The organism is Clostridium sp. CMCC3677 (assembly GCF_023845585.1).
GTDB classification, from domain to species: domain Bacteria; phylum Bacillota; class Clostridia; order Clostridiales; family Clostridiaceae; genus Clostridium; species Clostridium aquiflavi.
In genome coordinates, this window is sequence record NZ_JAMQHS010000015.1 from 1 (window position 1) to 45,800 (window position 45,800).

Consider the following 45,800-nt stretch of genomic DNA (forward strand, 5'->3'; position numbering starts at 1 on the left):
CATCTGCCTTACAAGCAGAGGGTCACAGGTTCGAGCCCTGTTGTGCCCACCATAAAACATAAAAAATAATATGGCTCAGTAGCTCAGTTGGTTAGAGTGCCGGCCTGTCACGCCGGAGGTCGAGGGTTCGAGCCCCTTCTGAGTCGCCAACAAAACTCTAGTAAAACTAGAGTTTTTTGTTTTTAACGTCAATAACTACTTTTATATATATAAATAGCTTCTAAAATTATTAGAAGCTATTTTTTTATCTATTTTTTTGTAGGTTTTTCTTAATTCTTATATCTTCTGAATAGAACTTACAAAGTTTAAAATCACCAAGTAATCTAGAAGCAATTCTTTCTGTATATTGCTTTGTTATACCTGGTAATGTTAAATTAGTAGAAATAAGCATTTTCTTTTTAGTTAATATTCTTTTATTAATAATATTAAATAATTCTGTTATAGAAAATTCATTTAAATGTTCTGCACCTAAATCATCAATTATTAGTAAATCACAATTTAAAAGTAGTGCCTCTAAATTGGCATTATTATTAAATCTTATTTCACTTAGATTTTTAATTAATTCATCAGATGTTTTATATACAACTAGATAACCTTTATCTAATATTGCTTTAGATAAGCAATATGATAAATAAGTTTTTCCACTACCGGGATTACCATAGAATAATAAATTTATATTTTGAGATGAAAAGTTCGGAATATAATCATTTAAAACATATTCTAATATATTTTCAATATTTTTTCTTGGAGAATACTTTTCATCACCTAATCTATGGGTAGAAAATAGATTTAAATCAAAATTATTAAAATTATTTTCTTTTATAGTATTTTCTAATTCGGAATCTTTGTAGTGTAATCTGATTAATTTTTGTTTGTAACAAGTACATTTATTTGCACCTATAAATCCAGTATCTTTACATTTGCTACATGTATACTTTAAATTTAAATATTCAGGATCATAACCATTTGCTACGAGCATTTCACATTTTCTTACTCTTAAGTCTGTAATTTTTTCTTTATATTGTGTTAATGTTTTTTCACTGTCATCAGCTTTTATGATTTCTAAAGACATTCTTAAAGACATTCTTTGTATTTCATTATCCAACTCTAAAATTTCAGGGCATATATTAGATACTTCTAGCCTTCTTAATTTTAGATTTTTGGCTTCATTTTCTCTAATATTCTCATATGTTTTTAAGATTTCTGCTTGATATCCATTAATCATTATTATCCCATCCTAGTAATTTTTTTTCTAAAGAGTCATAATCATATTCTCTTGCTTCAAAGTTATTAAACTTAAGAGGTGGCTTTTCAGAAGAATAGTTAGTTTTTTTATAATTTTTATTTTTAGGGGTTTTATCTTTAAGTGCTATATCCTCTAATGTTTTTATATTATTCTTATACCAGTTAGATAATATACCATCGATATATTTAAAGTCTGCCCTATTTAACCTTTCAAAACATATATCACAGGCTTTAAATATAATCTCTGTAGGAAATTTATAAACTAAAAGCCATTTTTCTATAATATCTTGTTGAGGTTTCATAATTTCAGTATTTTTTATACCAAGATAATTTAGTATTTTTCTTATGTTTAACCATTTATCTTCTGTTTTCTTTATTAAATTTTGAGCCTGATCAATGGTTCTTATCTTTAAATCATGCCAAGATAAAGCAACTTTTTCTATATATCTTGCATCAGACTTTCCTTTAGATATACAATATTCTATTAATATTAAAATTAGTTCTGAGGAAAAACCTAATTCCCTTTGCCAATTTAAATAAATTGACATTTCTTTAGGGGATAGTGGTCTTGCAAGTAACTTTTCTATATGTTTTAACATATCTTTTGTATTATTTTCATCAAGTGCATTAAGTAAATCAACTTGTTTTGAATCATCTAAATTTTCTTCTGATAAATTTAAGAATTCTATATTAAAATTTCCCATGTTATCAATAGGAGTAAATTTTATTACTCCTTCATCATTCCAATAATTAAAGGCATTCATAATATCAGATTCTAATAAATTAAGAGAGGATGCTAGTATTGATGAGCTGACTCCTAATTCGTTACAAGTATTATACTTTAGCATTAATAAATAAACTTTTATAAATTCTCCTCTAGCTTTAGGCATATACTTTTCGATAAAAATATTACTTATAGGAGTAAATGTTGGTACCTTATTTTTTAGCATAAAAGTGCTCATACTTATCACTACCTACCTTTCATAATAAAGTCTTTGTAAATTATTATAACAAACCAATATTATAACCACAATGAATACAGAAAACAACTAATACTTTAAACTAATGAATAAATTTGTTTGTAATAGGATAGATTATAAATTGTATTTTTAATTATAAAAGTGAAAGGATTAAATTATGAACACGAGAAAAATGAAAGTAATTAAATTTATAATTTGTCTTACAGTTATATTTAATTCAATAATTTTAATAGCAAATGCAAATTCTAATAAGGTATTTGAAGCATATGTTGATGGAAGGCTAGTAGGTTATATTTATGATAAGAAAGAATTTAAGCAAATGTATAGTGAGGTTAATGATGAATTAAATAAAAGACTAGGTACTGATTTAGTACAAGATAAGAAATTAAGATTTAAGACTAACAAAGAAAATATAGAAAAATCTAGTGAAGAAAATATTAAAAAGAATATAAAGAAAATCATTAATGATGAAGTTGATGCAAAGTTAATAAACATAAATAATAAAGATTACGGAATAGTATTCAATGAAAATGAAGCTAGTGATGTTTTTAAAGATTTCATAATGCAAAATTTAAATAAGTTTAATATAAAATTAGATTCTGTACTTGATACTGAGATTAATGCTAATGTAAAATACTCAGATGTTAAAGTTCCAATTTCAAATGTAAATGATATTAAGCAAATAGTTGACAATATGATAAATGATGAAAATATAAAAGTAGATGTTAAAATTAAAGAAGAAAAAGAAGTAACTGTAGCGCCTAAAACACAAATAAAAAGAGATGATTCTATGTATATAGGAGAAAACAATATCAAAGAAGGCGAGGCTGGTAGCAAAAAAGTTACTGCTGAAGTTACTTACCGTAATGGAGAAAAGCTGAATGAAAATATAATTTCAGAATATGTAACAAAAGAAGCTAAAGATAGGATTGAATATAGAGGTAGCAAAACTCCAATTGGAACTAAAGCAACATTTTTACAATATCCAACTAGAGGTAGATACATCACATCTAAATTTGGTCCAAGATGGGGGAAGACTCACAATGGAATAGATATAGCAGGGAATACAGGGGACCCTGTTACAGCGGCTTTTGATGGGGTTATTGAAGACGCTGGAGTTGTAAGCGGATATGGTAATATGATTAAAATAAAACATGAAGATGGATTAGAAACACTTTATGGTCATTTAAGCTCAATTCATGTGAAGAAAGGACAAGAAATAAAAAAAGGAGATGTTATTGGTGCTGTTGGTAGTACTGGAAGAAGTACAGGACCTCATTTACATTTTGAATTAAGATCAAAGGGAACTCCAATAAACCCAGAGTCATATATAAAGCAATAAATAAAAAGATCTATATCAACACTCTACTAATATATAGAGCCAAATAAAAAAATAATAAATACTAAAAATATTTATAGTATTTATTATTTTTATAATTTAGGGCATCAATGTATCAATATTTATAATACCTTCACCACAAATATTTTTAGGAATATCATCAACAGGATCACATGCAACTTTTAATAGTGAAGTTAAATCATTAAAAGTTAGTTCAGGATTATTTTCAAATAGCAAAGCACATAATCCACTAACATATGATACGGCAAGTGATGTTCCGGTAAAAGTTTTATATGGTGCTTCAAGCTTTTTAGGATAAATCTTTAAGCCATTTTTTTCACTTAAGTAATTAGTATCACTGTTCAATGAAACTATATTTACACAAGAAGCAGATAAATTAGGCTTTCCAGATTTTCCAAATGGACCTGATGAAGAAAAGGTATATGGCTTTATTATCGGAGTAGTGCTGTCTAAGCCTGCAACTGTAATACAATTATCACACGTAGATATTCCCATAATAGAAGACGAGTTATTTAATGTACTTCCACTAGGTACTATAGGAATAACATTATTTAATATTGCATATTTAAATGTCAAATCAAAGCAAGAGATGATAAATGTATTATGACTTAATAATTCAAATGGTAGACATAATACTTTTATGTTATTTTCTTTAGAGATTTCTACTAAAGATTCTATTGAATATAATATGTCAGAAGCAAAACCCTTTCCTAGTTTATCAAAAGCTTTATAACAAAATAATTTACTTTTATGTGCTATTCCTTTGTACATATTATTTGAGGCAAGTCCACTACTACATAAAATGCCGCTAGTTGATGTACCGTGACCATTATCATCGTAAGGATAATTAAAATCATTAATTAAATCAACAAATAATGATATTTTATTGCTAGGAGATATTAAATCAGGATGTGGAAATACACCACTATCTACAATCCCAATTCCTACACCAGCTCCTGACAACTTATATTTCTCTGAAAAGTGTACTTTGTTAGCTGTAGCAACACTCATACCGCAAAGAAATAAATATTCGTCTAAATAAACTTTTTCTATTTCTGGATATTCAACAATTCTTTCAATACCTTTAGAAGTTAAAGTAGCACTTATTAAATTAGAACATTTTATAACATGATGTAATTTACCTTTATATGATGTAACTTTTTTCTCTATAGAGGATTGAAAATTTTTATATTTTATCAGCACTCGATAATTTTTATAACAATTATTAGACATATAGTGTTTTAAATTAGGATCTAGCTTATTTTTATATGAAAATGCAAACATATTCTTCTCCCAATTATTTATTTCAATATATAGTATATGAATAATAGGTGTTTTGTTAATACACAAGTTAACTAAAATATTTACAATTATATTTAGAAATATATAATATAAGTATTTATATAAAGAATAAGACTAGAAAATAAACGTTTCTCCAATATCAATTATCTTTATATTATTATCTTTTAAGTTTTTTAATATCAATTCAGTTTCATTGAAATCTTCTAATGATATTATAAATGTTTTATAGTGAATAGGTATCATTACTTTGGAATTCATCATTTTAAACATTTCATAAGATTCAAGAGGAGTACAATGCATATGAGAAAATCTTTCTGGAATATAACATCCAACTGGCATTAAAGCAATATCAGATACAATTCCTTTAAAATTATCAGTAAATGCAGTATCACCAGCAAAAAAAACTTTTTTATCGTTTCTTTCAATTAGATAAGATAAGCTTTCATCATCAATTCCTACATAAAATCTTCTTCCATCATGATTTGCTTCATATGCAGTTATTTTAATATTATCATCTTCATAGGTTTCATTAGGATGCAAAAGAAATACATTTTTAAATCCTAATAATCTAAGGATTTTCTTATATCCTTTAGGCGCTATAACAATAGCATCTTTATTTAGTTTACTAAGAGATGGAAAGTGCATATGATCCATATGTCCATGAGATAGGATTATATAATCTATTTTTAAATCTTTTAAGTAATTAGGTTTTTGAACAACTCTTTTAAAATAACCTAATACATCGGATAATACAGGATCAGTTATAATTACTTTTCCACTTAAGTTTATAACTGTTGTAGCATGACCAAACCAATTAACAGAGTTAAATTGTAGTTGATCAAATTTAATAGCATTTTTCTCTTTAAAATATTCCTTTAAATTGTTGTTAGTTAAATTAAATAAAAAATTTATATTCTTAAAAAAATTTGACATAGAAGGTCCTTTCTATATTTAAATGATTGTTTTATTTTGGATATTTTTTAGTAGAGTACTGATATATGAATAAGTAAAGCTTAGCAGAATTATCAAAATTAAATTACAATGCCACTTTACCTATTCCATATATCAATTACCGTATTTAAAATATGTAATTCAAAAATATTATACAACGATTAAATTAGTGTTTCCATTTAAATATTATAATTCCAACTATCATAATTGCTATTCCTAAAAATTCATGAAGTGTAAATTTGATTTTTTCAGTGCCAAACAATCCAAAGGCATCAATTATTCCTGCTGCTAAGAGTTGAGCTATTAATATAGTACCTATACCAAAGGTAGTACCCATTCCACCAATGCTTTTCATTACAGTAAATATAATAACAACTCCAAGTGCTCCTCCTAAAAGAAATATCTTATTAGCATTTTTTATATTAGAATAACTCCCTTTTCCACAAAAAAAAGATATAACTAAAGTTAAAATTAGTCCAGTAAGCTGTACTATAACATTTGTTTCCCAAATTCCTATTTTTTCACCTAATTTTGTGTTAAATACGCCTTGTAAACTCATTGAAATTCCAGAAATTATAGCATATATTATGCCCATCATAAAAATCACCTCAAAAATATTATGTCCTTACTATGAGGCAAATATTAAGTTTATAAAAAAAATGTGAAGGTGATTTTTGGAATTATAAACTATATGATTTATAATTTTTTAAACAATAAAAAAAGTAGCTCCAAATTAAAGAGCTACTTTTTCATACGTATTTTTAGAAAATTCATTTTTTAGTTCAGTTTGAGTAAATCCTAAGGTTATTGCTAAACTTAAGATGTCTTCGAATAAAGTAAGGTAGTGATCTTTTGATGGTGATATAATTAAATCGTTTATATCAATATATAAGTTTAAAAATTGATCACTTAAACAGTAGTCATTAGGTTTTACATCAATCTCAGTTATATCAGAATAATTATTATCTAGTCCGATAGTAATAATTTGCGATAAACAGGATACATATTTTCTAAATACAACTTGCATATCTATAAAATTGTTAGTATCCATCAAGTATTTAAAGCATTTAGTTTCATTAGCTAGTTCGCTAATCTTAACGTTGAATTCCAAATATTTTCTAGTTTGAATCTTACAGTCATCTAATTGATTATTTAATGTTAAATTTTTATTTATTATTCTTTGAGTTTCAAAGAGGTCTTTAACATTCATACTGAATCCCCCTACTTTAATAAATCATTATTTTTATTTTACAAAAATTTTAAAATAAAAGAAAGTGGAGAAAACGAATACAATAAAAAATATTTTAAATTTTCTTAAAAATACAAAAAATAATAGTAAAAGGGAATGATTAATTATCAAATTCTCTTTTACTAAAACAAATAAATATATTTAAAATTTTTTTAAAACAAATGATTTTAACGGTAAATCTTTTTTAGATGTAGGTATTTTCCAAACTTCTATTTTTTTAATCTTTAATTTTATATAAGGATTATTTTTATATAGGTATGGAAAATTTAACTTTATATCCTGCTTTTTATAGTCTTTTGATATATAACCTAAATTTGATAGAGAAACAAAATTTTCATCAAATGTTTTAATATTAAATCCACTTAAAATAAGCATGTCACTAAGAGCACGAGAAATTCTCTTAATATATCCTCTATTATCAATCCTTAAATTAACGCTTCTAGTATTATCGTATACATAAACAGAATCCAAAGCATCAATCCTAAAAACTTTATATGGCGATATAATTTTGTTTATAATCGGATAAAGTTTATCGAAATTAGGATTATCAACAATACATAAAGGAATAAATGGCATAGGTGAATTTCTATTGCCTCTAAATTTTTTTGACATATTTTTTTGAATAGGTGAAATTAATTGATATGTTTCATCATCAAATACCGCAACTATATAATACTTCATGTAAACCTCACAATCTAAACTAATGTCTTGCTATTACAAAGTTTTAATAAATTATAACACAATAGAACAAATAAAAAAATAGAAGAATAATTAAAATATGAATGATAATAATAAAAATGTAATTAAGTAAATAATTTTACATAATACCCATAATTTATATCGTTAAAATTTGACTATATTACATTTAATATTATAAAAAGGAAATTTATTAAGTAAAATGTTTAAAAAACTATTAATATAAGGAAAAAAATATATTTAAATAAATTAAGTTTATGATATAATGATAAAAGTAGATTTTAATAAATATAATAGGACAATAATGTCTAATGAAAATATAGATATAATCAGGAGTTTGACGTATTTAAATATAGATTTTATGAATAGGGTGAATTCGATGGAAAGATTGATAATAAATGGAGGGAATATTCTTAGAGGTTCTGTTGAGATCAATGGTGCTAAAAATGCAGCTGTAGCAATATTACCAGCAGCAATAATGGCCAGTGAAGGAAAATGTGTAATTGATAATATACCAGATATTGAAGATGTACATTGCCTTGAAAGAATATTAGAAAGTTTAGGTTGTAATACAGTAAAAATAGATAATAATACATTAGAAATAGATAGTACAAATGTAAGTAATTTTGATGCTTCAACTGAGGATGTAAGAAGAATGAGAGCCTCTTATTACTTTATAGGAGCTTTATTAGCAAGATTTAAGCAAGCAAAGGTTGTGTTACCTGGTGGATGTCCAATTGGTGTTAGACCTATAGATCAACACATAAAAGGATTTGAAGCTCTTGGTGCAGAAGTTACTATAGAACATGGTGCTGTAATAGTGAAAGCAGAAAAATTACAAGGAACAAATATATTTTTTGATGTAGTATCAGTAGGTGCTACAATAAATGTTATGATTGCAGCAACATTAGCAGATGGTGTTACTACTCTTGAAAATGTGGCAAAAGAACCACATGTAGTTGATGTAGCTAATTTTTTAAACTCAATGGGTGCAAATATTAAAGGTGCTGGTACTGATGTTATTAGAATACAAGGTGTTGAAAAACTAAAAGGTTGTTCTTATAGCGTTATACCTGACCAAATAGAGGCTGGTACATTTATGATAGCAGCTGTTGCAACTCGTGGAGATGTTTATGTGAGGAATGTTATTCCAAAGCATTTAGAATCAATTTCAGCAAAACTTAAAGAAATGGGTGCAGTAATTGAAGAAGATGATGATTGTATAAGGGTTTGTGCTAGTGATGAACTAAAAGCAGTAAACGTAAAGACTACCCCTTATCCAGGATTCCCGACTGATATTCAACAACCTATGTCAGCTTTATTAAGCGTTATTTCTGGAAAGAGTATAGTTACTGAGTCTATATGGGAAAATAGACATAAACATATAGATGAACTTAAAAAGATGGGCGCTAACATAAAAGTTGAAGGTAGAGTAGCTATTATTGAGGGTGTTAAAAGACTTACTGGAGCAGTAGTAAAAGCAACTGATTTAAGAGCTGGAGCTGCTATGGTTATAGCTGGTTTATTAGCTGAAGGAAGAACAGAAATAACAAGTATAGAACATATAGATAGAGGATATCCACATATAGAAAATAAATTAAGAGCTTTAGGAGCGGATATAAAGAGAACTACAGTAGAATAGAGTGGCTTTTTATGTTATCATAGGAGGAATTTAAATGATATTCTGTTCTTTATACAGTGGAAGCAGTGGGAATAGTATGTTTGTTGCTTCTGAAAAATCAAAAATATTAATAGATGCTGGACTTCCAGGTAAAAGAATTGATGAAGCATTGAAATCAATAAATCAGTCACCAAATGATTTAGATGGTATTTTTGTAACACATGAACATAGTGATCATATAAAGGGTGTTGGAGTTTTATCAAGAAAATATGATATACCAATATATGCAAATGCCAACACTTGGAGTGCTATGGAATCATTAATTGGAAAGATAAAAGAGCATAATATAAAGGTAATTGATAAAAGATCAGTTACTCAAATTAAAGACTTAGATGTGAAAGCCTTTAATATTCCTCATGATTCAATATCTCCTATGGGTTATACTATTGCTAACAAAAATAAAAAAGTTAGTGTAGCAACTGATTTAGGAACATTTACAAAAGAAATATATGATAATATTAAAGAATCAGAAATTATTTTACTTGAAAGTAATCATGATGTCAGTATGCTTAAATATGGACCATATCCGTATAGCTTAAAAAGAAGAATATTAAGTGAGATAGGACATTTATCTAATGATGATTGCGGTGAAGCTATTGTAGAAATATTAAAGAATGGCTTTAATAAGAAGGTTATTTTAGGACATTTAAGCAGTACTAATAATCAACCTGATTTAGCATATCAAACAGTAGTTAATGTATTAAGAGAAAATGGAATTAATGAAAAGAATGACATAACATTAACTATGGCAAATAGACATGAACCTAGTGAATTTATAGAATTTTAAATTGGTTACTATAAAATAAATTTATAAATATAAAACAAAAGCAACATTAAGGGAGGATTTTAAAAATGAGTTTATATACAGATTGGACTAATATGGTTGTAGACTATGTAAAAACTAAGGGAGAAAATGCTTTCTGGCAAGAATATAGTAAGTTAGAAAAAAGCATTTATAAAGATTTATTAGCAAAACATAAAGAACCTAAGAAGACAACAATTGCTGGTTTAGCAAAAGAATATGATTCTTCATTAGAATTTATAATGGGATTCATTGATGGAATAAATGATAGTTTAAAAAATCAATATGATTTAGAAAATTTAGATGAAAATACTGAATTAGTATTAGATATTGATTTAGAAAATTTATATTATAATATGTTAGATGCAAAAGCTGAATATCTTTACACTTTACCACAATGGGATGGAATATTCTCAGAAGAAAAGAGAAAAGAAATTCAAAAACAATTTAGAGATTCTAAAATCATTAGAAATAATGAAAAAGTTGGAAGAAATGACGATTGTCCATGTGGAAGCGGAAAGAAATATAAAAAGTGTTGTGGTAAATAGTTTTCTAAAAAGGGATCTACAATGATCCCTTTTATTTATATATAGAAAATTTTAATGGACAACCATTGTAAAAATATATAAGAATTTAAATTCATAATCAACTATGTTTCTTTTGGGTATTAGTTGATAAATACAGTAAACCTTTTATTAATAAAAGATAATATACATTTTAAAATTAAGTGAAAATATTATAGGGATATTATTTGATTTCTATATGGTAAATTTTGTATAATGATATTATGATTTATACTCAATATGATTGATTGGGATTATAAATACAATATAGCGTGGGGTGATAATATGGACAATAATATTATGTGGGTAAATGAACAAAAAATATTAAGAACAATAGATGAGTTAAGAAAAAGTAATATGAATGGGTATTTTGCTAAATCTAAAGATGACTTAATAGGTATTATAGAAAATATAATAGAACCAGGCAATAAAATTGCATTTGGAGGATCAATGACCTTATTTGAATGTGGGGTTATGGATTATCTTAAGAATGGAAAATACAATTTATTAGATAGAAATAAACCTAATATCACACGTGAAGAAGTAAATGAAATATACAGACAAGCATTTCTTTCAGATGCTTATTTCACAAGCTCAAATGCTATTACTGAAAAAGGTGAAATTTATAATGTTGATGGTAATGGTAATAGGGTAGCAGCTATTCTTTATGGACCAAAAAAAGTAATAATAATTGCAGGCGTAAATAAGATAGTTCCAACTATAGAGGATGCAATTAAAAGAAATAAAGAAGTATCAGCACCAGCAAATACAAAAAGATTAAACAAGGCTACACCATGCTCAAAAATAGGAAAATGCATCGACTGTAATAGCAAAGAAAGAATTTGTAATGAATACACATTAATTAAGAGACAAATTGATAAAGATAGAATACATGTAATATTTATAAATGAAACTTTAGGCTATTAAAACAGAATTGTGTTTTAAGTGTATATTAGTATTTTAGTATAGGTAGAACTTTTAGTTTTATATCTTAGCTTGTAGAAAAGATTAAATTTTACGAGCTTATTTTTGTACTAAAATATTAATAATTACCTAAAATATAAGGTGAAAATAAAATAGATTATGAGACTAAAACTAAGGAGAAAATATGAATATAACAATTATTTCAGTAGGAAAACTTAAAGAAAAATACTTGAAACATGCTATAGATGAGTATTCTAAAAGATTATCTCGTTATTGTAAATTAAATATAGTGGAGCTACAAGATGAACAAACTCCAGACAATGCGTCTGAAAAGGACGAACTCATCATAAAAGATAAAGAAGGCAATAAGATTTTAAATTCTATAAAAGATAATATGTATGTAATTACATTAGATCTTAAAGGTAAGATGATGTCATCAGAAGAACTATCTAAATTCATTGATAATTGCGGAGTAAGAGGTAATAGCAACTTATGCTTCGTAATTGGAGGAAGCTTAGGTTTAAGTGAAGCTGTTTTAAAAAGATCTAATCATAGTCTTTGCTTTAGTAAAATGACATTTCCACATCAACTTTTCAGAGTTATGCTATTAGAACAAATATATAGAGCGTTTAGAATAAGTAACGGAGAACCGTATCATAAGTAAATGCGAACTTTACTAAATTTGTATAATTAAAATATAATACTCAAAAAGCTATGGAATGATTTCTATAGCTTTTTTGAGGTTATATAAAATTACAAGATTTACGCAACAAATTGAGTTGAACAAAATGTTGACAAGGAAACAAAAATATTATAATATTATTTCCAAGGAAACAAAAATCATAAAGACTGTTTAGTTAGAACTCTAAAGGAGGTTTTTTAAGTGGATAATAATATTATTATGAAGAGTTTAAAAAATATATATGAAAAGGAAGAAACTCTAGGAAAATTAGCATTTAAAGGTGAATATGAAAATTATGGAGTTTCAGAAATACATTGTTTAGATTTTATAGGAAAAATAAAAGATCCTAATGTTACTAAAATATCTCAAAGTATGAATATGACGAGAGGTGCAATAAGTAAATTGTGCAAAAAACTTTTGAATAATAACCTTATTGATAAATATAAAAAGCCTAAGAATGATAAAGAAATATATTTTAAGTTAACAGAATTGGGAGAAAAATTATACAAATATCATGAAATAAAACATAAGCAGTGGGAAGAAAGAAATAATAAATTTTTTAAAAGCATAACTAAGCAAGACCAAGAAATTGTAGCTAGTTTCTTAATAAAATTTAATAACTATTTAGATGAAATAATAGAATCAGAAGGAGATATATAATATGAATTTACATTTAACGGAATTTAATATTCCAAAGAAAATATTAAAATGGGGAGACTCACAACCAGCACATCAAAGACAACATATAGGAACGCATATAGATTGCTACAATCTATCAAATATAGAGTTACCAGTAGAAATAGATGTTACTGTAATAGATGTTAGAAATCTAGATATTATAGATATTGATATATTAGACAGTATATCAATTAAAAAAAATTCTTTCGTAATATTTAGAACCGGATATTTAGAAAATTATGGATATGGAAGTGAAGAATATTTTAATTCTAAAGCAAGTCCATATTTAACTAATGAGCTTATAGATAAATTATTAGAGTGTAATATAAAATTAATAGGTATTGACTTAAGTGGAATACAACATGGTAAAGCTCACGTAGCAATAGACAAATATGTTGAAAATAAAGGAGCGTATGTTATAGAAAATATATGTAATTTAGATAAGGTTACTACAGAATTCAAAGCGAATTTAAACTGGATTCAACTAGAAGGTGCTACAGCAATAAAAGTTGAGATTGAAACTATATAAAGTACAAAGAGAAGTAGATAGGTATAGGATGTAAAAAGTTTATTAAAGGGAAACGTAGGGAAATGCATATAGGAAAGTTGGAAATTATAAAGAGTTATTAGATAAGAAGGTTCAAGAACCATTTATAAGAGAGAACTATAAGGGGAGTAAATAGAATAAACCTCATTTGTAACTGATACGGAGAACCGTATCACAAATAAGTGAGGTTTTTACTGAAATTGGACTGTTGAATAATTAGTATTTAGAGTTTAAGATTTAGTAAATATATAAATCAATAGTTAGGAGAGAACATATGAAAAACTTAACACAAAAACTAGTTATTGCATTAAGCTCCAAGCAAAGACTGTAATAGCACAGAACATATTTTGTTAGGAGCTGCTTTAAAAGAGAGATTTAATCAAAGTATTTTTGTGCAGTTTTTGCTTTAATATTAAAAAAATATAATATTAAATAGGAGCAAAGGCTATGAAATATAAAAATGCACAAAATATATTACCTAAGGAAATTATTAAGATAATTCAACAGTACGTTGATGGAAGTTATTTATATATACCTAGAAAAGATGAAAATAGGAAAAACTGGGGAGAAAATAGTGGATTTAAAAATGAATTAATAGAAAGAAATATACAAATTTACAATAGCTTTAATAATGGAAGTTCAGTTAAGGAATTAGCAAATAAATATTATCTTACTGAAAATAGTATTAGGAAAATTATTAGGGAATATAAAATGTATTATAAATAAAGCACTTAGTATGTAGGAATAAATAATACAGAAATGTTTATAGACTAACTATATTTTTAAAACGCATGATACTATTTAAATAATTAAATTATTATTAGGAGGAATTAACATGAGTAAGATAAGCATATTAGAATTGTCTTTCAAATTTGGTAACAAAAAGGATACTATTTACCCTGTAATATTAGAAGATGAAAATGAAATGGTATTAATAGATTGTGGATACCCTGATTTTCTTAGATTGATAGAGAAGGTTGCAATAAATAATGGAGTCAACATAAAAAATTTATCTAAAATAATTATAACGCATCATGATTTTGACCATATGGGAGCGTTAGCAGAATTTAAGAGACAATATCCTAATATACAGATATTAGCATCTAAAGAAGAGGAACCATATATTAATGCTAGTAAAAAATCGTTAAGACTACAACAAGCTGAAAGTATATATGATTCTTTAACAGAAAATCAAAAAGAGCAAGCTAATCATTTTCATAAAATCCTTGAAGCAGTAGAAAGTTGTAATGTAGATATAACATTAAAAGATAAAGATTATTTAGAGTTTTGTGGAGGAATTGAAATAATAGCTACACCTGGACATATGCTAGGTCACATATCTATTTATCACAAAGAAAGCAAATCATTAATAACTGGAGATGCTTTGGTTGTAGAAAATGGAAATTTAGATATTGCATTACCTCAGTATACTTTCGATATAGAAGAGGCTAAAAGGTCTATTAAAAAATTTTTGAATTATGATATTGATAGAATCATATGTTATCATGGTGGAATATATGAAAATGAGATAATAGAAACACTTAAAAACATTTAATATTAAAAAATGAAGAATTAGAACATTTATTTTGTTTTAGGGCTATTGAATTAATTAAATAAATTTAATTAAGAGTAAAGTACACTATTCTTTGTGGGATGGGTGCTTTTTCTCTTTGCCATTAAGCTTTCTATGAATACCAAGAAATTTAATCTTGATAATTAACTTAGAAATAAAAAGATTATGTTTTAAAACTAATTTAATAATATAAATAGTAACAAAGCTTTTTATAGTTAATTCTACAATAGTCCAAGGACGATAAAATGTTCAAAACCCCCGTAGCCATCCTACTACGACATTTCTATATTCTAACTTGGATATTATACCATAATTATGTAGAATGAATATGTGGATATTAATTGGAAAAACCTCATTTAGAATAAGTAATGGAGAACCGTATCACAAATAAGTGATACGGTTTTTTATTAGATAGATATAATAAAATAAATTTAATAGCTTATAAAAAAGATAGCTAGAGTATGGTTTATCTTACACCTAAAGTAAAAAATAAAAGCACAAGAGAAAATTAAAAAATATTTTAGCAAGATATTAATTGGGTAAGCCTTGTGGGTTTTTGCAATGATTTTTAGGAATTAAGGTTTATTTAAGCTTATATTAAAGATTGAAGTTTATTCAAAATATATAATATTAGACAAATAGTAAATCTACTTCATGTACCAAGAGAGATAACTATCAAATTTATTGATATTGAAGATAAATATATAAGTATAGAAATTTATAAAAATGAAACGCTAGTATTTTGTACAAATTTTGAAGATTATGAACAAAGTATGACTAGAATTGAAAAGTTTTTGAGAATAAATAAAGGAGTTATTATGATTAAATTAAAACACATTAATAAATATTATGGTGATTTTCATGTTACCAAAGATTTAAACTTGCATGTAAAAAAAGGAGAGATATATGGTTTAATAGGAAAAAATGGTGCAGGTAAGACAACTATTTTTAAAATAATCCTTGGTTTATCAGATTTTTCAGATGGAGAGTTGTCTATCAAAAACAGTAAGAATTATTCTGAACTATTAACTAATAGAAAAAAAATAGGTTTTTTTATAGGAAAAAACTTTTTTGACTATCTTGATGCAAAAGAAAATTTACAATATTATCGTAAATTAAAAGGTATTAAGGATAAGAAGGAAATAGAACGAGTCCTTAAAATAGTTGGATTGAATACTACTAAAGCAAAATACAAATCTTTTTCAATGGGAATGAAACAACGATTAGGAATTGCAAGTGCATTACTTGGAAATCCAGAGATTCTTATATTGGATGAGCCGACAAATGGACTTGACCCTCAAGGAATTGTAGATATTAGAAATCTGGTAAAACAACTGAATCAGGAATATGGAATGACAATTATTGTTTCCTCACATATATTAGGTGAACTTGAACATACTGCAAATAGATTTGGCATTGTGCATGAAGGAAAAGTATTACGTGAAATTACTCTAGACGATTTAAAAAGTGAATCAGATACTATCCAAATAAGTGTAAATGACATAGATAGAACTAGAGAAATTTTAAAGTCAAATCATATTGAAATTTTAGCAGAAAAATCTTCTACTAAAACTTTAGAAGATTATTACTTTGAACTTGTGGGAGGGAAAATAAAATGATTAATTATATTCTAGCTGATATTCGTAGGATTAGTCGTAAGCAATCATTTATTTATACACTAGGTGGATTTATTGGATTGTTTCTACTAATGATTTTTATATATTATAATCCAACATTTAATCAGAATGCATATCTTGAAAAAACAGATACATTTTTAGGTTTCTTTCCATTGGTTATGGGACTTTCTATTTTTTTATCAATTTATTATGATGATTTTAAAAGCAAGTCTATGCAGATTGCCATTGGATATGGAATTTCAAGAAGTAAAGTTGTTTTAACAAAAATTATTGAAGTGGCTATACTTTCACTCTTATCAGCATTATTGTTGGGAATTGTGATTTTAGTTATTCCAATATTTTTAAAAATGTCTTTATCAAGTAAAGAAATATTTACAATTATTTTAGGCGTTGGCGCAGAAGCATTAAGAATTATTGGATATATCAGTATGTCAACTATATTAGTTTATTATTCACAAAATGCAATGATAGGTACTATATTCTACGTTCTGTTATCATCAAAGACTGTTATGCTAATTTTAGCGACTATTTTAGGGCAAGGTTTTATTATAAATTCAATTGGGGACTTGACTAAATTCATGTATACAATAATTTTATATAAAGAAAAATTATCTTTCATTGAAACAGGAAGTTTTGACTTTTTAATCATAGCAGGAATTTTGGTATATATTGTATTACCTACCATTATTACAATAATAATGTTTAGAAAAAAAGAATTAGAATTTTAGGAGGAATAATTATGAAAAAAATAATAGGAATTATTGCTATAGTAATCATTATATCTGGAGCATTTTGGGCCAAAGGATACTATAATAGTAGATATGTTGTTTCAGATACATATTACACTCAAATACCATTAGATGAAGTAAATGAGGATTCATGGTTAGTTGATAATAAAGGTGAAAAGCAAGAAAAAGGAAAATCATATGATTTAATTGGATTTAATAAAGAAGGAAAAGAAAGAGAAGTTCATTTTTTCAAACGAGGTACTGCTAAAGATTACTATGAACCAGGAACTTATATTAAAGTAGATGTAAGCAAAACTATTGAATTAGATACCAATGTAGTTGAAAAGCATAATGTTCCAGAAAAGGCTCTAGAAAAAATTAGTGAAAAAGGTACTAAGAAATAAATTATTATTTTATTTCTTTGATAAGTCCAAAATGGTTAATAGGTGTCAGCTTTAAGTTGACACCTAATTTTGTAGATATTACTTGGTTAAAGCTACTTTTATGAACAAAAATTAGAGAATATCTTAAGATATAATAGTAAGGCAAATTACCAACTAAAATCCACAATAATGTATATATTACATATAATAATATAATATGTAATATATACATTATTGTGGTATAATTGTTTCCGGAATAAAAATATATACTAATTTAAGAAGGGGTAGATAGCAAATGAAAAAAAAAGTAATAGCCTTTTTTTGCGGAGTAATTTGCACTCTATTAATAGTAGGGTGTAGTGGAGGCAGTAAAGTAAAAGAATTAACAGATCAGGATACAAAAACATATGCAGAACAAATGAAAGAAGATCCTTTATCTGGAGATATTAACTTGAATGGGGTCAAGTTATCATTGCCTATTAATGTAAAAACGTTGGCTGATAATGGATTTAAATTTAATGATTATGATCATAAGTCACAAGAATTAGAAAATGATTATTATGTAGATGATATAATAATGGATGATGGAAAAAAAGGTGAGGATACTAGAATTAGGGTAACAATTTATAATAATAGTGGAACAACAGTGAAGTTAGATGATGCTAAAATTGGTGAAATCAAAATTAAAAAAAGTAAAGAACCTTATAAGAACACTGTTGTATTACCTAAAGGTATTACTTTAAATTCAACTTATGATGATGTTATAAATGCATATGGTAAGCCAAAAGTAGATTATATGAATGAAGCTGGTTTTGTTAATTACTTTACAAGCGATATTGGGGAATATGGTCAAAAGATGGAAATTTATTTTGATAAAACTACAAAAGTAGTTGATTCTATAGAATTAAAAAATATACCATATCAGTAATTAGTAAAGATAAAATCTGACATTAGTTCAATAAAAGTTTTTTATTGTTTCTGAGGATATTATAAATAAATGATGCTATTTTACTAAAATAATTGTATAATAATTATGAGAGACTCTCGCTATAAGTATGGGTTTGTTACTTACATATAGCTAGTGTCTTTCTTTGTTTTTTGTAAAGAAATAAATATAAGAGTTTATTTTAATAATATAATTTATGAGGGCAGTGAATTTGTATAATGCCCTAAAAAGGAGAAAAGATGTTATTTAAAGATTTAAATATAATAGAACCAATTCAGAAAGCTTTAACAGAAGCGGGATACACAAATCCAACACCAATACAAGAACAATCAATTCCATCATTATTAAAGGGAAAAGATTTTCTAGGATGTGCACAAACAGGTACAGGTAAGACAGCAGCTTTTGCTATTCCTGTTTTACAAAACATAGCAAAAAATCAAAAGAAATCAGATGAACCAAGAACAATAAAAGCTTTAATATTAGCTCCAACTAGAGAATTAGCAATTCAAATAGAAGAGAATTTTACTCTTTATAGTAAGCATACTAATATTAAAAATACAGTAATCTTTGGTGGAGTATCACAAAAACCCCAAACTAGAATATTAGGTGAGGGAGTAGATATCTTAATTGCAACACCAGGTAGATTACTTGATTTAATAGATCAAAAATATATTGATTTAAGTAATGTTAAACATTTTGTGTTAGATGAAGCTGACCGTATGTTTGATATGGGAATGGTTCGTGATGTTAAGAAAATAGTAGCTAAGTTACCAAAGGTTAGACAAAATCTTTTATTCTCTGCGACTATGCCTTCAGAAGTTAAGAGCTTAGTAAACAGTATTCTTAAAGATCCAGTAAAAGTTGAAGTAGCACCTGTTTCATCAACTATAGATACTATTACTCAAGGAGTATATTTTGTTACAAAGAAAGATAAGAAGTCTTTACTTGTTCATCTTCTTAAAGATGAATCTATTAAGTCATTATTAGTATTTTCAAGAACAAAATATGGAGCAAATAATATTGTAAAAGATCTTGCTAAGACTGGAACTGAGTCTCAAGCAATTCACGGTAATAAGTCTCAAAATGCAAGACAACTTGCTTTAAGCAATTTTAAAGAGGGGAAAATAAGGGTTTTAGTAGCAACTGATATAGCTGCAAGAGGAATCGATGTAGATGGATTATCACATGTTATAAATTATGATTTACCTGACGTACCAGAAACTTATGTACATAGAATTGGAAGAACTGGTAGAGCTGGACATAGTGGTGTAGCAATATCGTTTTGTGATGTTGATGAAAAAAGTGCACTTAAGGATATTGAAAAGACAATAGGAAAAAACATTCCTGTAATGAAGAATGTTGAATTTGAAAGAATAGTTATAACTAGAGAACCAGCTCAAAAGAAAGAAGCAGATAAGAAGACTACTGATGCTAATAAAAAACCAAGAAGAAATTGGTATGCTGATAAAAGAAGAAGCCAAGGCAATGGTAGTCAGCAAGGAAAGAGACAAAGTGGTAGAACTCAACAAGCTAGATAGAATATAAGTATATGATAAGTTTGTTGTAATACATATAAAAATTACCGATAGTTAGAAGAAAAACCTAAACTATCGGTAACTTGTTTTTATTTAGCCTGTTCAGGTATACTTATACATGGATTAATACGTGACTAAAGTATAAACATTTATTTAAATTATTTAATTGGTCCTTCGCTTTTAGCCTTTACTCCGATATCAGCGAAATCTGTAAATAAACCATCTACATTAACTTCAAATAATAATTTTCTAATGAATTGATCTGCATCTTTAGCGTATTTTGGTAGATCATCTTTACGCACTGTATATGGATGTATTTCAAGATTATTAGCATGTGAATCTTTTACAAAGTTTGCATTAGCAACTAAAGCACTCTTCTTTTGATTTCCGTTTTCATCTAATATTTGATCTGTACATGGGCCTACGCCATCAGCAAATTTTGCAATTTCTTTTAATCCCTTAGCAGAAAGCATGTATGGAACATCATCGCCTTCATTATCTTCCCAATCTGAATGACCTATTAATTGAACTAATTTACATTTAGGGTTTAATGTTTCTTTAAAGCTCTTTAAATAAGTTGGGTCAAAACATTGAATATAACATTTAGCATCTTTTTGGTTGTAACCATATTTATCAAGCATTTTTAAAGTGATAGCTCCAATATCATGTCCATTTTCTTTATAGAATTTAGGGAATTTTAATTCAGGATATATTCCCACATTACGTCCTGTACTCTTGTTAAGTCCTTGTATTAATTGAATTTCTTCTTCTAAAGTAGGTACCTCAAAATGAGAACTTCCTAGAGGAAATCTATCTTTGAAAACAGCATTTCCTGTATCAAGGTCTATACGTTCATGCACAGTAAGGTTTTTAATTTCTTTTAAAGTAAAGTCAACTATATAGTATCTTCCATCAGCACGTTTTCTGTTTGGATAAAGCTCAGCTACATTAGTTGTTGTATCTAGATGCGTGTCATGCATTACTACTGGAACACCATCTTTAGTAATATTAACATCTGCTTCTATATAATCTACTCCCATTGCATATGCTAAAGAATATGCTTCTAAAGTATGTTCTGGTAAGTAACCTGAAGCTCCTCTATGAGCAATTATTATTTTATCAGACTTATTAATACTTTGATTTGCTTCTCTTGAAGCTGAGATTGTTGCTGCATTACAGCTCACTTGTCCACAAACAACAAGACCTACACTTAAAACTAATGCAGTAGCTAAAGCTACTAATTTACGTGTTTTTTTCATTAATACCACTCCTAAACGTTTTCATTTAATTCGTAATAATAAAATTAAAAAAGCGCTATTAATAAAGGCAAAAAATGCATCTTTAAAAATAGCGATCAATAAACTCTCTTACTATAAAATATTATTCAATTATGGTTAATATTGCTACCACAATTGAATGATACTACAGATTTAAATTTCTAGCAAGTATCATTTAAGGATTTTTTTACCACAAATTTAGACATTGAATTTTAGTTTTTATATTAAATAATTTATGGTAATAATAAAATAAACCAGTTATTATGTAAATAATTAGTTAATTTATTATTTTTTAGGATAAAAATACATAATAAATAAACTTAAAAGTAATTATTTTACATACAAAATAATAGACTCTTATTAGCGTTTATAAGTTAAATACTTTACATAAAATATTAAATCTATGTTAAATTTCTAAAATTTTACTCAAACCAGTTTAAAAATTTACCACAAAAGGAATATAATTATTTTGGGGTTAAAATCAGATATAATATTTTTATATTAATCTAGGAGATGAAATAATGTTTAATTTTAATTGTAAAGAAGATAAATTTTACCAGATGTTATTAAAATCAGCTGAAATTGTTAATGAAGCGGCTATTGAATTGAGAAAAAGTTTGGAGTGTTTAGATAAGAGAGAGATACAAGTAAAGAATACATCAGAATTAGAAAACATTGGTGATGAATTAGTTCGCACTTTAATTAAAGAATTAAATGATGCATTTATAACACCTATAGACAGAGAAGATGTATATGAAATCATAAAAGAAATGGATAATATTTTAGATTCCATTAATTCAACAGTTCACAGATTTATAATGTTTGATATAACAGAAAGTACAGAAGAATTAAGAGAAATATGTAATATGTTAGTACAAGCTACTAAAGAACTTGTAGTTTTAATGAGTGAGTTAAAAATACATGGCTGTAAATCTAAAAATATAAATACTAAAATCATGAATATAAGTAAAATTGAAAGTGAAGCAGATAAAATATTTAGAAAAACTGTACAGCAATTATTTAAACATGAGAGAGATCCTATAACAATTATAAAGTGGAAAGAAATCTATCAGATTTTAGAAGACACAGTGGATAATTGTGAAAAAGTATCTAATATAGTAGAAAGAGTTGTAATTAAAAATGCATAGTTCGTTAATTGTAACAATACTAATAATAATTTTTGCAGTAGCATTTGACTTTATAAATGGTTTCCATGATACAGCTACAGCAGTTGCAACTTCAATAACTACAAGGGCACTTACCCCTAAACAAGCTATTATAATATGTTGTATATTTAATTTTTTCGGTGCCTTTATGGGAACAGCAGTTGCAAAAACAGTTGGCGAGAACATTGTAAGCCATGCATCTATACCACAATGGGTAATAATGTGTGTATTAATTTCGTCTATAATTTGGAATTTACTAACATGGTATTTTGGAATTCCAAGTAGTTCATCTCATGCCTTAATAGGAGCACTTGTAGGAGCGGGAATTGCATATACTAGTACTCTTAATGTTGTTAATTGGTACAACCTTTTTCACAGCGTAATTTTATGGTTATTTCTTTCACCTGTGATAGGATTTATAGTTGGATATATATTAATGATAATATTAAATTTTGTATTAAAGTCTTATACGAGAACTGTTGTGAATAAGATATTTTTAAAATTACAAGTATTAGCTGGCGCATTTATGGCATTCAATCATGGTGGAAATGATGCGCAAAAATCTATGGGAATAATAACTATGGCGTTACTAAGTGGTGGATTAATAAGTACATTTGAAGTGCCTACATGGGTAATTTTTATTTGTGCATTATCAATGGCACTTGGAACTTCTATAGGTGGTAAAAAAATAATAAAAACTATGGGAAGTGGAATGGCAAAATTAACTCCTGTAAATGGATTTGCAGCTCAAACTGGTGCTGCTTGCGTAATATTAACAGCAACATTATTTAATGCACCAGTAAGTACAACACATATAATAACAACAACTATAATGGGGGTTGGAGCATCTAAAAGATTTAAAAATGTAAAATGGGGAGTAGCGAAACAAATAGTTTGGGCATGGTTTTTAACTATTCCAATAACAGCAATATTTTCAGCATTGTTTATATTAATAATTAAATTATTTATATAATAATGAATACATAACATACGCAATAAAAATAATTTTATAGCTATATAATTAAAAGTGCTATCTTTGAAATAAAATGTACTCTATGATTTAAATACATTTTATAATCAAAGAGCGCTTTTTTATTTGTTTTAAAAGTCTTATTTTATTTTAATAGACTATAAGTAAGATGAATATATAAAGTTAAAAAAATATTAAAAAAAATCTTTTATTATAAATGAACCATTTTTAAAGTTAAAGTCTCTTATATATAGATGCATCTAGAGAGGCCTTTAAGGAAGGAGATATAAAAGTGAGTGAAAAAGAACTTGTTCAAAAAATCCAGTCTGGTGATATTAACGCTTTAGGCGAAATATTTGAAATATACAAAAGTCAATCATTAAAATATGCATATTTAATTACAGGTAATAAATTTACTAGTGAAGATATTGTACAAGAAGCATTTATAAAATGTTATTTAAGTGCTAAGAGTCTAAAAAATATAGAACAATTTAAACCATGGTTTTTTAAGATTCTAACAAGAATTGCCTGGAAACATGTAGGTAAAGAGAAAAAAGCTTTGCCTTTTGAAAATATTTTTGAAAAAGCAAATGATGAAAGTATTGATAAATCAATTGATATATATATAAGAGACCAAGAGGCAGAAACACTTCATGCTGAAATTGAGCATTTGGATTTAAAGCAAAAAACAGTGATAATACTTTTTTATTTTAATGGATTAACTGTAAAGGAAATTGCAAAAATTATGGGATGCTTTGAGGGAACGATAAAATCAAGGCTTTATACTGCAAGAAAAAAATTAAAAGAAACCTTATCAAAAGATAAAAAGTGTGAAATATCAAAAGCAAAGGAGTGTGAAGTTTAATGGACAGAAAATTAAATGAAAACATAGATGAAAAAATTATAGATTGTTTAAATAAAAAATCTGATGAAATTTCAGCTCCAGAAAATATGTTTTTTAAAATTAGAGCTGGAATTTTAGAGGAAAAAGATAGGGGAGTGTTATTTAATATGAAAATTAGATTTTTAAAAGCGAAAACCATGATAGTAGTAGGCCTTTTATTTATAGCAACAACTGCAACTTGTGTTGCAGCAACAGGAGGATTACACTGGAATTCAAGCAGTTCTAGAATGAATGAAATTAATAAGTTTCCAACAGAAGATGTAGTTAAAAAAACAGTCGGCTATTGTCCTAAATATGTAGATGAATTTTCAAATGGATTTAAGTTTGAATCATTTAACTTTTCAGATAGTTCATTAGAAAATGATAATGGTGATTCAGTTTTAAAAACTAAAGATGCAAATTTCAGCTATAAAAAAGATGGTGCTAGAAAAGATCAAAGTTTATTTTTGGAAGCAACACCTATTAGTGAAGAATATTTTAATAAAGATTCGGAAGATAAAAAAGATATTACTGAGTACAATGGAATCAAGGTATATTACAACAATTTTAAATATAAAGCTGTACCAGTAGATTACGTAGAATCAGAAGAAGAATCAAAGTTAATTCAAGAGGGAACTTTGCAAATTGGATTTGGAGCTGATGAAATTAGTGAATCTAATACACAATTTGTAAGATGGTATGAAAATGGTATTCAATATAGCATTATGAATATGGGGTATGATGATGTTGATAAAGATCAAATGATTGAAATGTCTAAAACAGTTATAAATAAATAACATTAAAAAAGAGAGAGTAGTTTTTAGATTTAGAATGCATTATATTTCAAATGTATTTTAAAACAAATAACTACTCTTTTTATTATTGCAACAACTATACAAAAATTTAATATTATAGAGTTTAATTAATACTATTAAAGAATTTTATATTAGATAATTATATTGATTTAATGTTATAGTAATCTAAATTTAAAATATTTTTATATGGTAAAATTATATAAAAAGTAGTGAAAAAAATAATTTATATTTTGGGTTAGAGGTTAGATTATGGAAAAAAATCAACTTAAGGAAATTAAAAAGCATGGAACTGTAAATTTTCCATGTGCATTTTACTATACAGGAAGTGATTCGGAAGATTTAATCGTGAAACACCATTGGCATGATCAATTAGAGTTAATTCACATGAAAAAAGGTGAATTTCAAGTAGAAATAGATATGGATAAGCATGTTGTACATGAAGAAGCTATTTGTTTTATCAATAGTGAGGAGCTTCATTTTATCAAATCAAATCACCCGTGCAAAGAAAGTGCTATTGTTTTTGATTTAAAAATGCTTAGTTTTGATATGTTTGATTCTATACAAGGCTCATTAATTCAACCATTATTAAATGGTGAATTAAAGATGCCACATTTTATTTTTAAGAAAGAAAAATATGGAGAAGAAATTTTAAAAGAGTATTATGAGATTTTAGACGCATATAAAATAAGTGGACAAATATCACAAAATCCAGAAGGTAATATTGCAGAAAAATTATCATCACAAATAAAAATAAAAGCATCTTTATTAAAAATTTTAGCAATACTATATGAAAATAATTTGCTTATAAAAGAGAATGATAACAATAAAGATTATAGAGTAGATTATATAAAAACAGCTATTTCTTATATTCAAAATAATTATTCAGAAAAGATACATATAAAAGATTTAGCTAAGCAAATTAATATGAATGAACAATACTTTTGCCGTTTTTTCAAAAGGATGATTGGTAAAACGCCTATGGAATATGTTAATGAATATAGAATAAAGAAGGCTAAAGAACTGTTAAGGGAAACTAATAGGCAAGTCATGGATATATGTCTAGAGTGTGGATTTCACAATATGGGGAATTTCATTAAGGTATTTAAAAGGCATACAGGAATAAATCCAATGAAATACAGAAAAGATTTTGGTAATAAAAAGTCATAAAAACGTAACTTTAAATCATTAATACGTAAGAAAACTCAAATTTAAGATTGTATTATATAATTATAGTAAAACAACGAGAGTCTTATGAGGAGGTGAATTTTAGTGAGAGATTTATATGAATTTAAATATTTAAATCTCTTACTAAATATAATTATGATAAAAAAATGGTGGCATGACAAAGTAGCATATCAAATATATCCTAAAAGTTTTAATGATTCTAATGGAGATGGAATAGGTGATTTAAGAGGAATTATTAATAAACTTGATTATCTAAAAGAATTGGGGGTAGATATAATTTGGATTTCTCCAGTTTATTGTTCTCCAATGGTAGACCAAGGATATGATATTTCTGATTATTATAATATAGATCCTAGATTTGGAACAATGGAAGATATGGATGAATTATTAAAGGAAGCTAAGAAAAGAGATATGCATATATTAATGGATTTAGTTGTTAATCATTGTTCAGATCAACATGAATGGTTTAAAAAAGCAATAGCAGATCCAGAGGGAGAATTTGCAGATTATTTCTATTTTAGAGAAGGTAAAGATGGAAATCCACCTTGTAATTGGCGTTCATATTTTGGTGGAAATGTATGGGAAAAGATACCTAACAGCAATAAATACTATCTTCATTTATTTGCAAAGGAGCAACCAGATTTAAATTGGGAAAATCCTAAACTAAAAAAGAAATTATATGACATGATTAATTGGTGGCTTGAAAAGGGTTTATCCGGATTTAGAATTGATGCGATTATTAATATAAAGAAGGATTTAAGATTTGAAGATTTCCCATCTGATAGAGAAGATGGACTTTGCAGTATGCACAATATATTAGATGCAGCTGAAGGTGTTGGGGATATGCTTAAAGAATTAAAAGAAGAAACTTTTGATAAGTTTGATGCTTTTACAGTTGGAGAAGTGTTTAATGAAAAAGAAGGCGAGCTTTATAAATTTATAGGCAAAGATGGTTATTTCTCTTCTATGTTTGATTTTAGTATGAACATACTAGGAGAAAATGAAAAGGGTTGGTATGGTTATAGAGATTTTACTCCAAACGAATTAAGAAAGGCGATTTTTGATAGCCAAATAAAAACAGCTGATATTGGATTTAAAGCAAATATTATTGAAAATCATGATGAGCCAAGAGGGGTAAGCAGATATCTTCCTACTGAAGATTGTAATGATTATAGTAAAAAGATGTTGGCAGCTATATCACTTATGTTAAGAGGAATTCCTTTTATTTATCAAGGTCAAGAGCTTGGAATGTCAAATAATAGATTTAATTCAATAGAAGAAATTGATGATATTTCAACAATAGGTCAATATAATGTTGCAATTGAACATGGATATAATAATGAGGAAGCACTAAAAATTGTAAATAAATATAGTAGAGATAATGCTAGAACACCATTCCATTGGAATGATAGCAAGAATGCAGGATTTACAGAAGGAGAGCCTTGGCTTAAAGTTAATGAAAACTATAAATCAATTAATGCAGAATCACAAATTGATGATGAAAATTCAGTGCTTAGTTTTTATAAAAAGCTTATAAAATTAAGAAAATCTGATAAATTTAAAGATGCTATAGTATATGGTGAGTTTAAGCCAGCATTAGAAGAGCATAATAATATTTTTGCTTTTTACAGAGAGAGCTTAGATAAGAAGTTAATGTTAGTAGCTAATTATCAAAGAGATGAACAAGTAATTGAACTATCAAGTTATAAGAACGTATTAATTAATAATTATGAAACAGTAAATGTTGAAGACAAGAAAATAACATTGCAAGGATATCAAGTATTAATTTTAGAAATTTAATATCAATATAAATAGTAGTAAAACTAAGTTTTTAATTATTTATTTGATTGTGCCTTAACAATAACACTTAAGAAAATAATTTTAAATTTTAGAAGGCTATAGGGATAAGAAACATCTCTATAGCTTTTTTGCTATATAACGATGTATATAATTTTATTTAAAAAATCGGCTCTGTTTTAAATATACACTTCTTAGGCATAGATTACACTACGCCGAAATACAGTTTAAAAATTAAAAATTAAAAATTGAAAATCAATAATAGGAAAAAATTTCCTGGGAAATTTCAATATATATTTTAATTCACTACATCATTTTTAACTAAATAGGATGTATCCATTTTCTATATTAATAAAATCTAATTAATATTAAGATAATATAAATATTAAACAGATTTGTTGGTTTAATAGAATATTGTTTTTAGTACAAATCGTATAATTATGATTCCAAAAAACAAATTTTAATGACAAAATTCTATATAATAAAATATAAAAAGTACTTAAAGTATAAACTGAAATTTAAATATATTATAAAAGTTGCCACAATTCGTGAAGTAAATTGGTATAGAAGAAACTAATGAAACCGACTACAATAATGACATAAGGTAGCTTGAGGAGGGAAAAGTTGATTACACTTAACAAGAGACAGAAGGATATAATTAATTTTTTAGAATCAAAAGATGAATATGTAACAATTGATTGTATTGCTAAGTTTTTTGAAGTTAGTTCTAGAACAATTAGGAATGACTTAGACTCTATTGAAGATTTAATGAAAGAATCAAATATAATTCTTGAAAGAAAGCCAAGAGTAGGAATTAAATTAATTCTTAAAAATGGTCAAAATATTCAAGAAGTAATAAATGAACAAGATTATAAAGTTTATTCTTCTGATGACAGAATAACAGTAATTATATTGAGTTTAATTATAAAAGGTAAAGTGACAATAGAAGAGTTAGCTAAGGATGTTGATGTTAGTAAGAATACATTAGTTCAAGATTTTAAATTAGTAACTGCTAAATTAGAAGAATATAATATACAGGTTTCAAAGAAAACATATTACGGAATAACTATAAATGACAATGAAGAAAAGATAAGAAATGTTTTCTTCAGTATATATAGTAAATTAAGTGATGAGCTGAAACATGATATTAAAAAGAGATTAATGCAAGAAACAAACTTAAAAAATTCTTTTATTAAGGAAAAAATAGAGAAAGTAGAAAAAAACATAGGCACAGTATATTCTGAAGAATCAATAGAAGAATTAGAGATTATAACTTTACTATCAATAAATAGATATAATAATAATTTCAAAATTGATTATTCTGAAAAAGAAAAAAGCAGTTTAATAAGAAGAAGAGAATTTAGTGTTTTAAAAGAAATCTTAAGTTTAGACGATTTAGAAATATGTTATTTATTGAAAATATCTGATGGATCTAGAAGAGCTGTTGGAGGAGAAGTAAATAATATAACACAAGAAATATTAGATGAACTTTGCAAAACTCTTAATATAGACTGTAGTAATGATTTAGAATTTACAAGCCAAATAGCAATGCATTTAAAAGTAGCAATTCATAGAATAAAAAACAATTTAGTTATAGAGAATCCTATGTTAGAAGAAATAAAATACAAGATGTCTTTCATATACCAAATAACTGAAACTATACTATCAAGCAAAGAAGACATCATAGGTGTAAAGTTCCCAGAAGAAGAAATAGCATATATGGCAATGTACTTTGATGCTATATTTGAGAGAAATATAAAATCTAAATTTACATATAAAATTTTACTAGTATGTAATGGAGGATTAGCAACATCAAGTCTTTTAAAAGTAAGAATAGGGTCTATGCTTCCTGAATTAGAAATAAAAAATGTATGTAGATTAAAAGATCTTGATAAAGAACTTGAAAATACAGATATAGACTTTATAGTAAGCACTATTCCAGTTAAAGCGGATAAATACAAGGTTATAAAAGTAAACCCATTATTAGATAATAGCGATGTAGATAAAATTAAAACTGAAATTTACAATAAACGTTATGAAAAAAATTGTGAGTATTTAATAGATTTAGTTAAGAGTGATAATGAAAGTGAAATAATTAAGTTATTACCACAAGATGTTACTCAATTAGATGTAGATATTGATGACTGGAAAGAAGCTATAGAAGTAGCAACAAAACCATTAGTAAATAAAAATAAGATAACTAAAGATTATTCAAAAGAAATTATAAAAGTTATAGAGAACTTAGGTAATTACATGGTATTTATACCTAAAGTAGCATTTGTTCATGCTACACCAGATAATGTTTTAGAAAATTCTATGGCATTATTAACTCTTAAATCAGAGATACAATTTGGCAGTAAGAACAAAGTTCCAGTTAAAGCTATGGTTGTATTAGCAAATAAAACTGAGAATATGAATTTAGTAAACTTATTAGAAATAATTACAAAAGACCAGAATATAGAAAAACTTAAAAATGCAGCAAACTATGATGAAATAAAAAGTATAACTTAGGAGAGGTAATATAAATGCTAGTAAAAGTTGTTGATAGAGTAGAGGACTATAAAGAAGCTATAAAGCTTTCTTGCGATATATTAGAAGAAAACGGAATTGTGGAAAAAAGATATTATGATTCTATATTAAAAAAGATAGAAGATCTTGGCCCATATTTTTGTATAGCTGATGGGGTAGCAATGCCGCATGCAAGACCAGAAGATGGAACTTTAAAAGAGGGTGTTAGTGTTGTAAAACTTAACAATCCAGTAGATTTTTTAGGAAAAGAAATAAATGTGTTTTTTACACTTTCTGCAAAGGACAATGACTCACACTTAGATTTATTAAGAAAAATTGCAGAAGTTTGTATGAATAAAGAAAAATTAGATATAATAATAAATTCAAAATGTGAAAAAGAAATCAAGGAGGTACTTTAATTATGAAAAAGATTATGGCAGTTTGTGGATCAGGTTTAGGATCAAGTTTTATGGTGGAAATGAACATTACGGATGTATTAAGAGAATTAGGCGTAGATGATCAATATGAAGCAAGTCACACATCTTTAGCTGACGTAACAGCATCAGATGCAGATATATTTGTAACAGGAATAGATTTAGCAGATAGTGCAAGTCACTTACCAGAACTTATAGTTTTAGACTCTTTATTAGATAGAGATGAATTAAAGAGAAAGATTCAAGAAAAAATAGGTCTTTAAAACAAGTAAAGTGGTAATTTAAATTACCACTTTACCAAAAAATAAATATGTAAATTATTAAGCTTAGGAGGAATTATAATGGGTGGTATTTTAAAGGTTGCAGTAGACTTTTTATCAGAACCAGCAGTATTAATAGGTATTATAGTTTTAGTTGGATTAGTACTTCAAAAGAAACCAGCTGATGCAATAGTAAAAGCTACATTAAAAGCAATGGTTGGATTTGTAGTTATAGCATCAGCAGCAGGCGTAATCGTTGGATCATTACAACCATTTGGAGTTATGTTTGAAGCTGGATTTAATATATCAGGGGTTATACCTAACAATGAAGCTGTAGTAGCAATGGCTATGGACAAGTTTGGAACAAACACAGCTTTAATTATGACTTTTGGTATGATAGCTAACATAATAATAGCAAGATTTACAAAGTATAAATACATATTTTTAACAGGTCATCATACATTATTTATGGCATGTATGATAGCAGTTATATTAGGATCAGCTGGAATGAGTGGAGCTCACTTAATCTTCACAGGTTCATTAGCATTAGGTCTTATAATGATCTTATCACCAGCTATATTACAACCGTTCATGAAGAAAATTACAGGAAATGATTCTGTTGCACTAGGTCACTTCTCAGGAATTGGTTATGCAGTATCAGCTATAATTGGTAAATTAGTAGGAAAAGGTTCAAAATCAACAGAAGAAATGAAAGTTCCTAAATCTCTAAGTTTCTTAAGAGATTCAGTGGTTTCAATTTCACTTACAATGTTAGTATTATATGTTGGGGTTGCTATAGCAGCAGGTCCAGAATTTGTAGAAACAGAGTTATCAGGTGGAAAGAACTTTATTGTTTATTCAATGATTCAAGCATTAACTTTCGCAGCTGGATTTATATTAATCCAAAATGGTGTTAGATTAGTACTTAATGAAATAGTTCCTGCATTTAAAGGAATTTCAACTAAGTTAGTTCCTAATTCAAAACCAGCATTAGATTGTCCTATAGTATTCCCATATGCACAAAATGCTGTATTATTAGGATTTATCTTCTCATTCTTAGGTGGAGTAGTATCAATGTTAGTATTAGGAGCATTAGGATTAGTAATCATAATCCCAGGTGTTGTTCCTCACTTCTTTACAGGAGCTACTGCAGCAGTATTTGGTAATGCAACAGGTGGTAGAAGAGGTGCTATGATAGGTTCATTTGTAAATGGAGTTATGATTTCATTCTTACCAGTAGCATTATTACCTGTACTAGGAAACTTAGGTTTTGCTAACTCAACATTCTCAGATGGTGACTTTGGAATAGTTGGTATATTCCTTGGTAAAGTTCAAGAGTTTGTTGGAGGAGTAGGATTAACTGCAACATTACTTGGAATAGTTGCTATAATGATAGGCTTAACAATGGTAAGCAAGAAAAAAGAAGCATAAAAAAAGAATAAATATATAATAAAAAAATGAGGAATTTAATTCCTCATTTTTTCAAATATAAAATTGGAGGTAACAATCTATGAATAAGCAACATTTAGAAAATATATCAAAAGAATTAAGAAAAGATATTATTGAAATGATTTATGAATCAGGTTCAGGACATCCAGGTGGATCTTTATCAATAATAGATATAGTTACATATTTATATTTTGAAAAGATGAACATAGACCCTAAAAATCCTAAATTAGAAGGTAGAGATAGATTTATTTTAAGTAAAGGTCATGCTGCACCAGCACAATATTCAGCTCTAGCTAAAAGAGGATTCTTTGAAAGAGAAGAATTAAAGAATTTAAGAAAATTAGGATCATTTTTACAAGGACATCCTGATGCAAAGAAATGTCCAGGTGTTGAAATTTCTACAGGATCTTTAGGACAAGGATTTTCAAATAGTTGTGGATTAGCTTTAGCATCTAAAATGGATAATAAAAGTGAAAAGATTTATGTTGTCTTAGGCGATGGAGAGATACAAGAAGGAATCGTTTGGGAAACAGCTATGGCAGCTGCTAAATTTAAATTAGATAATTTAGTTGCCATTGTTGATAAAAATGGAATACAACTAGATGGAAGAACATCAGAAATAATGGATGTAGATCCATTAGGGGATAGATGGAAAAGTTTTGGATGGAATGTTATAGAATGTGACGGACATAATTTTGATGAAATAGATGAAGCATTTAATAAAGTAGGACAAGTTGAAGGAAAACCTACAGTTATAATAGCTCATACAATCAAAGGAAAAGGTATATCTTTTATGGAAGACAACGTTGCATGGCATGGTATGGCTCCATCAAAGGAACAAAAAGAACAAGCTATAATTGAATTAAGTAAATAGTAGGAGGAGAAAGCACATGAAAAGAGCAACTAGAGAATCATATGGAGCAACTTTAGCTCAATTAGGAAATGAAAATAAAAATATAGTAGTATTAGATGCGGATCTTTCAAAAGCTACTAAATCAGAAATTTTTGCAAAAGCACATCCAGATAGATTTATTAATGTTGGTATAGCTGAACAAAACATGATTGGTATGGCAGCAGGTCTTGCCAGTGGTGGAAAAATACCTTTTGCTACTACTTTTGCAGTTTTTGCAGCAGGTAGAGCATTTGAAGTAATAAGAAATTCAGTGTGTTATCCAAATGTTAATGTTAAAATAGCTGCAACTCATGCAGGAATAACAGTAGGTCCAGATGGTGGATCGCATCAAGCAATAGAAGATATCGCACTTATGGCATCATTACCTAACATGGTAGTTTTATCACCAGCTGATGATATTGAAGCTTGCAAATGTATTAAAGCAGCTGCTGAAATTAAATCTCCTGTTTATATAAGATTAGGAAGAATTGCATTAGATGATATATATACAGAAGATTATGATTTTGAAATAGGAAAAGGATCTACTTTAGTTGAAGGAAATGATGTAACAATAGTTGCAACTGGAATAATGGTTCATAAGGCATTAAAAGCAGCTGAAGAACTTAAAGCAGAAGGTATAAATGCTAGAGTTATAAATATTGCAACCATTAAACCAATAGATGAAGAAATAATAATAAAAGCAGCTAAAGAAACAAAGGGAATTGTAACAGTTGAAGAACATTCAATAATTGGTGGGTTAGGTGATAGAGTAGCAAGTGTAGTTTGCGATAACCATCCGACTATGGTTAAGAAAATAGGGGTTAATGATGTATTCGGAGAATCTGGAGATCCAGATGGATTATTAGAAAAGTATGGATTAACTATTGAAAACATTAAGAAAGTTTCTAAAGAGTTAGTAAAATAAAGTTTTATAATTTGTTGATATTATAGTATAGAGTTTAATTTATAAATTTTTAAAATAGTTTCCAACATAAGCTTATTTTTATACTGCAATATCATAATGTAAATTAGCCATATTAGTTTATAAAATTTATATATTTAAAGTAAGGATGTATCAATATTTTGTTGTGATATGTCCTTATTTTTTGTATATAGAATTTTATATTATAAAGAAATTAAGTACATATTTTAAATTGGAAGCTGCAGAGTTAATGAGTGAAGCACAGGTTTTAATGTTAAAATATAAATTTTGAGAAAAAATTAGTTATTAAATACTAATGTCTAAATTATTATTTATATTTTAAGAAAATAATTCCTATTTAATAGATCTTATTGACAATGTTTATTTTTGTAGTAAAATAGTTTGCATAGGAACCATTTGGTTTCAATACAAACTGTTTTAAGGAGGAAAACTTATGAAAGTTTTAGATAGATTTTTAAAAGTAGAAAAAAAGATTTTATTACTGATAGCAGGATTAGTTTGGTCTTTTGCAGGGTTTAGAGTATTAATTTTAGGAATAGGAGATGTAAATAATAATAATGGTAATTTCATTGTTGATTTAATATTTGCTGCTATTATTTTTGGTATATTTTTTAAGTTTGTATTTAACAAAATGTATAATAAGCACACTAAAAGAATTGTAACTAGTGAATTAGAGAGGCATTGTATATTTTCATTCTTTGATGTTAGAAGTTACTTTATAATGGGATTCATGATTTTTTTGGGAATAAGTGTAAGAAATTTAGGTATATTCAATCCTGTATATGTAGGAACATTTTATATGGGGTTAGGATGTGCATTGTTTATGGCAGGAATATTTTTTCTAATAAGTTCGTTAAATTTTAAAAAAGTAAAATTAAGATATAATAATTAGATTTTGGAGGGAAAATAAATGAAGAGTGATTCATTTCAGATTGCAATGCTAATAAAGGAGATATATTCAAGTACTATTGGATCAGTAAGTTGTGGTTTAAAGGAAGTGGGACTTACACATCAACAAATTATGGTTATAAAGTTAATAGCACATAATAAAAAAGTTAATATATCTGAATTATGTGAAAAGATGTCTTTATCTAAAGGAACTGTATCTGGAATAGTTACTAGGTTAGAGTCATTAGGATATGTAAAAAAGATTAAATTAGAAAATGATAAGAGAAATACTTATGTTACATTTTCAAATGAAGGATTAGAGTTTGCAAAAGAATATAAAAATAAAATTAATGAGAGTTTTGATAAAGTATTTAAAAATTTAACAGAAGAAGAAATCAAAGAAGTAAAAAGCAGTTTATTAAAACTTAGGGATAAAATAAAGGAGAATGACTAGTATGGATATGAAATTAATTTTAGCAATTATTGCAATAACATTAGCACTTGTATTTTATACAATAGGTGTATTTGGGGAAAGAAAGGCAAAAACACTGAAGAAGAGGCATGTAATTATATTTTGGTTAGGACTTTTATGTGATACTATAGGCACACTTTTAATGGGACAAATATCTAAATCTCAAGTGCAAATTGCAAATACAGCAACACAAGCCATTCATGGAGTAACAGGGGTCTTAGCAATAGTATTAATGTTATTTCATGCAGTATGGGCAACATGGGTATTATATAAAAATGATGAGAATAAGAAAGCTGTTTTCCATAAGCTTAGTATAGCAGTATGGTTAGTATGGTTAGTTCCTTATATTATAGGGATGATTATAGGTATGTCATAATTAAATAAAAATTTTATAGATATAAATATATTTAAATATTGCTCGATATCTTAAAGTAGAGGTAAATGTTTAAATATATTTATATTTTTTATTATTATTTTGAATATATATAATCAAAATACAATATTTGGACAATATGTACAAATATTGATATAATTTAATATAGAATACTTAGATTATTTATTTTTGTAAATTTTGGTTATTGAAAGGGTATAGAATTATGACAATTATAGATATTTTGGAAAAAAAATATTCAAGTAATCCATCAGTTATAAGATCATTAGAAATTATTAAAGATAACTTTATAAACTTAGTTAACGATAATTATGAATTAGTTTTAGATGTAAAAGGACAATTAAAAGTAAGAATTCCTAGTCTACAAAATAGAAATGAATATGAATATAATGACATAAGTGATTATGAATATCCATTAGTAATGTGTATGAGAATTTCAGAGATAAAAAATAAAGATATATACAAACATATAATATCTCAATTTATTGAGTTATATAAAGATAAACTAGATGTGTTTTTTAAGGATGTATCTACAGTAGACAAATTAGTAAGTAAAATAAAGGATACTAAAAAAATTATAAACTTTATTACATATATATCAATATTTGTAGTAATCTTTTCATCAATATCTTTATGCATATTCTTAAATTTATCTAGTACAATGAGATATGTAATAATAATAGCAATTATAGGATTCTTTTTAACTATGATAACTGTGCAATTCACTAAAGAAGAACGAGTAAAAAGAATAGTGGATGGGTATATAAGTGTAATAAAGACAGATTGGTATCAAAAAGAACTAAATAAGCAACATGCTTTTTTCTGTCATCTTATAGAATAAATAGGCTATGTTTTAGCAGGGGGTTGTGAGATATAGATAAGTCCAACTTCAATGTAAAATAATCTATTGTAAATATTAACACATATTTTAAAATAGGGTCAATAAATAAAAAAGAGCTATTTTCAAATTTTAAATAATAATTTTGAAATTAGCTCTTTTTTATATTTCTTTTTTAATATGGGTTTTATAAAATGAAAATTTAAGTACACTAAAATAGCAAAAATTTTTTCTACTATAGCTGAGATTAAAACAATCGATATTTTAAGAAAAAGAAAATAATATTTAAATATTGATATTCTTATTATTGGAATTAAAGCAAAATAAGTATAATATATGTATAAATAAGAAATTTTCAAAGAAGGGTAAATAGGAGATACAATGAGAAACGTTACTTTAAAAGATGTAATAATAATAATGCAAAGGGCATTTAATGCAATGGACAAAAGATTGTTAGACCATGGAGAAAAAGTATCATATATATTATTGAAGCTATTGCAAGCTGATGGAAGTTATACTGATGATGAAGTTTTAAAATTATGCACAGTAGCAATATTTCATGATATAGGGGCATACAAAGTTTCAGAAAGAAATAAACTTATAGAAATAGATTCAATAGCGCCAATAAATCATGCTATATATGGTTCATTATTTATTAAATATTTTTCACCTGTATCTGAGATGCATAAAGTGGTATTAGGCCATCACTTTACAGACACAGAGATTAAAGAAAAAAATATTAAAGATATGCCAAATGAAGCTCTATTAATGGGATTGGCAGATTATATTTCATTACTTCATTTAAAGCATAATAAAATAAATAAATCATTAATTATAAATAGAACAAAAGCATATAAAAAAGAAAATATAGATTTATATTTAAAAGCTTTAGAAACAACAGATTTTAATAAAAAGCTTGCGGATAACACATATAAAGATGAGTTAATTGAATTTTTTGATAAGAAATATATTAGTAGAGAAGAAATCATAAATTATATAAAGATGTTAACATATGCAATAGATTTTAGAAGTGAGATAACAGTAAAACATACTATAGTGGTACAAGCTATGAGCTATGAAGTAGCGAAATTGATGAATTTTGATGATGACTTGTGTATAAAAATTAAAATTTCAGCTATGATTCATGATATAGGAAAGATAGCTACTCCTATAAATATTTTGGAGAAGCCAGGAAAACTTACAGATGAAGAATTTGAAATCATGAAAGATCATGCTATTATTGGATACAAAATATTAAGTAATTTGGATATAGATGATATTAGAGATATAGCTATGGCTCATCATGAGAAATTAGATGGAACAGGATATCCATTTGGTTTAAAAGGTGAAGAAATATCAAGAGAAGCTAGAATAGTAGCAATTGCAGATATTTTTAGTGCACTAATGGCTGTTAGAAGTTATAAAGATGAATTTAGCAAAGACAGAATAGTTGAAATACTTAAAAATATGGCAAATAGTAATAAAGTAGATTACAACATAGTTCAATTAGTTGTAGAAAATTATGATTATATAGTTGAAAGAGTAAAACAAGAAACTGATGATTTAATAAAAATATATGAAGATATAAAAAATGAATATGTTGATTTGTTAAACAAGTTATTATAAAGGAATGTTAAAAAATAGAATAAAATAAAAGTTTATTACCAATAATTAAAATAAAATTAAAATTTATGTATATAGAAAGAAAAGAAGCTAAAAATAATTCTAACAAACAAATATAAAAATTGGAGGTTAGAATTATGATAAAACAAGTTTATAGTTTTGATTTTAAAAAAGAAATAGAAGATGGGACCACAGTAGTGAACTTTTATTCAAATTTAGGAAGTCCTTCTAAGTTAGTTGCGCCTGTATTTAATGAGGTGAAAGATGAAGTAGCTGATAAAGCAAAATTTTTGAAAGTAAATGTAGACGAAAGTAGAGATTTGGTAAACAAATATGATATTCCTTCAATTCAATCTATTATGATATTTAAAAATGGTAAAGAAGTAAGCAAATTAAATGGATTTTTACCTAAGGATGTATTAAAACAAAATATAGAAGCTAATTTGTAAAAAACAGCTTCTTATTATATTAATATAATAAGAAGCTTAAATTTTTGTATAAAAAATTATAAAATTTTTTAAGGCTGAATAAATTTAATTTTAAATAGTATATGATAGAGCTACATTATTTATATGTGTTGACATAAAATTTATATAATTATAATATTATTTTAATAGATTTAATTTGTTAAAATTTAATTTTGATATTTTAATTTGAAATTTATATATATTAAGAATAGGAGAATTTTATGAGTAAATATGATTGCATTAAATTAGAAAATCAAGTTTGTTTTTCTTTATATGCAGCTTCTAGAGAAATAATTAAATTATATAAGCCAGTTTTAGATAAATTTAATCTTACATATACTCAATATGTTGCAATGCTTGTTTTGTGGGAAGATGAGAAAATTACAGTAAAAGGCATTGGTAAAAGATTGCATTTGGATTCTGGCACATTAACACCGTTATTAAAAAAATTAGAATTTATGGGATTGGTTAATAGATATAGAGATAAAAATGATGATAGAGTAGTTATTGTTGAATTAACTGATAAAGGAAGACAGTTAAAAGAGGAGATAGTTACTGTTCCTAATGAGATGTGCTGTAAAATAAATATATCTCAAGAACAAGCTAAATCTTTAAAAGAAAACTTAGATAATTTATTAAATAGTATTAAATAGTGTAATAGGGGATATTTCTAAAAATAGAATTTATTTTGGAAATATCTTTTTTTGTACAGGAAATTATAGAGATGGACAGACTTTAGAGTAAGTAATATCAATAGGTTTCAAGAAAAGTATAGAGTAGATACTTTATTTCTTATCTTTCAAAAATGTAATTTAAATGAAAGATATATAGATATGTGATTTTAACTACATTGTTTATAATACTGTCTATAAGAATGTTTGGAGTGATGTAATTGAGTACGATATTAAAAATGGATAAGATTGAAAAATATTATGGAAATAAGGATAACATAACAAAGGCAGTAGATAATATAAGTTTTAATGTAGAAAAAGGTGAATTCATAGGTATAATGGGACCATCAGGTAGTGGAAAGACAACATTATTAAATTTAATTTCTACAATAGATAATGTAACAACAGGAAGTATAACAATAAACAATAAAGATATTACTAGATTAAAACTTAAATCTTTAGAAGATTTTAGAAGAGATGAATTAGGTTTTGTATTTCAAGACTTTAATTTATTAGATACTTTAACAGCATATGAGAATATAGCATTAGCATTAACTATTCAAAATAAAAGAAAAAGATCAATAGATTCATTAATAAAAAATGTAGCAAAAGAATTAGGAATAGAAGAGATATTAAATAAATATCCATACCAAATATCTGGAGGACAAAAACAAAGAGTTGCGTGTGCAAGAGCAATAGTTAAAAATCCTTCATTAATATTAGCCGATGAACCAACAGGAGCATTAGATTCTAAATCTTCAAGAATGCTTTTAGAGTCATTTGAAAAGTTAAATAGTAATTTAGAGGCAACTATACTTATGGTTACTCATGATGCATTTACAGCTAGTTATGCACATAGAATTTTATTTATTAAAGATGGAAGAATATTTAATGAGTTAATTAGAGGTACCGATACAAGAAAAGAATTTTTTAATAGAATAATTGAAGTTGTAACTCTTTTAGGGGGTGACTCTAGCGATGTTTTTTAAAATTTCTAAAAACAATGTAAAAAGAAGCTTTAAGGATTATGCAATATATTTTTTAACACTTACTTTTGGTGTATGTATATTTTATAGTTTTAATTCTATAGAATCACAAAAGATGATATTTTCTCTTAATGGTAGCCAAAGTGAGATTATGACATTAATAAATAATTTTATTTCTGGAATTTCAGTTTTTATTTCTTTTGTATTATGTGGATTAATTTTATATGCAAATAATTTTTTAATAAAAAAGAGGAAAAAAGAATTTGCAATATATATGACTTTAGGAATGAAAAAATCTGAAATATCTAAGATTTTAGTTTTTGAAACATTTATTATTGGATTGATTTCTTTAATTATTGGATTATTTATAGGTGTTATCTTATCACAGGGATTATCAGTATTTACCGCCAAGATGTTTGAAGTACCTATGATAGATTATAAATTTATAATCTCAGGATCAGCAATATTAAAAACTATATTGTATTTTAGCATTATATTTATATTTGCAATGATATTTAATGTAACTATTATTTCTAAATATAAATTAATAGATATGATTAATTCACCTAAAAAGAGTGAAAATATTAAAATAAGAAATAATAAATTTAATATAATATTGTTTATATTATCAATAATTATACTAGTGTTAGCTTATTACTGTATTAATAAAAGTGGATTAAATATTAATGATATTAGATTCAAGTTAGCTATATTATTAGGTGTTATTGGAACTTTTATGTTTTATTTTGGATTAGCAGGATTTATTTTATATATAGTAAACTCAAATAAAAATATATATTTTAAAAATTTAAATATATTTGTAAGCAGACAAATATATAGCAAAGTAAATACTAATTTTATATCTATGAGCTTAATATGTTTAATGTTATTTTTTACGGTAACAATATTATCTACAGGGATTAGTCTTAAGAACACAATGGAAAAAAGCTTAGAAGCATCAACTCCCTTTGATGTATCTGGATATATGTTTTTACAAGATGATAACAAAATTGAAAATATGAAAGACGCACTAAATGAAATTAACTTTAACTTTAATGAAGGTGAAAATATAGAATTTTATAATGAATATAGAGTTGAATTTAATATCAATAATTTATTACAGGATGTAGATGATTCTACTAAAAAATTATTACAAGATGGACCAAATGAAATAAGTTTAGTGAAAATTTCTGATTACAATAATATATTAAAATTAAAAAATAAAGAATGTGTAAGATTAAAAGATAATGAAGTAATAATAACTTCTAATTTTAATGCTTTAGAAAAATCATTAAATAAGTTTGTAAAAGAAAAAAATAAAATAAGTTTAAATAATAAGGATTATAAAATATATAATGAAAAAATTTTCAAAGAAGCTTTGAGTAGTTCAACTTTATTAGGAAATATATTTACAATAATAGTTCCTGATAATGTTTTAGAGAATATTAAACCTAGTGTAGCATATTTTAATGTAAACTATCCTAAAGATAATAAAGAATATTTTGAAGAAAAATATCATAAGTTTTTCAAAATGTTTACTGATTCTAATAAATCAGTTGGAGAAGATAGTATATTTATTTTAGGAGATACTAAGACTGATATATATGCAACAAATAGAGGAGCATCTACTTTAATAATATATGTAGGAATATATATAGGAATTGTATTTTTAATATCTAGTGCTGCAATTTTAGCATTACAACAATTATCTGAAATAAGTGAAAGTTTAGAAAGGTATAAATCACTTAAGAGAATTGGAGTTCCTAAAAAAATGATAAATAAAACTATACTTGTTCAAGTATTTATATATTTTATGATTCCGCTAGTTTTAGCATTAATACATTCAGTAGTAGGAATACATGTTGTTAATGATTATATAAAGTTTTATGGTAAATCTGATATAGGTATAGCATCTATTTCTACAGTAGCATTAATACTAGTTATATATGGTGGATATTTTTATACAACTGTTGTTGCATATAAAAATACGATAAACAACGCAAAATAAATTAAAACAAGTAACTACTTTAGATAATAAAATTTTATTTAAGGTAGTTATTTTTATAGAGATAGTACGATATTAAACTTGAGAACAAAAAAATATATCAAAAAAGGAGAAGTATCATGTATAAGATAATGATAGTCGAGGATGATGTTACTATAAGAGATGAATTAAAAAATCTTCTTAATAGATATGGATATGAAGTTGGTATTACAGATGATTTTTCTAATGTAGTGAATCATATAGAGCAAAATAATTATGATTTAATTTTACTTGATGTAAACTTACCATTATTTGATGGATATCATATATGTAGAGAAATAAGAAAAAATTTAGATATACCTATAATTATAGTTACAAGCAGAGATAGTGAAATAGATGAACTTATGAGTATGAATTTAGGTGCAGATGATTTTATAACTAAACCATATAATACACAAATACTATTAGCTAGAATATCATCAATTTTAAAGAGAACTTATAAAAAGAATGATTCATCTGAAATTTTAAAGTATAAGGATTTAACTTTGGACTTGTCTAATGGAAGTATTAGTTATAATAATGAATATTGTGAACTTACAAAAAATGAATTAAGAATTCTAGCATGCTTAATTAAAAATCAAAAGAGTATAGTTTCTAGAGATATACTTATGGAAACGCTATGGAATTCAGATATTTTTGTAGATGATAATACCCTTTCGGTTAATGTAACAAGATTAAGAAAAAAACTTGATGATATAGGTATAAAAGATGCAATAGAAACCAGAAGAGGACTAGGATATATAATGCCATGAGTATATTAGAATATTTAAAAGATAGATTACTTTATTTAATAATAAACTTTATATTATTTATAAGTATAATTAGTGTAATGATAATTTTAAAAACACCACTAGTATTAATTTTTATAACATTTTTAATATGGTTTTTACCAATAGGAATATATTTTGTTATAGAAGTTTTTAAATATAAGAAATTTTATGATAATTTAAATGGTGTGATTGAAAAGCTAGATAGAAAATATTTATTGTCAGAACTTATTGAAGAGCCAAATTTTATTGAAGGACGACTTCTTTATAATATATTAAAAGAAACAAATAGAGATATGAATGAGGAAATAAAGAAATATAAAAATGCTCAAATAGACTATAGAGAATATATAGAAACTTGGGTACATGAAATAAAAACACCTATAGCATCATCTATGTTAGTTATAGATAATAACTTAAATGAAACTACCAATAAAATAAAATATCAAATTAAGAGAGTAGAGGAATTTGTAGAGCAAGTATTATATTATTCAAAGATAGGTGAAGTAAGCAAGGATTACATAGTTAAAGAATTTAATATAAAAAAGGTAATTAATAAGGTTATAAAAAATAATTCTAGAGATTTTATAACTAAAAAGATATCCCTAGAAATAAATGATTTAGAAGAGAATGTATATAGTGATGAAAAATGGATCTATTTTATACTTAATCAGATAATAGGAAATTCATTAAAGTACTCTAAAAACAATAATGCACAGATAAAAATTTATTCTTTAAAAAATAATCATAATGTAACCTTAGTTGTTGAAGATAATGGTGTTGGAATAAATGATCAAGATATAGATAAGGTTTTTGAAAAAGGTTTTACTGGAGAAAACGGAAGAATATATGGAAAGTCTACAGGCATGGGACTTTATATTTGTAAAAAGCTTTCAGAAAAACTAGGGATATCTATAAATATTAATTCTTTAAAAGACCAAGGAACTAAAGTAAACATCATTTTCCCAATAGGAAAGTTAACTTATATATAAATTAAACATTGTGCTGGTGTTTAATTTGAATTAAAAAGAAGAACTGATAGATTGTGTGTTTCACGAGTAGGTTTTATAAGTACAATATAAAATACTAAAAATATATATTTAAGAGGGGGAACACATTAGATGTGCTTATAATTAAAGCTTATTAATGGAATAAATATACAATTAATAGCTTTGTTTAAGTATTTAATATAGTAATGTCAATAGAAAGACTCAGTAAAGTAGTAGTATACAATAATAACTTATCCACGTGTGTCAATATTAGGATAAATTAATTAAAAAGAGAAATAAAGAGTATATTAAATATAATTTATAAATATGAATTGATTTGTTATAAATATATATTATGGATGATGTTAAGATAAAACACGTCGCTGAGAGATGCGGCAAACAAGTTAAAAAGAAGTTAAGAAATTAGATTTCAACTGATTAAAAAACTTGTTGACAGAAAAGAAATTAAATGTTATAATAATTAAGTCGCTTAAGGGTGACACAATAAAACAAAAGTTGACAAGAAAGTCAACGATGAAAATTTGGTCTTTGAAAATTGAACAGAAATCAAGAAACATTAAAATAAACCAGCAATTCTTTATTTGAGTAAGTCAAGATTAAAC

The 45,800-nt window shown here is 26.1% G+C and carries 46 protein-coding genes and 1 tRNA gene; 39 read left to right on the top strand and 8 right to left on the bottom strand.

What is annotated here, in order from left to right; all coding sequences use genetic code 11:
- Positions 1-72 precede the first annotated feature (72 nt).
- Positions 73-149, top strand: a tRNA-Asp gene (locus NG901_RS15135).
- Between the two features lie 95 nt (positions 150-244).
- On the opposite strand, the gene NG901_RS15140 is transcribed toward NG901_RS15135, so the two are convergent.
- Both NG901_RS15140 and NG901_RS15145 read right to left on the bottom strand, forming a co-directional pair.
- The gene (locus NG901_RS15140; RefSeq protein ID WP_252216393.1) at positions 245-1,225 is read right to left on the bottom strand and encodes an ATP-binding protein; all 981 of its coding nucleotides are present in this window, start codon (positions 1,223-1,225) and stop codon (positions 245-247) included.
- Positions 1,218-2,207 carry a DnaD domain protein gene (locus NG901_RS15145; protein ID WP_252216406.1) on the bottom strand — a complete coding sequence of 330 codons (990 nt, stop codon included), beginning with the start codon at positions 2,205-2,207 and terminating at the stop codon, positions 1,218-1,220. Before NG901_RS15145 ends, NG901_RS15140 begins: the two co-directional genes overlap by 8 nt.
- A 175-nt stretch (positions 2,208-2,382) precedes the next feature.
- Here NG901_RS15145 and NG901_RS15150 point away from each other — a divergent pair, with 175 nt between their 5' ends.
- Positions 2,383-3,567 carry a peptidoglycan DD-metalloendopeptidase family protein gene (locus tag NG901_RS15150; protein WP_252216407.1) on the top strand — a complete coding sequence of 395 codons (1,185 nt, stop codon included), beginning with the start codon at positions 2,383-2,385 and terminating at the stop codon, positions 3,565-3,567.
- Between the two features lie 96 nt (positions 3,568-3,663).
- On the opposite strand, the gene NG901_RS15155 is transcribed toward NG901_RS15150, so the two are convergent.
- The 5 genes from NG901_RS15155 to NG901_RS15175 all read right to left on the bottom strand — a co-directional run bounded on the left by NG901_RS15155 (position 3,664) and on the right by NG901_RS15175 (position 7,768).
- Entirely contained in the window at positions 3,664-4,869 is a 1,206-nt protein-coding gene (locus NG901_RS15155; RefSeq protein ID WP_252216408.1) for a S8 family serine peptidase, read from the bottom strand.
- A gap of 132 nt (positions 4,870-5,001) precedes the next feature.
- Positions 5,002-5,820, bottom strand: a complete 819-nt coding sequence (locus NG901_RS15160; RefSeq protein ID WP_252216409.1) for an MBL fold metallo-hydrolase — start codon at positions 5,818-5,820, stop codon at positions 5,002-5,004.
- Positions 5,821-6,004: 184 nt separating this feature from the next.
- Entirely contained in the window at positions 6,005-6,436 is a 432-nt protein-coding gene (locus NG901_RS15165) for a DMT family transporter (protein WP_252216410.1), read from the bottom strand.
- 135 nt (positions 6,437-6,571) lie between these two features.
- Positions 6,572-7,048: a dUTP diphosphatase gene (locus NG901_RS15170; RefSeq protein WP_252216411.1), complete on the bottom strand. Its 477-nt coding sequence runs from the start codon at positions 7,046-7,048 to the stop codon at positions 6,572-6,574.
- Between the two features lie 180 nt (positions 7,049-7,228).
- Complete coding sequence (locus NG901_RS15175; protein WP_252216413.1) at positions 7,229-7,768, bottom strand: hypothetical protein; 540 nt, start codon at positions 7,766-7,768, stop codon at positions 7,229-7,231.
- Positions 7,769-8,162: 394 nt separating this feature from the next.
- On the opposite strand from NG901_RS15175, the gene murA reads away from it, so the two are divergent.
- The 14 genes from murA to NG901_RS15245 all read left to right on the top strand — a co-directional run bounded on the left by murA (position 8,163) and on the right by NG901_RS15245 (position 20,465).
- Positions 8,163-9,425, top strand: a complete 1,263-nt coding sequence (gene murA, locus NG901_RS15180; RefSeq protein ID WP_252216415.1) for a UDP-N-acetylglucosamine 1-carboxyvinyltransferase — start codon at positions 8,163-8,165, stop codon at positions 9,423-9,425.
- 34 nt (positions 9,426-9,459) lie between these two features.
- Positions 9,460-10,251, top strand: coding sequence for an MBL fold metallo-hydrolase (locus NG901_RS15185; protein WP_252216419.1), 792 nt, complete (start codon positions 9,460-9,462; stop codon positions 10,249-10,251).
- 65 nt (positions 10,252-10,316) lie between these two features.
- Positions 10,317-10,814: an SEC-C metal-binding domain-containing protein gene (locus NG901_RS15190; RefSeq protein WP_035783332.1), complete on the top strand. Its 498-nt coding sequence runs from the start codon at positions 10,317-10,319 to the stop codon at positions 10,812-10,814.
- 300 nt (positions 10,815-11,114) lie between these two features.
- The gene (locus NG901_RS15195) at positions 11,115-11,756 is read left to right on the top strand and encodes a lactate utilization protein (protein ID WP_252216422.1); all 642 of its coding nucleotides are present in this window, start codon (positions 11,115-11,117) and stop codon (positions 11,754-11,756) included.
- Between the two features lie 181 nt (positions 11,757-11,937).
- The gene (rlmH, locus tag NG901_RS15200; RefSeq protein WP_053342617.1) at positions 11,938-12,417 is read left to right on the top strand and encodes a 23S rRNA (pseudouridine(1915)-N(3))-methyltransferase RlmH; all 480 of its coding nucleotides are present in this window, start codon (positions 11,938-11,940) and stop codon (positions 12,415-12,417) included.
- Between the two features lie 237 nt (positions 12,418-12,654).
- On the top strand, positions 12,655-13,095 hold the full coding sequence (locus tag NG901_RS15205; protein WP_286673980.1) for a MarR family transcriptional regulator: 441 nt from the start codon (positions 12,655-12,657) through the stop codon (positions 13,093-13,095).
- Position 13,096: 1 nt separating this feature from the next.
- Positions 13,097-13,642, top strand: a complete 546-nt coding sequence (locus NG901_RS15210) for a cyclase family protein (RefSeq protein WP_252216427.1) — start codon at positions 13,097-13,099, stop codon at positions 13,640-13,642.
- Positions 13,643-14,107: 465 nt separating this feature from the next.
- Positions 14,108-14,386 carry a CD3324 family protein gene (locus NG901_RS15215; protein WP_252216429.1) on the top strand — a complete coding sequence of 93 codons (279 nt, stop codon included), beginning with the start codon at positions 14,108-14,110 and terminating at the stop codon, positions 14,384-14,386.
- 109 nt (positions 14,387-14,495) lie between these two features.
- Positions 14,496-15,215 carry an MBL fold metallo-hydrolase gene (locus tag NG901_RS15220; RefSeq protein ID WP_252216431.1) on the top strand — a complete coding sequence of 240 codons (720 nt, stop codon included), beginning with the start codon at positions 14,496-14,498 and terminating at the stop codon, positions 15,213-15,215.
- An 812-nt stretch (positions 15,216-16,027) separates the two neighbouring features.
- On the top strand, positions 16,028-16,852 hold the full coding sequence (locus tag NG901_RS15225) for an ABC transporter ATP-binding protein (protein ID WP_252216433.1): 825 nt from the start codon (positions 16,028-16,030) through the stop codon (positions 16,850-16,852).
- Positions 16,849-17,598, top strand: a complete 750-nt coding sequence (locus tag NG901_RS15230) for a hypothetical protein (protein ID WP_252216435.1) — start codon at positions 16,849-16,851, stop codon at positions 17,596-17,598. The genes NG901_RS15225 and NG901_RS15230 overlap by 4 nt, the downstream gene beginning before the upstream one ends.
- 11 nt (positions 17,599-17,609) lie before the next feature.
- The gene (locus tag NG901_RS15235; protein ID WP_252216437.1) at positions 17,610-18,002 is read left to right on the top strand and encodes a YxeA family protein; all 393 of its coding nucleotides are present in this window, start codon (positions 17,610-17,612) and stop codon (positions 18,000-18,002) included.
- Between the two features lie 274 nt (positions 18,003-18,276).
- The gene (locus NG901_RS15240; protein WP_252216439.1) at positions 18,277-18,909 is read left to right on the top strand and encodes a hypothetical protein; all 633 of its coding nucleotides are present in this window, start codon (positions 18,277-18,279) and stop codon (positions 18,907-18,909) included.
- 257 nt (positions 18,910-19,166) lie between these two features.
- Complete coding sequence (locus NG901_RS15245) at positions 19,167-20,465, top strand: DEAD/DEAH box helicase (protein WP_252216440.1); 1,299 nt, start codon at positions 19,167-19,169, stop codon at positions 20,463-20,465.
- A 155-nt stretch (positions 20,466-20,620) separates the two neighbouring features.
- Here the strand turns inward: NG901_RS15245 and glpQ are convergent, their stop codons facing one another.
- Positions 20,621-21,721: a glycerophosphodiester phosphodiesterase gene (gene glpQ, locus NG901_RS15250; RefSeq protein WP_252216441.1), complete on the bottom strand. Its 1,101-nt coding sequence runs from the start codon at positions 21,719-21,721 to the stop codon at positions 20,621-20,623.
- Between the two features lie 539 nt (positions 21,722-22,260).
- On the opposite strand from glpQ, the gene NG901_RS15255 reads away from it, so the two are divergent.
- The 23 genes from NG901_RS15255 (at position 22,261) to NG901_RS15365 (ending at position 45,180) form a co-directional block, all read left to right on the top strand.
- Positions 22,261-22,887, top strand: coding sequence for a DUF47 domain-containing protein (locus NG901_RS15255; protein ID WP_252216442.1), 627 nt, complete (start codon positions 22,261-22,263; stop codon positions 22,885-22,887).
- Positions 22,880-23,878 (top strand): inorganic phosphate transporter, encoded by a 999-nt coding sequence (locus NG901_RS15260; protein ID WP_252216443.1) that lies wholly within the window; start codon positions 22,880-22,882, stop codon positions 23,876-23,878. Before NG901_RS15255 ends, NG901_RS15260 begins: the two co-directional genes overlap by 8 nt.
- Before the next feature lie 289 nt (positions 23,879-24,167).
- Positions 24,168-24,740: an RNA polymerase sigma factor gene (locus NG901_RS15265; protein WP_252216445.1), complete on the top strand. Its 573-nt coding sequence runs from the start codon at positions 24,168-24,170 to the stop codon at positions 24,738-24,740.
- Complete coding sequence (locus tag NG901_RS15270; protein WP_252216448.1) at positions 24,740-25,555, top strand: hypothetical protein; 816 nt, start codon at positions 24,740-24,742, stop codon at positions 25,553-25,555. Before NG901_RS15265 ends, NG901_RS15270 begins: the two co-directional genes overlap by 1 nt.
- A 267-nt stretch (positions 25,556-25,822) precedes the next feature.
- A complete protein-coding gene (locus tag NG901_RS15275; protein WP_252216451.1) occupies positions 25,823-26,740 on the top strand; it encodes a helix-turn-helix domain-containing protein in 918 nt (305 codons plus the stop codon).
- Positions 26,741-26,893: 153 nt separating this feature from the next.
- Positions 26,894-28,558, top strand: coding sequence for an alpha-glucosidase (locus NG901_RS15280; RefSeq protein WP_252216496.1), 1,665 nt, complete (start codon positions 26,894-26,896; stop codon positions 28,556-28,558).
- A gap of 621 nt (positions 28,559-29,179) precedes the next feature.
- Positions 29,180-31,066, top strand: a complete 1,887-nt coding sequence (locus NG901_RS15285; protein WP_252216454.1) for a BglG family transcription antiterminator — start codon at positions 29,180-29,182, stop codon at positions 31,064-31,066.
- A 14-nt stretch (positions 31,067-31,080) separates the two neighbouring features.
- Positions 31,081-31,482 (top strand): PTS sugar transporter subunit IIA, encoded by a 402-nt coding sequence (locus NG901_RS15290; protein ID WP_252216458.1) that lies wholly within the window; start codon positions 31,081-31,083, stop codon positions 31,480-31,482.
- A 2-nt stretch (positions 31,483-31,484) separates the two neighbouring features.
- Complete coding sequence (locus NG901_RS15295; protein WP_053341758.1) at positions 31,485-31,760, top strand: PTS sugar transporter subunit IIB; 276 nt, start codon at positions 31,485-31,487, stop codon at positions 31,758-31,760.
- A gap of 78 nt (positions 31,761-31,838) precedes the next feature.
- Complete coding sequence (ulaA, locus tag NG901_RS15300; protein WP_252216460.1) at positions 31,839-33,188, top strand: PTS ascorbate transporter subunit IIC; 1,350 nt, start codon at positions 31,839-31,841, stop codon at positions 33,186-33,188.
- A 79-nt stretch (positions 33,189-33,267) separates the two neighbouring features.
- Entirely contained in the window at positions 33,268-34,080 is an 813-nt protein-coding gene (locus tag NG901_RS15305; RefSeq protein WP_252216462.1) for a transketolase, read from the top strand.
- Between the two features lie 16 nt (positions 34,081-34,096).
- On the top strand, positions 34,097-35,023 hold the full coding sequence (locus tag NG901_RS15310) for a transketolase family protein (protein WP_252216464.1): 927 nt from the start codon (positions 34,097-34,099) through the stop codon (positions 35,021-35,023).
- Between the two features lie 451 nt (positions 35,024-35,474).
- Entirely contained in the window at positions 35,475-35,933 is a 459-nt protein-coding gene (locus tag NG901_RS15315) for a hypothetical protein (RefSeq protein WP_252216466.1), read from the top strand.
- Between the two features lie 18 nt (positions 35,934-35,951).
- Positions 35,952-36,383, top strand: coding sequence for a MarR family winged helix-turn-helix transcriptional regulator (locus tag NG901_RS15320; protein WP_035783310.1), 432 nt, complete (start codon positions 35,952-35,954; stop codon positions 36,381-36,383).
- Between the two features lies 1 nt (position 36,384).
- The gene (locus NG901_RS15325) at positions 36,385-36,777 is read left to right on the top strand and encodes an HsmA family protein (protein WP_252216470.1); all 393 of its coding nucleotides are present in this window, start codon (positions 36,385-36,387) and stop codon (positions 36,775-36,777) included.
- A gap of 220 nt (positions 36,778-36,997) precedes the next feature.
- Complete coding sequence (locus tag NG901_RS15330; protein ID WP_252216473.1) at positions 36,998-37,633, top strand: hypothetical protein; 636 nt, start codon at positions 36,998-37,000, stop codon at positions 37,631-37,633.
- 378 nt (positions 37,634-38,011) lie between these two features.
- Complete coding sequence (locus NG901_RS15335) at positions 38,012-39,256, top strand: HD-GYP domain-containing protein (protein WP_252216476.1); 1,245 nt, start codon at positions 38,012-38,014, stop codon at positions 39,254-39,256.
- Positions 39,257-39,390: 134 nt separating this feature from the next.
- The gene (locus NG901_RS15340; RefSeq protein WP_252216479.1) at positions 39,391-39,702 is read left to right on the top strand and encodes a thioredoxin domain-containing protein; all 312 of its coding nucleotides are present in this window, start codon (positions 39,391-39,393) and stop codon (positions 39,700-39,702) included.
- Between the two features lie 239 nt (positions 39,703-39,941).
- A complete protein-coding gene (locus NG901_RS15345) occupies positions 39,942-40,373 on the top strand; it encodes a MarR family winged helix-turn-helix transcriptional regulator (RefSeq protein WP_252216483.1) in 432 nt (143 codons plus the stop codon).
- Positions 40,374-40,630: 257 nt separating this feature from the next.
- Entirely contained in the window at positions 40,631-41,380 is a 750-nt protein-coding gene (locus NG901_RS15350; protein WP_434062235.1) for an ABC transporter ATP-binding protein, read from the top strand.
- Positions 41,370-43,385, top strand: coding sequence for an FtsX-like permease family protein (locus NG901_RS15355; protein WP_252216489.1), 2,016 nt, complete (start codon positions 41,370-41,372; stop codon positions 43,383-43,385). Before NG901_RS15350 ends, NG901_RS15355 begins: the two co-directional genes overlap by 11 nt.
- A 116-nt stretch (positions 43,386-43,501) precedes the next feature.
- Positions 43,502-44,173 (top strand): response regulator transcription factor, encoded by a 672-nt coding sequence (locus NG901_RS15360; protein ID WP_252216492.1) that lies wholly within the window; start codon positions 43,502-43,504, stop codon positions 44,171-44,173.
- On the top strand, positions 44,170-45,180 hold the full coding sequence (locus tag NG901_RS15365; RefSeq protein WP_252216494.1) for a sensor histidine kinase: 1,011 nt from the start codon (positions 44,170-44,172) through the stop codon (positions 45,178-45,180). Before NG901_RS15360 ends, NG901_RS15365 begins: the two co-directional genes overlap by 4 nt.
- Positions 45,181-45,800 lie beyond the last annotated feature (620 nt).

What these genes read in the sequence shown, in the direction of transcription:
- NG901_RS15140 (WP_252216393.1), bottom strand. Translation starts at nt 1,225, where the DNA reads ATGATTAATGGATATCAAGCAGAAATCTTAAAAACATATGAGAATATT.
- NG901_RS15145 (WP_252216406.1), bottom strand. Translation starts at nt 2,207, where the DNA reads ATGAGCACTTTTATGCTAAAAAATAAGGTACCAACATTTACTCCTATA.
- NG901_RS15150 (WP_252216407.1), top strand. Translation starts at nt 2,383, where the DNA reads ATGAACACGAGAAAAATGAAAGTAATTAAATTTATAATTTGTCTTACA.
- NG901_RS15155 (WP_252216408.1), bottom strand. Translation starts at nt 4,869, where the DNA reads ATGTTTGCATTTTCATATAAAAATAAGCTAGATCCTAATTTAAAACAC.
- NG901_RS15160 (WP_252216409.1), bottom strand. Translation starts at nt 5,820, where the DNA reads ATGTCAAATTTTTTTAAGAATATAAATTTTTTATTTAATTTAACTAAC.
- NG901_RS15165 (WP_252216410.1), bottom strand. Translation starts at nt 6,436, where the DNA reads ATGATGGGCATAATATATGCTATAATTTCTGGAATTTCAATGAGTTTA.
- NG901_RS15170 (WP_252216411.1), bottom strand. Translation starts at nt 7,048, where the DNA reads ATGAATGTTAAAGACCTCTTTGAAACTCAAAGAATAATAAATAAAAAT.
- NG901_RS15175 (WP_252216413.1), bottom strand. Translation starts at nt 7,768, where the DNA reads ATGAAGTATTATATAGTTGCGGTATTTGATGATGAAACATATCAATTA.
- murA (WP_252216415.1), top strand. Translation starts at nt 8,163, where the DNA reads ATGGAAAGATTGATAATAAATGGAGGGAATATTCTTAGAGGTTCTGTT.
- NG901_RS15185 (WP_252216419.1), top strand. Translation starts at nt 9,460, where the DNA reads ATGATATTCTGTTCTTTATACAGTGGAAGCAGTGGGAATAGTATGTTT.
- NG901_RS15190 (WP_035783332.1), top strand. Translation starts at nt 10,317, where the DNA reads ATGAGTTTATATACAGATTGGACTAATATGGTTGTAGACTATGTAAAA.
- NG901_RS15195 (WP_252216422.1), top strand. Translation starts at nt 11,115, where the DNA reads ATGGACAATAATATTATGTGGGTAAATGAACAAAAAATATTAAGAACA.
- rlmH (WP_053342617.1), top strand. Translation starts at nt 11,938, where the DNA reads ATGAATATAACAATTATTTCAGTAGGAAAACTTAAAGAAAAATACTTG.
- NG901_RS15205 (WP_286673980.1), top strand. Translation starts at nt 12,655, where the DNA reads ATGAAGAGTTTAAAAAATATATATGAAAAGGAAGAAACTCTAGGAAAA.
- NG901_RS15210 (WP_252216427.1), top strand. Translation starts at nt 13,097, where the DNA reads ATGAATTTACATTTAACGGAATTTAATATTCCAAAGAAAATATTAAAA.
- NG901_RS15215 (WP_252216429.1), top strand. Translation starts at nt 14,108, where the DNA reads ATGAAATATAAAAATGCACAAAATATATTACCTAAGGAAATTATTAAG.
- NG901_RS15220 (WP_252216431.1), top strand. Translation starts at nt 14,496, where the DNA reads ATGAGTAAGATAAGCATATTAGAATTGTCTTTCAAATTTGGTAACAAA.
- NG901_RS15230 (WP_252216435.1), top strand. Translation starts at nt 16,849, where the DNA reads ATGATTAATTATATTCTAGCTGATATTCGTAGGATTAGTCGTAAGCAA.
- NG901_RS15235 (WP_252216437.1), top strand. Translation starts at nt 17,610, where the DNA reads ATGAAAAAAATAATAGGAATTATTGCTATAGTAATCATTATATCTGGA.
- NG901_RS15240 (WP_252216439.1), top strand. Translation starts at nt 18,277, where the DNA reads ATGAAAAAAAAAGTAATAGCCTTTTTTTGCGGAGTAATTTGCACTCTA.
- NG901_RS15245 (WP_252216440.1), top strand. Translation starts at nt 19,167, where the DNA reads ATGTTATTTAAAGATTTAAATATAATAGAACCAATTCAGAAAGCTTTA.
- glpQ (WP_252216441.1), bottom strand. Translation starts at nt 21,721, where the DNA reads ATGAAAAAAACACGTAAATTAGTAGCTTTAGCTACTGCATTAGTTTTA.
- NG901_RS15255 (WP_252216442.1), top strand. Translation starts at nt 22,261, where the DNA reads ATGTTTAATTTTAATTGTAAAGAAGATAAATTTTACCAGATGTTATTA.
- NG901_RS15260 (WP_252216443.1), top strand. Translation starts at nt 22,880, where the DNA reads ATGCATAGTTCGTTAATTGTAACAATACTAATAATAATTTTTGCAGTA.
- NG901_RS15270 (WP_252216448.1), top strand. Translation starts at nt 24,740, where the DNA reads ATGGACAGAAAATTAAATGAAAACATAGATGAAAAAATTATAGATTGT.
- NG901_RS15275 (WP_252216451.1), top strand. Translation starts at nt 25,823, where the DNA reads ATGGAAAAAAATCAACTTAAGGAAATTAAAAAGCATGGAACTGTAAAT.
- NG901_RS15280 (WP_252216496.1), top strand. Translation starts at nt 26,894, where the DNA reads ATGATAAAAAAATGGTGGCATGACAAAGTAGCATATCAAATATATCCT.
- NG901_RS15290 (WP_252216458.1), top strand. Translation starts at nt 31,081, where the DNA reads ATGCTAGTAAAAGTTGTTGATAGAGTAGAGGACTATAAAGAAGCTATA.
- NG901_RS15295 (WP_053341758.1), top strand. Translation starts at nt 31,485, where the DNA reads ATGAAAAAGATTATGGCAGTTTGTGGATCAGGTTTAGGATCAAGTTTT.
- ulaA (WP_252216460.1), top strand. Translation starts at nt 31,839, where the DNA reads ATGGGTGGTATTTTAAAGGTTGCAGTAGACTTTTTATCAGAACCAGCA.
- NG901_RS15305 (WP_252216462.1), top strand. Translation starts at nt 33,268, where the DNA reads ATGAATAAGCAACATTTAGAAAATATATCAAAAGAATTAAGAAAAGAT.
- NG901_RS15310 (WP_252216464.1), top strand. Translation starts at nt 34,097, where the DNA reads ATGAAAAGAGCAACTAGAGAATCATATGGAGCAACTTTAGCTCAATTA.
- NG901_RS15315 (WP_252216466.1), top strand. Translation starts at nt 35,475, where the DNA reads ATGAAAGTTTTAGATAGATTTTTAAAAGTAGAAAAAAAGATTTTATTA.
- NG901_RS15320 (WP_035783310.1), top strand. Translation starts at nt 35,952, where the DNA reads ATGAAGAGTGATTCATTTCAGATTGCAATGCTAATAAAGGAGATATAT.
- NG901_RS15325 (WP_252216470.1), top strand. Translation starts at nt 36,385, where the DNA reads ATGGATATGAAATTAATTTTAGCAATTATTGCAATAACATTAGCACTT.
- NG901_RS15330 (WP_252216473.1), top strand. Translation starts at nt 36,998, where the DNA reads ATGACAATTATAGATATTTTGGAAAAAAAATATTCAAGTAATCCATCA.
- NG901_RS15335 (WP_252216476.1), top strand. Translation starts at nt 38,012, where the DNA reads ATGAGAAACGTTACTTTAAAAGATGTAATAATAATAATGCAAAGGGCA.
- NG901_RS15340 (WP_252216479.1), top strand. Translation starts at nt 39,391, where the DNA reads ATGATAAAACAAGTTTATAGTTTTGATTTTAAAAAAGAAATAGAAGAT.
- NG901_RS15345 (WP_252216483.1), top strand. Translation starts at nt 39,942, where the DNA reads ATGAGTAAATATGATTGCATTAAATTAGAAAATCAAGTTTGTTTTTCT.
- NG901_RS15350 (WP_434062235.1), top strand. Translation starts at nt 40,631, where the DNA reads ATGGATAAGATTGAAAAATATTATGGAAATAAGGATAACATAACAAAG.
- NG901_RS15355 (WP_252216489.1), top strand. Translation starts at nt 41,370, where the DNA reads ATGTTTTTTAAAATTTCTAAAAACAATGTAAAAAGAAGCTTTAAGGAT.
- NG901_RS15360 (WP_252216492.1), top strand. Translation starts at nt 43,502, where the DNA reads ATGTATAAGATAATGATAGTCGAGGATGATGTTACTATAAGAGATGAA.
- NG901_RS15365 (WP_252216494.1), top strand. Translation starts at nt 44,170, where the DNA reads ATGAGTATATTAGAATATTTAAAAGATAGATTACTTTATTTAATAATA.